This window comes from Nocardia sp. NPDC006630, assembly GCF_040611495.1.
Lineage (GTDB): Bacteria > Actinomycetota > Actinomycetes > Mycobacteriales > Mycobacteriaceae > Nocardia.
Genome location: NZ_JBEXOK010000014.1, coordinates 57,672 through 111,987, shown reverse-complemented (window position 1 = coordinate 111,987; position 54,316 = coordinate 57,672). Strand labels below are relative to the sequence as shown.

At 66.0% G+C, this 54,316-nt stretch carries 62 protein-coding genes (2 of these 62 only partly in view); 32 read left to right on the top strand and 30 right to left on the bottom strand.

All coding sequences use genetic code 11. The features are described from left to right. Window positions 1–664 carry the 3' portion of a siderophore-interacting protein gene (locus ABZX86_RS35070; protein WP_355129914.1) on the top strand. It extends 98 nt beyond the left edge of the window, so the window shows 664 of its 762 coding nt (coding positions 99–762); its start codon lies off the left edge, out of view; the stop codon is at window positions 662–664. A gap of 158 nt (window positions 665–822) precedes the next feature. Further along, window positions 823–1,200: a hypothetical protein gene (locus tag ABZX86_RS35065; RefSeq protein WP_355129912.1), complete on the top strand. Its 378-nt coding sequence runs from the start codon at window positions 823–825 to the stop codon at window positions 1,198–1,200. A 228-nt stretch (window positions 1,201–1,428) separates the two neighbouring features. Here ABZX86_RS35065 and ABZX86_RS35060 read toward each other — a convergent pair whose 3' ends face one another. Beyond that, window positions 1,429–1,944, bottom strand: a complete 516-nt coding sequence (locus ABZX86_RS35060; RefSeq protein WP_355129910.1) for a DUF1990 domain-containing protein — start codon at window positions 1,942–1,944, stop codon at window positions 1,429–1,431. Between the two features lie 59 nt (window positions 1,945–2,003). Beyond that, window positions 2,004–2,525: a M23 family metallopeptidase gene (locus ABZX86_RS35055; protein WP_355129908.1), complete on the bottom strand. Its 522-nt coding sequence runs from the start codon at window positions 2,523–2,525 to the stop codon at window positions 2,004–2,006. A gap of 138 nt (window positions 2,526–2,663) precedes the next feature. Here ABZX86_RS35055 and ABZX86_RS35050 point away from each other — a divergent pair, with 138 nt between their 5' ends. The 4 genes from ABZX86_RS35050 to tsf all read left to right on the top strand — a co-directional run bounded on the left by ABZX86_RS35050 (window position 2,664) and on the right by tsf (window position 5,455). After that, window positions 2,664–3,098 carry a DUF202 domain-containing protein gene (locus ABZX86_RS35050; RefSeq protein WP_355129906.1) on the top strand — a complete coding sequence of 145 codons (435 nt, stop codon included), beginning with the start codon at window positions 2,664–2,666 and terminating at the stop codon, window positions 3,096–3,098. Then, complete coding sequence (locus tag ABZX86_RS35045; RefSeq protein ID WP_355129904.1) at window positions 3,095–3,424, top strand: DUF202 domain-containing protein; 330 nt, start codon at window positions 3,095–3,097, stop codon at window positions 3,422–3,424. Before ABZX86_RS35050 ends, ABZX86_RS35045 begins: the two co-directional genes overlap by 4 nt. A gap of 223 nt (window positions 3,425–3,647) precedes the next feature. After that, the gene (gene rpsB / locus ABZX86_RS35040; RefSeq protein ID WP_327144814.1) at window positions 3,648–4,529 is read left to right on the top strand and encodes a 30S ribosomal protein S2; all 882 of its coding nucleotides are present in this window, start codon (window positions 3,648–3,650) and stop codon (window positions 4,527–4,529) included. A 101-nt stretch (window positions 4,530–4,630) separates the two neighbouring features. Continuing rightward, the gene (tsf, locus tag ABZX86_RS35035) at window positions 4,631–5,455 is read left to right on the top strand and encodes a translation elongation factor Ts (RefSeq protein WP_327144815.1); all 825 of its coding nucleotides are present in this window, start codon (window positions 4,631–4,633) and stop codon (window positions 5,453–5,455) included. An 85-nt stretch (window positions 5,456–5,540) separates the two neighbouring features. On the opposite strand, the gene ABZX86_RS35030 is transcribed toward tsf, so the two are convergent. The 4 genes from ABZX86_RS35030 to ABZX86_RS35015 form a co-directional block, all read right to left on the bottom strand. Next, complete coding sequence (locus tag ABZX86_RS35030) at window positions 5,541–5,831, bottom strand: hypothetical protein (RefSeq protein WP_355129902.1); 291 nt, start codon at window positions 5,829–5,831, stop codon at window positions 5,541–5,543. Between the two features lie 92 nt (window positions 5,832–5,923). After that, window positions 5,924–6,274 (bottom strand): hypothetical protein, encoded by a 351-nt coding sequence (locus ABZX86_RS35025; RefSeq protein WP_355129900.1) that lies wholly within the window; start codon window positions 6,272–6,274, stop codon window positions 5,924–5,926. Window positions 6,275–6,357: 83 nt separating this feature from the next. After that, entirely contained in the window at window positions 6,358–6,612 is a 255-nt protein-coding gene (locus tag ABZX86_RS35020) for a hypothetical protein (RefSeq protein ID WP_355129898.1), read from the bottom strand. 8 nt (window positions 6,613–6,620) lie between these two features. Then, complete coding sequence (locus ABZX86_RS35015; protein ID WP_355129896.1) at window positions 6,621–6,893, bottom strand: hypothetical protein; 273 nt, start codon at window positions 6,891–6,893, stop codon at window positions 6,621–6,623. 352 nt (window positions 6,894–7,245) lie between these two features. Between ABZX86_RS35015 and pyrH the strand changes: the two genes are divergently transcribed. The 4 genes from pyrH (at window position 7,246) to ABZX86_RS34995 (ending at window position 9,972) form a co-directional block, all read left to right on the top strand. Then, window positions 7,246–7,980 carry a UMP kinase gene (gene pyrH / locus ABZX86_RS35010; RefSeq protein ID WP_327144820.1) on the top strand — a complete coding sequence of 245 codons (735 nt, stop codon included), beginning with the start codon at window positions 7,246–7,248 and terminating at the stop codon, window positions 7,978–7,980. A gap of 37 nt (window positions 7,981–8,017) precedes the next feature. Further along, window positions 8,018–8,575 carry a ribosome recycling factor gene (frr, locus tag ABZX86_RS35005; protein WP_355129894.1) on the top strand — a complete coding sequence of 186 codons (558 nt, stop codon included), beginning with the start codon at window positions 8,018–8,020 and terminating at the stop codon, window positions 8,573–8,575. A 145-nt stretch (window positions 8,576–8,720) separates the two neighbouring features. After that, window positions 8,721–9,620, top strand: a complete 900-nt coding sequence (locus tag ABZX86_RS35000; RefSeq protein WP_355130017.1) for a phosphatidate cytidylyltransferase — start codon at window positions 8,721–8,723, stop codon at window positions 9,618–9,620. Window positions 9,621–9,843: 223 nt separating this feature from the next. Further along, window positions 9,844–9,972 (top strand): hypothetical protein, encoded by a 129-nt coding sequence (locus tag ABZX86_RS34995; protein ID WP_355129892.1) that lies wholly within the window; start codon window positions 9,844–9,846, stop codon window positions 9,970–9,972. Here ABZX86_RS34995 and ABZX86_RS34990 read toward each other — a convergent pair. Next, window positions 9,969–10,280, bottom strand: coding sequence for a lipopolysaccharide assembly protein LapA domain-containing protein (locus ABZX86_RS34990; protein WP_355129890.1), 312 nt, complete (start codon window positions 10,278–10,280; stop codon window positions 9,969–9,971). The genes ABZX86_RS34995 and ABZX86_RS34990 overlap by 4 nt on opposite strands. Window positions 10,281–10,455: 175 nt before the next feature. Here ABZX86_RS34990 and rlmN point away from each other — a divergent pair, with 175 nt between their 5' ends. Further along, window positions 10,456–11,568 carry a 23S rRNA (adenine(2503)-C(2))-methyltransferase RlmN gene (gene rlmN, locus ABZX86_RS34985; RefSeq protein WP_327144824.1) on the top strand — a complete coding sequence of 371 codons (1,113 nt, stop codon included), beginning with the start codon at window positions 10,456–10,458 and terminating at the stop codon, window positions 11,566–11,568. A gap of 22 nt (window positions 11,569–11,590) precedes the next feature. On the opposite strand, the gene ABZX86_RS34980 is transcribed toward rlmN, so the two are convergent. After that, window positions 11,591–12,601: a zinc-dependent alcohol dehydrogenase family protein gene (locus ABZX86_RS34980; protein WP_355129888.1), complete on the bottom strand. Its 1,011-nt coding sequence runs from the start codon at window positions 12,599–12,601 to the stop codon at window positions 11,591–11,593. Between the two features lie 95 nt (window positions 12,602–12,696). Here ABZX86_RS34980 and ABZX86_RS34975 point away from each other — a divergent pair, with 95 nt between their 5' ends. Then, window positions 12,697–13,620 carry an AraC family transcriptional regulator gene (locus ABZX86_RS34975; protein WP_355129886.1) on the top strand — a complete coding sequence of 308 codons (924 nt, stop codon included), beginning with the start codon at window positions 12,697–12,699 and terminating at the stop codon, window positions 13,618–13,620. Between the two features lie 202 nt (window positions 13,621–13,822). On the opposite strand, the gene ABZX86_RS34970 is transcribed toward ABZX86_RS34975, so the two are convergent. From ABZX86_RS34970 to ABZX86_RS34945, 6 genes are all read right to left on the bottom strand, one after another. After that, on the bottom strand, window positions 13,823–14,608 hold the full coding sequence (locus ABZX86_RS34970; RefSeq protein ID WP_355129884.1) for an alpha/beta hydrolase: 786 nt from the start codon (window positions 14,606–14,608) through the stop codon (window positions 13,823–13,825). Window positions 14,609–14,667: 59 nt separating this feature from the next. Then, a complete protein-coding gene (locus ABZX86_RS34965; RefSeq protein WP_355129882.1) occupies window positions 14,668–15,906 on the bottom strand; it encodes an RNA polymerase sigma factor in 1,239 nt (412 codons plus the stop codon). After that, a complete protein-coding gene (locus ABZX86_RS34960) occupies window positions 15,903–16,223 on the bottom strand; it encodes a YciI family protein (RefSeq protein WP_355129880.1) in 321 nt (106 codons plus the stop codon). The genes ABZX86_RS34965 and ABZX86_RS34960 overlap by 4 nt, the downstream gene beginning before the upstream one ends. Window positions 16,224–16,297: 74 nt before the next feature. Continuing rightward, on the bottom strand, window positions 16,298–17,545 hold the full coding sequence (locus ABZX86_RS34955) for a HipA domain-containing protein (protein WP_355129878.1): 1,248 nt from the start codon (window positions 17,543–17,545) through the stop codon (window positions 16,298–16,300). After that, window positions 17,542–17,847: a helix-turn-helix domain-containing protein gene (locus tag ABZX86_RS34950; protein WP_355129876.1), complete on the bottom strand. Its 306-nt coding sequence runs from the start codon at window positions 17,845–17,847 to the stop codon at window positions 17,542–17,544. The genes ABZX86_RS34955 and ABZX86_RS34950 overlap by 4 nt, the downstream gene beginning before the upstream one ends. Window positions 17,848–17,986: 139 nt before the next feature. Further along, window positions 17,987–18,574: a TetR/AcrR family transcriptional regulator gene (locus tag ABZX86_RS34945; RefSeq protein WP_355129875.1), complete on the bottom strand. Its 588-nt coding sequence runs from the start codon at window positions 18,572–18,574 to the stop codon at window positions 17,987–17,989. Between the two features lie 167 nt (window positions 18,575–18,741). On the opposite strand from ABZX86_RS34945, the gene ABZX86_RS34940 reads away from it, so the two are divergent. Beyond that, window positions 18,742–19,569, top strand: coding sequence for a class I SAM-dependent methyltransferase (locus ABZX86_RS34940; RefSeq protein WP_355129873.1), 828 nt, complete (start codon window positions 18,742–18,744; stop codon window positions 19,567–19,569). On the opposite strand, the gene ABZX86_RS34935 is transcribed toward ABZX86_RS34940, so the two are convergent. From ABZX86_RS34935 to ABZX86_RS34915, 5 genes are read right to left on the bottom strand one after another with little or no spacing between them, the layout of a single operon-like run. Continuing rightward, window positions 19,554–20,123 carry a YbhB/YbcL family Raf kinase inhibitor-like protein gene (locus ABZX86_RS34935; protein WP_355129871.1) on the bottom strand — a complete coding sequence of 190 codons (570 nt, stop codon included), beginning with the start codon at window positions 20,121–20,123 and terminating at the stop codon, window positions 19,554–19,556. The genes ABZX86_RS34940 and ABZX86_RS34935 overlap by 16 nt on opposite strands. 19 nt (window positions 20,124–20,142) lie before the next feature. Beyond that, window positions 20,143–20,688, bottom strand: a complete 546-nt coding sequence (locus ABZX86_RS34930; protein WP_355130015.1) for a 3-isopropylmalate dehydratase — start codon at window positions 20,686–20,688, stop codon at window positions 20,143–20,145. 8 nt (window positions 20,689–20,696) lie between these two features. Then, the gene (locus tag ABZX86_RS34925) at window positions 20,697–21,944 is read right to left on the bottom strand and encodes an aconitase/3-isopropylmalate dehydratase large subunit family protein (RefSeq protein ID WP_355129869.1); all 1,248 of its coding nucleotides are present in this window, start codon (window positions 21,942–21,944) and stop codon (window positions 20,697–20,699) included. A 3-nt stretch (window positions 21,945–21,947) separates the two neighbouring features. Then, a complete protein-coding gene (locus ABZX86_RS34920; RefSeq protein WP_355129867.1) occupies window positions 21,948–22,823 on the bottom strand; it encodes an isocitrate lyase/PEP mutase family protein in 876 nt (291 codons plus the stop codon). 3 nt (window positions 22,824–22,826) lie between these two features. Next, window positions 22,827–24,251, bottom strand: a complete 1,425-nt coding sequence (locus ABZX86_RS34915; RefSeq protein WP_355129865.1) for an MmgE/PrpD family protein — start codon at window positions 24,249–24,251, stop codon at window positions 22,827–22,829. A 163-nt stretch (window positions 24,252–24,414) separates the two neighbouring features. Here ABZX86_RS34915 and ABZX86_RS34910 point away from each other — a divergent pair, with 163 nt between their 5' ends. Further along, complete coding sequence (locus ABZX86_RS34910; RefSeq protein ID WP_355129863.1) at window positions 24,415–25,485, top strand: Lrp/AsnC family transcriptional regulator; 1,071 nt, start codon at window positions 24,415–24,417, stop codon at window positions 25,483–25,485. Here ABZX86_RS34910 and ABZX86_RS34905 read toward each other — a convergent pair. Continuing rightward, window positions 25,448–25,981 carry a helix-turn-helix domain-containing protein gene (locus ABZX86_RS34905; protein WP_355129861.1) on the bottom strand — a complete coding sequence of 178 codons (534 nt, stop codon included), beginning with the start codon at window positions 25,979–25,981 and terminating at the stop codon, window positions 25,448–25,450. The two genes, ABZX86_RS34910 and ABZX86_RS34905, sit on opposite strands and share 38 nt — an antisense overlap. A gap of 59 nt (window positions 25,982–26,040) precedes the next feature. Here ABZX86_RS34905 and ABZX86_RS34900 point away from each other — a divergent pair, with 59 nt between their 5' ends. Then, the gene (locus ABZX86_RS34900) at window positions 26,041–27,348 is read left to right on the top strand and encodes an alpha/beta fold hydrolase (protein WP_355129859.1); all 1,308 of its coding nucleotides are present in this window, start codon (window positions 26,041–26,043) and stop codon (window positions 27,346–27,348) included. A 7-nt stretch (window positions 27,349–27,355) separates the two neighbouring features. Here ABZX86_RS34900 and ABZX86_RS34895 read toward each other — a convergent pair whose 3' ends face one another. Beyond that, window positions 27,356–28,267 carry an SDR family NAD(P)-dependent oxidoreductase gene (locus ABZX86_RS34895; RefSeq protein ID WP_355129857.1) on the bottom strand — a complete coding sequence of 304 codons (912 nt, stop codon included), beginning with the start codon at window positions 28,265–28,267 and terminating at the stop codon, window positions 27,356–27,358. Between the two features lie 30 nt (window positions 28,268–28,297). After that, on the bottom strand, window positions 28,298–28,948 hold the full coding sequence (locus ABZX86_RS34890) for a TetR family transcriptional regulator (protein ID WP_355129855.1): 651 nt from the start codon (window positions 28,946–28,948) through the stop codon (window positions 28,298–28,300). A gap of 84 nt (window positions 28,949–29,032) precedes the next feature. Between ABZX86_RS34890 and ABZX86_RS34885 the strand changes: the two genes are divergently transcribed. Further along, window positions 29,033–30,493 (top strand): DHA2 family efflux MFS transporter permease subunit, encoded by a 1,461-nt coding sequence (locus tag ABZX86_RS34885; protein WP_355129853.1) that lies wholly within the window; start codon window positions 29,033–29,035, stop codon window positions 30,491–30,493. Here the strand turns inward: ABZX86_RS34885 and ABZX86_RS34880 are convergent. The 3 genes from ABZX86_RS34880 to ABZX86_RS34870 all read right to left on the bottom strand — a co-directional run bounded on the left by ABZX86_RS34880 (window position 30,441) and on the right by ABZX86_RS34870 (window position 34,728). Continuing rightward, the gene (locus tag ABZX86_RS34880; RefSeq protein ID WP_355129851.1) at window positions 30,441–31,442 is read right to left on the bottom strand and encodes a Gfo/Idh/MocA family oxidoreductase; all 1,002 of its coding nucleotides are present in this window, start codon (window positions 31,440–31,442) and stop codon (window positions 30,441–30,443) included. The genes ABZX86_RS34885 and ABZX86_RS34880 overlap by 53 nt on opposite strands. A 118-nt stretch (window positions 31,443–31,560) precedes the next feature. Then, the gene (locus tag ABZX86_RS34875) at window positions 31,561–33,213 is read right to left on the bottom strand and encodes a sulfatase-like hydrolase/transferase (protein ID WP_355129849.1); all 1,653 of its coding nucleotides are present in this window, start codon (window positions 33,211–33,213) and stop codon (window positions 31,561–31,563) included. Between the two features lie 93 nt (window positions 33,214–33,306). Next, window positions 33,307–34,728, bottom strand: a complete 1,422-nt coding sequence (locus ABZX86_RS34870; protein WP_355129847.1) for an MFS transporter — start codon at window positions 34,726–34,728, stop codon at window positions 33,307–33,309. A gap of 86 nt (window positions 34,729–34,814) precedes the next feature. Here ABZX86_RS34870 and ABZX86_RS34865 point away from each other — a divergent pair, with 86 nt between their 5' ends. Then, window positions 34,815–35,579, top strand: coding sequence for a winged helix-turn-helix domain-containing protein (locus tag ABZX86_RS34865; RefSeq protein ID WP_355129845.1), 765 nt, complete (start codon window positions 34,815–34,817; stop codon window positions 35,577–35,579). 48 nt (window positions 35,580–35,627) lie between these two features. Here the strand turns inward: ABZX86_RS34865 and ABZX86_RS34860 are convergent, their stop codons facing one another. Next, entirely contained in the window at window positions 35,628–36,668 is a 1,041-nt protein-coding gene (locus tag ABZX86_RS34860; RefSeq protein WP_355129843.1) for a MauE/DoxX family redox-associated membrane protein, read from the bottom strand. A 176-nt stretch (window positions 36,669–36,844) separates the two neighbouring features. Here ABZX86_RS34860 and ABZX86_RS34855 point away from each other — a divergent pair, with 176 nt between their 5' ends. Next, window positions 36,845–37,057, top strand: a complete 213-nt coding sequence (locus ABZX86_RS34855; protein ID WP_355129841.1) for a hypothetical protein — start codon at window positions 36,845–36,847, stop codon at window positions 37,055–37,057. A gap of 21 nt (window positions 37,058–37,078) precedes the next feature. Beyond that, entirely contained in the window at window positions 37,079–37,306 is a 228-nt protein-coding gene (locus ABZX86_RS34850; RefSeq protein WP_355129839.1) for a chitin binding peritrophin-A domain-containing protein, read from the top strand. 24 nt (window positions 37,307–37,330) lie between these two features. On the opposite strand, the gene ABZX86_RS34845 is transcribed toward ABZX86_RS34850, so the two are convergent. Continuing rightward, complete coding sequence (locus tag ABZX86_RS34845; RefSeq protein ID WP_355129837.1) at window positions 37,331–38,875, bottom strand: long-chain fatty acid--CoA ligase; 1,545 nt, start codon at window positions 38,873–38,875, stop codon at window positions 37,331–37,333. Between the two features lie 216 nt (window positions 38,876–39,091). Between ABZX86_RS34845 and ABZX86_RS34840 the strand changes: the two genes are divergently transcribed. The 8 genes from ABZX86_RS34840 to ABZX86_RS34805 all read left to right on the top strand — a co-directional run bounded on the left by ABZX86_RS34840 (window position 39,092) and on the right by ABZX86_RS34805 (window position 46,343). Then, window positions 39,092–40,276, top strand: coding sequence for a lipid-transfer protein (locus ABZX86_RS34840; RefSeq protein ID WP_355129835.1), 1,185 nt, complete (start codon window positions 39,092–39,094; stop codon window positions 40,274–40,276). A gap of 2 nt (window positions 40,277–40,278) precedes the next feature. Continuing rightward, entirely contained in the window at window positions 40,279–40,737 is a 459-nt protein-coding gene (locus ABZX86_RS34835; protein ID WP_355129833.1) for a MaoC family dehydratase N-terminal domain-containing protein, read from the top strand. Beyond that, window positions 40,734–41,144 carry a MaoC/PaaZ C-terminal domain-containing protein gene (locus tag ABZX86_RS34830; RefSeq protein ID WP_355129831.1) on the top strand — a complete coding sequence of 137 codons (411 nt, stop codon included), beginning with the start codon at window positions 40,734–40,736 and terminating at the stop codon, window positions 41,142–41,144. Before ABZX86_RS34835 ends, ABZX86_RS34830 begins: the two co-directional genes overlap by 4 nt. A 50-nt stretch (window positions 41,145–41,194) precedes the next feature. Then, window positions 41,195–42,025 carry an SDR family oxidoreductase gene (locus tag ABZX86_RS34825; RefSeq protein WP_355129829.1) on the top strand — a complete coding sequence of 277 codons (831 nt, stop codon included), beginning with the start codon at window positions 41,195–41,197 and terminating at the stop codon, window positions 42,023–42,025. Window positions 42,026–42,096: 71 nt separating this feature from the next. Further along, window positions 42,097–43,188: an acyl-CoA dehydrogenase family protein gene (locus tag ABZX86_RS34820; RefSeq protein WP_355130013.1), complete on the top strand. Its 1,092-nt coding sequence runs from the start codon at window positions 42,097–42,099 to the stop codon at window positions 43,186–43,188. A gap of 43 nt (window positions 43,189–43,231) precedes the next feature. Beyond that, on the top strand, window positions 43,232–44,419 hold the full coding sequence (locus ABZX86_RS34815; protein ID WP_355129827.1) for a TetR family transcriptional regulator: 1,188 nt from the start codon (window positions 43,232–43,234) through the stop codon (window positions 44,417–44,419). Window positions 44,420–44,656: 237 nt separating this feature from the next. Continuing rightward, window positions 44,657–45,364, top strand: a complete 708-nt coding sequence (locus ABZX86_RS34810; protein ID WP_355129825.1) for a hypothetical protein — start codon at window positions 44,657–44,659, stop codon at window positions 45,362–45,364. A gap of 265 nt (window positions 45,365–45,629) precedes the next feature. Then, window positions 45,630–46,343, top strand: a complete 714-nt coding sequence (locus ABZX86_RS34805) for a hypothetical protein (RefSeq protein WP_327144851.1) — start codon at window positions 45,630–45,632, stop codon at window positions 46,341–46,343. A gap of 85 nt (window positions 46,344–46,428) precedes the next feature. On the opposite strand, the gene ABZX86_RS34800 is transcribed toward ABZX86_RS34805, so the two are convergent. Next, the gene (locus ABZX86_RS34800; protein ID WP_355129823.1) at window positions 46,429–46,740 is read right to left on the bottom strand and encodes a hypothetical protein; all 312 of its coding nucleotides are present in this window, start codon (window positions 46,738–46,740) and stop codon (window positions 46,429–46,431) included. A 120-nt stretch (window positions 46,741–46,860) separates the two neighbouring features. Beyond that, window positions 46,861–47,127, bottom strand: coding sequence for a DUF2631 domain-containing protein (locus ABZX86_RS34795; protein WP_327144853.1), 267 nt, complete (start codon window positions 47,125–47,127; stop codon window positions 46,861–46,863). Window positions 47,128–47,238: 111 nt separating this feature from the next. On the opposite strand from ABZX86_RS34795, the gene dxr reads away from it, so the two are divergent. The 4 genes from dxr (at window position 47,239) to ABZX86_RS34775 (ending at window position 52,825) form a co-directional block, all read left to right on the top strand. Beyond that, entirely contained in the window at window positions 47,239–48,387 is a 1,149-nt protein-coding gene (gene dxr / locus ABZX86_RS34790) for a 1-deoxy-D-xylulose-5-phosphate reductoisomerase (protein ID WP_355129821.1), read from the top strand. A 22-nt stretch (window positions 48,388–48,409) separates the two neighbouring features. Beyond that, the gene (locus ABZX86_RS34785) at window positions 48,410–49,612 is read left to right on the top strand and encodes a M50 family metallopeptidase (RefSeq protein ID WP_355129819.1); all 1,203 of its coding nucleotides are present in this window, start codon (window positions 48,410–48,412) and stop codon (window positions 49,610–49,612) included. A gap of 178 nt (window positions 49,613–49,790) precedes the next feature. Beyond that, on the top strand, window positions 49,791–51,431 hold the full coding sequence (locus ABZX86_RS34780) for a TerD family protein (RefSeq protein WP_355129817.1): 1,641 nt from the start codon (window positions 49,791–49,793) through the stop codon (window positions 51,429–51,431). A gap of 140 nt (window positions 51,432–51,571) precedes the next feature. Continuing rightward, the gene (locus tag ABZX86_RS34775; protein WP_355129815.1) at window positions 51,572–52,825 is read left to right on the top strand and encodes an ATP-binding protein; all 1,254 of its coding nucleotides are present in this window, start codon (window positions 51,572–51,574) and stop codon (window positions 52,823–52,825) included. 23 nt (window positions 52,826–52,848) lie between these two features. Here the strand turns inward: ABZX86_RS34775 and ABZX86_RS34770 are convergent, their stop codons facing one another. Next, window positions 52,849–53,526, bottom strand: a complete 678-nt coding sequence (locus tag ABZX86_RS34770) for an endonuclease V (RefSeq protein WP_355129813.1) — start codon at window positions 53,524–53,526, stop codon at window positions 52,849–52,851. 206 nt (window positions 53,527–53,732) lie between these two features. Between ABZX86_RS34770 and ispG the strand changes: the two genes are divergently transcribed. Then, a protein-coding gene (gene ispG / locus ABZX86_RS34765; protein ID WP_327146462.1) for a flavodoxin-dependent (E)-4-hydroxy-3-methylbut-2-enyl-diphosphate synthase crosses the window boundary here: on the top strand, window positions 53,733–54,316 show its 5' portion. Its footprint extends 550 nt past the window's final position; only the first 584 of its 1,134 coding nucleotides appear in the window; the start codon lies at window positions 53,733–53,735; its stop codon lies beyond the right edge, outside the window.

Here is a 54,316-nt window from a genome sequence, read left to right as displayed (position 1 = left end):
CCAGCCCAATGGCTTCACCGACGCCTACGTCAAACTCGCCTTCCCCGGCGCGGACGGCGAGACCATGCGCACCTACACCGTGCGTTCGGTCGATACCGCCGCCGCGGAGATCGCCATCGATTTCGTGTACCACGGCGATGAGGGCGTCGCCGGTCCCTGGGCCGCGGCCGCGGAGCCCGGCGACACCATCGACCTGCTCGGTCCCGGTGGCGCGTACGCGCCCCGCGCCGACGCCGACTGGCATCTGCTCGCCGGTGACGACTCCGCCCTGCCCGCCATCGCAGCGGCCTCCGAGGCACTGCCCTCCGATGCGGTCGGCCGCATATTCGTCGAGGTCGACGGTCCCGCAGACGAACTCGCCTTCGTACACCCCGAGGGTGTGACCCTCACCTGGGTGCACCGCGAGGGCGCGGACCCCGGCGTGCGTCTGGCCGCGGCCGTGCGTGCTGAGTCCTGGCTCGACGGCCAGGCCCAGGTCTTCATCCACGGTGAAGCCCAGGCCGTCATGCACGACCTGCGCCCGTATGTGCGCAAGGAGCACGGCGTGACCGCCGAGTGGGCATCGATCTCCGGCTATTGGCGGCGCGGCCGCACCGAAGAGGGCTTCCGCCGCTGGAAGTCCGAGCTCGCCGAGAGCGAGAAGTCCGCTACCGCAGCGGTATAGCGCGCTCGCCGGGCGCATGAGGGTTCTCCTGGTCGATGCGGTGGTCGAAAGTCCGCCGCATCGACCAGTCGCTCGCCGCAACCGCCGGCGTTAAACGGACGCAACCGCGAGCGTTGAATGATCGACGCGTGCCGCACTCGGCCGTAGCGTCTTCGATCATGATGACCGAACAACCCGCAGGTCCCAAGCCCCTGCGCGAGCGTCTCCGCGCCGCCCTGACCACCGCCATGAAGGCTCGCGACAAAACCGCCACGGCAGCTCTGCGTTCCGCCCTCGGCGCCATCGACAATGCCGAAGCGGTCGACAGTTCGGATGTCCGCGCAGGCGCAATCGAAACCAGCGCAGTCGGAGTGGGCGCCGCCGAGCGTCCCCGTCGCGATCTCACCGAATCCGATATCGAAGCGATAGTCCGCACCGAAATCGACGAACGCCTCACCGCCGCAAAAGAATACGAATCCCTGACAGGCGGCGCAGACCGGGCGACAGCATTGCGAGCCGAAGCCGCCGCCCTGGCGACACACCTCGACAACGGCTGACTGGGCTCCTTCGCCATTGACCGCAACGGAATCGGACGGGTGACCCGAGTTGGTATCCGAGGTCGACGCAGTACCGCCGCCCCCAGCGATAACCGTACGGCTGATAACCGTACGGAGGTTGTCCCGGCGCCTGCGCTGGTGAGGCGCAGCACCAATCACCATGCGCCGCAGCCCGAACCGGCCGCGTGTGAGGGCTGATGATCGGTCGCAGGTTCCCTGGCGGACTTCTCAGCGCGGCTGGATGGTGGCGATGTAGCGCGCTGCGAACCAGTGCTGGATGAGCCGGACCACCGGTCCGCCGAGCCGGGTGTACCAGGCGCCAGGGCGGGAGAATGCGGCGACGATGCCGTAGACCGATTCGTCGGCCGGATCGTATTCGACGACGAACAGCTCCTCTCCGCTCTCGGGATGGCCGGGCAGCGTGCCGTAGGCGAAGCCGCGCCGGTTCGGCTCGTCCAGGACGTACACCACCCGGCAGGGGGCGCTGATGCCGAGCGGGCCGAGGCCGAGGCGGACGGTCAGTTCGGTGCCGGGCTCGGCGTTCGGGGTGGTGGCCTGCTCGAAGATGCCGGTGACCCGCTGCATGCGGTACGCCAGGATCTGGATCCCCGCCTCCTCGAACAGCGCACGGCCGGAACCGATTCGGCGGCGTATCCGGAAGTGGTGATACCCCGGCGGGAACTCACCCCTGGTGGCTCCGGCATCGGCGTAGGTGAACGGGACCGTTGCGGGGTTCTGCGGCATACCCTCATCCTGACCGCCCGCCCCGGCCTCGGATAGAGGCAGGCCCGGTGCGGCTCGTCTCAGCCGGCCCCGGGTAGCGACTGCGATGCCAGCGGCCGGAGCCGAATGGGCCCGTGCCGAACCAGTCCGAGCGGATCGAGATAGTCGTGCCCGCGCCGCAGACCCCAGTGCAGACACGCGCTGACGGGGCACCGGTCATGGCCGGATTGCAGCTCGCCGATCGGCATGCCACGAATTACCCTGCGCCCCAATGGAAGCGATGACTTCACCGGTTCGTAGGTGGTGCGCAGCCCGCCGGTGTGGTCGATCGACAGCACGGGTTTGCCCGCTACGATCCCCGCGAACGCGACCGTCCCGTCGCCCGCCGCCAGCACCTGCTGCCCGGGACTGCCGCCCAGATCCACGCCGCGATGCCCGGGCAACCAGTCCCGTTCGGGTTTGTCGAATGCCCGCACCACCACCGGTCGCGGCCGTAGCGGCCAGTCGAACCCGCTGATCGGCGCGGCAGCACCCGGTGCGGCCAGACACTGCGGTGTGAGCAGGACCAACCAGCCGAGGACGATCGACACGATCAGGCGCATACCTTCACTGTGCGCCCCGGCAAACTCGTCCGGGCTACCGTGAATGCGAATTGTGGATAGCCGCACGGAGTGTGAATACCGTGTGGTTGAGAAGGGCCGTACCAGCTGCCGCACACGCGCAGACGAAGGAGAAATCGAATGGGCTCCGCCGAGCCGTCCGGCAGCGCCGCCGATTCGGAGACGGCCGCGGTCGAACACCGGATCGCCGCGACCGAAGCGCAGATCGAAGGGCTCATCGAAGCAGAGGATCAGGAGCTCGACTACCGCTTCACCCTCGCCAACGAGCGCACCTTCCTGGCCTGGATTCGCACCGCCCTGGGCCTGCTCGCCGGCGGTGTCGCGGTCCATGAACTGGTGAAACCCTTCCGCCACCACGGTGTTCGCTCCGCGGTCGCGCTGAGTTGCATCGTGCTGGCAGGCGTAGTCGCGCTCGGCGCCTACGGCCGCTGGCGGCATGTGCAGGAGTCCATGCAGCGCGGTGACAAACTCCCGCGCACGCTCATGGTTCCGATTCTGGCCGGTGGCATCGCGGTCATCGCGGTACTCGCGGGCATCGGCCTGCTGCTGTCGTGACCAGCCCGGAGGCCGGTCTCGCGGCCGAGCGCACCGCGCTGGCGTGGCGCCGGACGGCGATCTCGGCGATGGCGAACGCGGTGCTGTTCCTCAGGGCCGCGTACAGCAGTGATTGGCCTCCGGTCTCGGTGGCCGCACTCATGGCGACCATCGCATTGCTGGTGGTCACGGCGGTGTGCGTACAGCGTGGCCGGGTGCTGCATTCACATCGCAAGGGGGCGTGGAGCCGGGGCTATCGCGGCATTACCGCGGTGGCGGTCGCCGTCGCCGTCGTGGCGGTCGTGGCACTGGTGCTATCGATCGAATACGCGGTCACGCAGCGGTGACTATGCCCAGGTCGGAAGCCTGCGGACAGGGCGATTTCGGTCTCGGATAACAACACCGTAAACTGATCGAGCGGTTTGCTTGACTGCAGACCGACTTCGCGCGCCCACATCGAGGGTCGTCGGCTGGTCCCCCTGGTTTTTGCGGAGGGTCCGGCGGCCGTGGGCGCCAGGGCAGAGGTCGCCGACCTTTGCGTCAACCAGCAATTGAAAGGGTTACGTAGCCATGCCTGTCGTAACAATGAGGCAGCTGCTCGACAGCGGCGCGCACTTCGGTCATCAGACCCGTCGTTGGAACCCGAAGATGAAGCGTTTCATCTTCACCGACCGCAACGGCATCTACATCATCGATCTGCAGCAGACGCTGACCTACATCGATAAGGCCTACGAGTTCGTCAAGGAGACTGTCGCCCACGGTGGCACCGTCCTCTTCGTCGGTACCAAGAAGCAGGCCCAGGAATCGATCGCGGCCGAGGCCACTCGCGTCGGCATGCCGTACGTCAACCAGCGTTGGCTCGGTGGCATGCTCACCAACTTCGGCACCGTGCACAAGCGCCTTCAGCGTATGAAGGAGCTCGAGGCCATGGAGCAGACCGGTGGCTTCGAGGGTCGCACCAAGAAGGAAATCCTCATGCTCACGCGTGAGAAGAACAAGCTCGAGCGCACCCTCGGCGGCATCCGGGACATGGCCAAGGTTCCCTCGGCCATCTGGGTCGTCGACACCAACAAGGAGCACATCGCCGTCGGCGAGGCTCGCAAGCTGAACATCCCGGTCATCGCGATCCTGGATACCAACTGCGATCCCGACCTGGTCGACTACCCGATCCCGGGTAACGACGATGCCATCCGCTCGGCCGCGCTGCTGACCCGCGTTGTCGCTTCCGCCGTTGCCGAAGGTGTGCAGGCCCGTGCCGCGCGCGCCGGTGGCGACTCCAAGCCGGAAGCCGGCGCTGCCGGCGAGCCGCTCGCCGAGTGGGAGCAGGAGCTGCTGTCTTCGGCTACTCCGGCTGCCGAGGCCACCGAGGCTGTTGCCGAGGCGCCCGTCGAGACCGCGGCCGAGGCCGCTGTGGCCGAGGTTCCCCCGGCTGCCACCCCGGCCGACTTCTGAGTCGCGACAACGAAGTTCGTTCACTCTGCCGCCCCTTCCTGTTAGGAAGCGGGCGGCAAGGTGTGACCACCACATTCCCACACTGAGGAGGCTCGCCCGACATGGCGAACTACACCGCCGCTGACGTGAAGAAGCTTCGCGACCTCACCGGCTCCGGCATGATGGACTGCAAGCGGGCGCTCGAGGAGACCGACGGCGACTTCGAGAAGTCAGTCGAAATCCTGCGTATCAAGGGTGCCAAGGACGTCGGCAAGCGCGCTGAGCGCTCGACGGCCGAGGGCCTGGTTGCCTCGCAGGACGGCGTCCTGATCGAGATCAACTCCGAGACCGACTTCGTCGCCAAGAACGCGGAGTTCCAGGAGCTGGCCAACAGCATCGTCGCGGCTGCCGCCAAGACGCGCCCGGCCGACCTGGATGCGCTCAAGGCTGTCGACCTGGGCGGCAAGACCGCCGACCAGGCCGTGCAGGAGCTGGCCGCCCGTATCGGCGAGAAGCTCGAGCTGCGTCGCGCCGTCGCTTTCGACGGCCCGGTCGCGACCTACCTGCACAAGCGCGCCACCGACCTGCCGCCCGCCGTCGGCGTGCTGGTCCAGTACACCGGTGACAGCGAAGCTGCCGCCGAGGCCGCCCGCGCCGCCGCCATGCAGGTCGCCGCGCTCAAGGCCAAGTACGTCACCCGCGACCAGGTCCCCGCCGACCTCGTCGAGAAGGAGCGTTCGATCGCCGAGGCGACCGCGCGCGAAGAGGGCAAGCCCGAGGCCGCCCTCGCCAAGATCACCGAAGGCCGCGTCAACGGCTTCTACAAGGACGTTGTCCTGCTGGAGCAGTCGTCGGTCACCGACAGCAAGAAGACCGTGAAGCAGCAGCTCGACGAGGCCGGTGCCACCATCACCGCCTTCGCTCGCTTCGAGGTCGGCCAGGCCTGATCGCCTGACACACCCCAAAGGGCCTCTTGCTCATCGATATTCGATGAGCAAGAGGCCCTTGTTGTGGTGATGGGTGGGCACGTTCTCAGGCCGGGCCGCCGGAGGCGGTCTCGCAACCATCGTTCCCGGTCAGCGCCACTACGAGGTTGCAATACAACGCGAAGATGTTGTTGCCGATGCTCGAGCCCGTCTCGGCGCTGGAGGTGATGGCCGGCGGGAAGGGGGAAGTGGTGCCGCCCTGGGGGGTGTTGGAGCCAGTGGCGGAACTGGTCGAGGGGAGATCCGCGGCGGCGGTGCCTGCCCCGGCGGCGAGCACGGAGGTGAGCGCCAGAGCAGTGAATCCGGCGCGGATGGCCCTGCGGGATGGAGATGTCATGCCTGGTGACATTATCTGAAACGCTTTCATTTCAACTTGTTTCAGTGTCTTTGGTGCCGTCTGCGTTCCGCGGGGCCGGCAACGGAGTCCCGTCACCCACCCGGCATATTGCCGCAGTTCGGGCTCGCGCAGCCCCCGCTGCCGACGGCATCGATGATGGGCAGGATGAGCGCCCGGACCAGCGCACCCAGCGGGGTGGGGGCGGCGGCGGCGCTCAGCGGGCTCAGATCGGGGAGACCGGCGGCCTGTTCTGCGGCGCTGAGTGTGAAGAGCGCTTCGGCCGAGCCGGTGGCCGAACCGCTGGCCGAGCTGGTGCTTGCCGGTGTTGTGTCAACGGGTGCGGCCTGGAGCGGAATTTCCGCGGTTGCCGGACCTGCCGCAGCTGTCAGCGCGGCGAGGGCGAGCCCGGCAACGGCCCCGCGAATCCGATGAGTGGAGTTCATGAGCCTGAACATTAGTGAAACGTATACGTTTAGCATTCCGTTTCGGAAAGACTCATGAACTTGATCGCGGGTGTCCGGCTGCTTCAGCCGATTCCTCCGCAGACGATCGCCCACGGCGGGCAGCTGGAGCTGCCGGAGCCGAGGTAGGTCGCGAGCCGGTCGAGAAAGTAACTGCCGCTGCCGCTACTGCTCCCGGATCCGGTGGAGCCACTGGAGGTTTCGGTGCCGATGTGCCGGGCGGGGGTTTCGGCGGTGGCCTGGCCGGTGCTGGTTGCGAGGGCTGCGGTGAGCGCTAGCGTTGCGAATCCGATTCGCAGGGAAGGCATTTGGGTGGTCATGAATCGTCCTAGTGGGTGCCGGCGTTTGCGGAACCCGTTACGCAGAAATTGCTTCCGCTCGCGGAGGTGATGCCGCACACGATCGGGGCGATGATTTCGAGGAGGGGGAGCACGAATGTGCCGGCACTCGAGCCCGACTGGCTCACGCCGGAACCGCTGCCGTCGATCGCGGTGGCTGCGGGAGTCTCGGCGGTGGCGGCGCCCGCCCCGGCGATGAGCGCCGAGATGAGTGTAAGGGTGGCGAATCCGGTGCGAATGGCCCGGTGGGACAGGGGTTTCATGGCCGGACCATAGTTGAAATGCCTTCCTTTCAACTGGGTATCTCTGCCCTGACTTCTGGGGTCACCGGGGGCCGTTCGTGTTGCTGCCGATTCACCGGACGGTGTCCTCGGTGCGGCGGTCGTAGGCTCCTGCGAGTGTCCAGCCGTGGCCTGGAGTTGTTTTCGTACTGTTGCCCCGCGTGCAGCACGCGCCGAATATCTCGAATTCGGGCACCGTATAGAGGGTCGCCGCATCGTCGTGACCGCCCGTGGTGCAGGATAGAACCCAGTTTGTTGCCGTCCCGTGTGATGCATGCGCCGGGGTGGCCTTTTCATGTGCGTGGCTGCGCGACTGCCGAGGACAAGGAGACCGATGACGGACCCCGATACGGCCCCCGACCGCAAGGGCTATCGCCGAGTGCTCCTCAAGCTGGGCGGCGAGATGTTCGGCGGTGGCCGGGTCGGTCTCGACCCGGATGTGGTGCAGGCGGTCGCCGAGCAGATCGCGGAGGTCGTCGAGGACGGTGTCCAGGTGGCCGTGGTCATCGGCGGCGGCAATTTCTTCCGTGGCGCCGAGCTCGAGGAGCGCGGTATGGAACGCGCCCGCTCCGATTACATGGGCATGCTCGGAACCGTGATGAACAGCCTTGCGCTGCAAGACTTTCTGCAGAAGCAGGGCATCGACACCCGGGTGCAGACCGCCATCACCATGGGCCAGGTCGCCGAACCGTATCTCCCGTTGCGCGCCAAGCGGCATCTGGAGAAGGGCCGGGTCGTGATTTTCGGCGCCGGCATGGGCATGCCGTACTTCTCCACCGACACCACGGCCGCGCAGCGCGCGCTGGAGATCGGTGCGGAGGTCGTGCTGATGGCCAAGGGCGTCGACGGTGTCTTCAATGCGGACCCGCGCGAGGACCCGGACGCCGTGATGTTCACCGAGATCACGCATAAAGAGGTCCTGGAACGTGGCCTGAAGGTGGCCGACGCCACCGCGTTCAGCCTGTGTATGGACAACCAGATGCCGATGCTGGTGTTCAATTTGTTGACGAAGGGCAATATTGCCCGTGCCGTCGCCGGTGAGAAGATCGGCACGCTGGTCCGTTCGTGACCAGTGGAAAGAACGATGACGCTGTGGAGGAAACGCCGTGATTGAAGAAGCGCTCTTCGACGCCGAGGAAAAGATGGAGAAGGCAGTCTCGGTGGCGAAGGACGATCTGGGTTCCATTCGGACCGGTCGCGCGAATCCGGGCATGTTCTCCCGGGTTGTCGTGGACTACTACGGGTCGCCCACGCCTATCACCCAGATCGCCGGAATCAGCACGCCCGAGCCGCGCATGCTGATCATCAAGCCGTACGAGCAGAGCCAGTTGCAGCCGATCGAGACCGCGATCCGCAATTCGGATCTGGGTGTGAACCCGACCAATAATGGCGACATCATCCGCGTGTCCGTCCCGCAGCTGACCGAGGAGCGGCGCCGCGAGATGGTCAAGCAGGCCAAGTCCAAGGGTGAGGACGCCAAGATCTCCATCCGCAATGTGCGGCGTAAGACCATGGAAGAGCTCGGCCGCATCCAGAAGGACGGTGAGGCCGGCGAGGACGAGGTCGGTCGCGCCGAGAAGGAACTGGACAAGACCACCGCGCGGTACGTCAGCTCCATCGACGAACTGGTGAAGCACAAGGAATCTGAGCTGCTCGAGGTCTGAGTCGCTCGAATCTGACACGGACGGCCGGCACTGCCGGCCGGGGGTAGGGACGAACGGACGACAAGTGAGCGACAGGACAATCGTGGCCGAAGAAACTGCCGCCTCCGGCGCGGTGACGCCGCCCGGCGAGGACACCGCGGGGGCGGTGCCGTCACCTCCCGAGTGGGTTCCGCCGGCTCCCGAGCCGGAGTCTCCGGCGGCAGAACAGTCGGCTCCGGCCGCGCCCGCCTCGAAGGCCGGGCGCAATCTGCCTGCCGCACTGGCGGTCGGCATGGGTCTGGGCCTGTCGCTCATCGCGATCCTGCTGTTCGCGCCCAAGGTGCTCATCGGCGTGATCGCCGCGGCCATCGCGGTCGCCACCTGGGAGGTGGCCAAGCGACTGCGTGAGGCCGATGTCCTGGTGCCGCGGATTCCGCTGCTGGCGGGTGGTCAGGCGATCGTCTGGCTGGCGTGGCCGTGGGGTCCGCAGGGCGTGCTCGGGGCCTTCGGCGCGACGGCGCTGGCGATCATGGTGTGGCGGCTGTTCGATCACGGTCTGCGGGCGACGCCCCGAAACTATCTGCGCGACACCGCGATCAGCGTTTTCGTACTGGCCTGGATCCCACTGCTGGCGTCCTTCGCGGTGCTGATGCTGCAGCAGGACGACGGCAATCTGCGGGTGCTGACCTTCATGATTCTGGTGGTCTGCTCGGATGTCGGCGGTTATGTCGCCGGTGTGCTTTTCGGTAAGCATCCGATGGTTCCGCACATCAGCCCGAAGAAGTCCTGGGAGGGTTTCGGCGGTTCGCTGGTCTTCTGCGTCATCGGCGGCCTGCTGACCGTGACCCTGCTGCTGCAGGCCAATTCGATGATCGGTGTGCTGCTCGGTGTCGGCCTGGTGCTGATCGCCACCACCGGCGACCTCATCGAATCCCAGGTCAAGCGCGAACTCGGCATCAAGGACATGGGCACCCTGCTCCCCGGCCACGGCGGCATCATGGATCGCCTGGACTCCATGCTCCCCTCCGCCTTCGTAGCCTGGCTGGTGCTGACCGCCCTGCTCTGACCTGCTGCGGTTCACGAAACATCAAGTGCGGCGCCGTAAATCCGCGCCACTTCGATGCTGATCACCACCCGCCCCTCGGCCCGCTGCTCGGCCCGTCTGAGCCGCGCGGCCTTCGCGAAGCGCTTCACTCGGAGTACGCCTTCGGCAAAGCCTTCACACGTGAATACGGCACCGCGCCCGGCCGCTACCGCAAGACGGGGGCCGATCTGCTGGTGGCCGGCGTGTGACCGCGCCGGGTGCGACGGTCGAGGGGGAGGTGCGCAATCGGGTGACCCGGCTGCCGATGACAGCCGTCGACGAGTTCGGCCGCGAATTCGACCGCATCACCTATCGACGGCCTGTCACCCGCTAGACGTGCTTCTTGGCGGCGCGGCGCAGCTGCAGGATGCGGTAGCCGCCGACCAGCGCTGTGACCAGCGCGCCGGAGATTACCGAGAGCAGGACGAGTACGCCGATGGGCAGGTTCCAGTTCCACCCGAACATGGAGACCTGGGCCTGGTCCAGGTTCTGCAGGATGAAGATCAGCAGGATGATTCCCAGGATGGCGGCGATGACGAGGCCGATCCACGCGTAACCGGCGCGGGTCTTGAGGACGCGCGGGTTCTGGCCTGTGCTGGGGGTCGGTTCCGACCCGGCGGTCGGTACGGCGTCGGTGGTCATTGCTTGATCATTGCCGATTGCTATGACCGGTGCACGCATATAGCCCTTTATCTGAGGTATGTCGTTTGTGCCCGGTATTAACTGGGTCACTGTCGGCGAGCTCACGGTGACTGTGACGAGCGCATCCCACCCCGCACGCCCGAAACAGCGGCTCGGATGGAACACTGGAAGGGTTATGACTGCCACCCCCTTGCCCCTCGTGTTCGACGCCCCTCGCCGTGGCCTGCCGCCGCGGCATCTCGCCGACCTCGATCCGCAGGAACGCCGGGCGGCCGTCGAGGAGCTCGGCCTCCCCAAATTCCGCGCCGATCAGATCGCCCGCCAGTACTACGGCCGCCTGGTGGCCGACCCGGCGCTGATGACCGATCTGCCGGAGGCCATGCGCGCGAAGGTGGGCGAGGCGCTCTTCCCGCCGCTGCTCACCGAGGTCCGCAATGTGGTCTGCGATGACGGCAGCACCCGCAAGACGCTGTGGCGCGCCGGCGACGGCACGCTGCTCGAGAGCGTGCTCATGCGGTACACCGACCGCAATACCCTCTGCATCTCCAGTCAGGCCGGCTGCGGTATGGCCTGCCCGTTCTGCGCGACCGGTCAGGCGGGCCTGACCCGCAATCTGTCGACCGCCGAAATCGTCGACCAGGTGCGCGCCGCCGCGGCCGCCCTGCGTGACGGTGAGGTCGCCGGTGGTCCCGGCCGCCTCTCGAACATCGTCTTCATGGGTATGGGCGAGCCGCTCGCCAATTACAAGCGTGTGGTGAATGCGGTGCGCCGCATCACTTCTCCCGCTCCCGACGGCCTGGGCATCTCCCAGCGCAGCGTGGTGGTCTCCACTGTCGGCCTGGCTCCGGCCATCCGCAAGCTCGCCGACGAGGACATGTCGGTGACCCTCGCGGTCTCCCTGCACACCCCCGACGACGAACTGCGCGACACCCTGGTCCCGGTCAACAACCGCTGGCCGATCGCCGAAGTCCTCGACGCCGCAAGGTATTACGCCGACAAGTCCGGCCGCCGCGTCTCCATCGAGTACGCCCTGATCCGCGATATCAACGATCAGCCCTGGCGCGCCGACCTGCTCGGCAAGAAGCTGCACAAGGCCCTGGGCTCCCGAGTCCACGTCAACCTCATCCCGCTGAACCCGACCCCGGGCAGCAAATGGGACGCCTCCCCGAAACCCGTTGAGCGCGAATTCGTTCGGCGCGTCAACGAACAGGGTGTCCCCTGCACGGTCCGCGATACCCGCGGCCAGGAAATCGCCGCCGCCTGCGGCCAGCTCGCCGCCGAAGGGTAGCGAAGGCCGCTCGAACCGCCGTTCAGTGCTGGACGGTGACGACGATTTTGCCTGCCTGCTGGTTGGATTCGAGGTATCGGTGGGCCTCGACGATTTCGGTGAGGTCGAAGGTCCGATCGATCACCGGCGTGAGTGCGCCGTTGCGCAGCCCGTTTGCGATGAAAGTTTCCGCGCGGCAGGCGCGTTCGGAGTCGGCGTAGACGTGGAAGACCGCGTAGCCGTAGATATTGATCGGCCACCACATCGGAAGCGGAGTGGTGCGGGTGTCGAGTGATCCGTAGACCAGGAAGATGCCGTCGGGTGCGACGGCGCGGGCCAGGTCGGGTAGCCCGGGTCCGGCAATGCCGTCGAAGATGATCCGTGCGCCCTTGCCGTCGGTGAGCGCGCGAATCCGTTCTGCGACATCGCCGTCAGCGCTGGCGATGACATGTTCGGCGCCGGCGCTGCGGAGTCGATCGGCCTTCTCGCCGGTGCGGGTCACGGCAATCGGTGTGGCGCCCAGGTGGCGCGCGATCTGCAGCGCGGCCATGCCGACGCTGCTGGATGCCGCCGTGACGACGACGGTGTCGCCCGCCCGGACCCGCCCGACCTCGACGAGCGCTCCGTAGGCGGTGAACGCCGAGGTCCAGACCGCAGCGCCGGTGATCGCATCGATATGAGCGGGGCGGTGCAGCAATCGATGCGCGCCCACCAGCACACGGTCGGCGTATACGCCGTGTGCCGACATCCCTTCGTCGGTCGGCTTGGCCACGATGCTGACCGTGTCCCCGATTTCGAACCCGATGACACCGGGCCCGGCAGCTTCGATGACCCCGGCGGCTTCATTGCCCAGCCGGGAATCGGGCAGCACGGCGTCGTAGTAGTAACTCCCGGCCCGCAGCAGCGCTTCGCCGCGATTGAGTCCGATGGCGTCGATGCGAACCCGAACCTGCCCCGCGCCGGGTTCGCCGATGTCGAGTTCCGTCAGGCGCAGTACATCCGGGCCGCCGACCTCGTCGAACAGTACGGTTCTGGCCTTCAACAGCGTTTCCATGAGATGACCGTAGATCTGTGCAATCGGATGATAAATGGTCTGCTATCTGAATTTCTTGTCTGATCGTCTGAGCGGCGCAGTGCTAATTTGTCTCTGTGGACGTTCTCAGTGATGTGCTCGCCGTAATGCGGGCGGGCCGGCCGTATACGGGTCGCAGCGTCTGCCGGGCACCGTGGGGTGTGCGTTTTCCCGCCGGCGATGCCGCCTGCTGTCACATTGTTCTGCAGGGTGGCTGCAGCCTCATTCCCGCCGACGGGACGCCGCCGGTGACCCTGGGGGTCGGAGACATCCTGTTCACCGGGCCTCGGCATGCTCATACGCTGGCAGATCGCCCAGGCAGTCCCGCCGTCGAATTCCAGCCGGACCGCGGTAGTGGCTACTCCGTGGTTGAGTTGGACATCCCCGGCCCGGGCGCTGTCACCGAAATGCTTTGTGTCTGCTACACATTCGACCTGGCCCGTCCCCATCCACTGCTGCGAACCCTGCCGCCGCTGATCCATCTGCCGGCCCGCATCGGCGACCATCGCGCGCTCCGGGCCACGGTCGACATGCTCGGCAGTGAACTGCATCGCCCGGGTTCCGGCACCGATGCGATTCTGCCCGCGCTCATCGATATGCTGCTGCTGTATGTGCTGCGCGCATGGCTCGACGAGGACGCCGATCGCACCACCGACGGCTGGGCCACCGCCCTCACCGATCCGGTGATCGCCACCGCGCTGCACCACATCCACCGGCAACCCGAAAATCAGTGGACCGTAGCGGAATTGGCCACTCTTGCCGGAGTCTCCCGCGCGACCTTCGCCAAGCGTTTCACCACCGTCGTCGGCCAACCACCCCTGACGTACCTCACCTGGTGGCGAATGATCACCGCGGCCCGCCTGCTGGACCGCACCGATGACCCGATCCACGCCATAGCTCAACGCTGCGGATACAGCTCCGAATACGCATTCTCCAAATCATTCAAACGTGAATACGGCCTTCCCCCAGGCCAATACCGCCGCCAACAGCAACCCGTGTGAGGGTCCGCAACCACCGACCTGACCTGCGGCCGCTGACCATGCGCCGCGGACGACGCGAAGTGCTTGTGTAACAGTGACGTCGAGCCTGGTTTGGCCGGCGAATTGGGCGTGCTATTGGGATTCGGTTGGTGCAGTGGCGAATTGCCATGGTTGCGCAGGCTTGTTCGTGGGGCCGTGACGGTACGCGTGAACAGACCGATGGTCAATGTCGTTGCAGGAATCGGTCTTTCAGCTCGAGCGACACGACTGCGGGAACGATGTCGTGGTTCTGCCCGGGGAGGACTTGCACGCGGAAGGCCGCATTCGCCGAGGCGATCGCCGCTGCGGAATCATGCAGCATCGGCGGACTCTGCTCGCCCACCAGCACAACCGTCGGCACCGATACCGCTGCCGCCGAATCGGCCGGTTGTATTGCCCCGCCGAGGATGGTCATCTCGTAGACCAGCGTGTGCGCCATCGCTTCCAATGCCGGCCGGAACGGTGCATTACGCATCTGGGAGACAATAGATTCCGGTATTCCGATGATGTCGGTCTGGAAGTACTCTACCGCCGTGCCACGCTCTCCCGCGGTGACCAGGCGATCCAGCTGCTCGGCGAAAGGCTGGTCCGTACGTACCGGCGGCGGCTCATAGAGCGCGAGACCGCCCGCCGGAGTTCCGGCGGCCACCGCTGCCAGCGCGAGCACCGCTCCGGAGGAGTAGCCGAAAATCACAGGTGCACTGGAGGTCTGCGCGACAATGGCGGCCAGATCGGCGATTTCGGCATCGACGGAATACTCCGGTGCATCGCCGCTGCCGCCTCGCCCCCGCCGGTCGTAGTTGAATACCGTGAAATACGTGGCCAATTCCTCGGCGAAGGCCTGATGGGTCGATCTGTCATTGAACGCGCCGAGTACGAGCACCAGTGGTGGCCCGTCCCCTCGCCGATCGAAGGCGATGACGGTGCCGTCCGTGGAGACGACCTTGCCGGTATACGGATCTGGACTCATGGCAGAACTCCTAGGTATCGGGTTGTCATACCGACGAACGGAATAGCCCGATAGGGACATCACCGCGAGAGTTCCTCGAGTCGCCGGGTGAGAAATCGGCGCTCGGCATCGGTCGTGACCAATTCCAGTGCTCGTCGATAGCTGATAGCAGCCGCTTCGGATCTCCCGAGTCGGCGCAGCAGATCGGCCCTGGTCGCAGGCAGTAGGTGGTTCTCCGTGAGCGCCTTCTCGCCCTCCAGATCGGCCAATAGCGCGAGACCGGCGTCCGGTCCGTCCGCCATGGCGATCGCGACAACCCGATTGAGCCGGACGATGGGTGAGGGCACCAGCCGGACGAGATGGTCGTACAGCCCGGCGATCTGCGGCCAGTCGGTCTCCGCGGCGGTCGGTGCCGTCGCATGGCAGGCCGCGATCGCCGCCTGCACCCGGTACGGTCCGACCGGCCCGCGCAGCATCGCGCTGTCGAGAATCGCTGTGCCCTCGGCAATCTCGCCCCGATCCCACCTCGATCGATCCTGAAATTCCAGCGAGACCAACTCCCCGGCCTCGTCCACCCGGGTGGTGCGCCGCGCATCGTGCAGCAGCATCAATGCCAGCAGCCCCTGCGCCTCCGGCTCATCGGGCATCAATTCGACCAGCTGTCGTTGCAGCCGAATCGCCTCGGCGCTCAGGCTCTCCCGGATCAGGTCGGCCCCGGTTGTCGCCGAATACCCCTCATTGAAGATCAGATACAGCACCCCGAGCACCGCGGTCGTGCGTTCCGGCAGCAGATGCGCGGGCGGCACCCGGTACGGAATGCCCGCATTCTTGATCTTCGCCCTGGCTCGTACGAGCCGCTTGGACAGCGTCTGCTCCGGCATCAGGAAGGCCCGTGCGATCTGCGCCGTACTCAACCCGGCCAATGTCCGCAGGGTGAGCGCGATCTGCGATTCGAACGCCAGCGCCGGATGACAGCAGGTGAAAATGAGCCGCAGCCGATCATCGCGAATCTCCTCCGCATCGAACAGCTCGCCGCCCGAAGGTGGTGTCAGCACAGCCAACTCCCGTAATTTGGCCCCGCCCACCGTATTCCGGCGCATTCTGTCGATGGCGTGATTGCGTGCCGTCGTGGTCAGCCAGGCCCCCGGCTTACGTGGCACTCCATCCCGCGGCCACACCTGCACGGCGGTGGCGAAGGCCTCCTGCGCAGACTCCTCGGCCAGCTCCCAATCTCCGGTCACCCGAATCAGCGTGGCGACAATATGCCCCCACTCACTACGGAACGCCTCCGCGACCGCATCATCGACCTCGCCGCTCACTGCACCATCAGCGGTCGAACCTCGATCGCCCCCAGCGCCGCCGCCGGATGCCGCGACGCGATATCAATGGCCTCATCCAAATCAGCACACTCGATCAACGCCGCCCCGCCGATCTGATCCTTGGTCTCCGCAAACGGCCCATCCGACAGCAGCACCTCCGCCCCCCGAACCCGCACAGTCGTCGCATCACTGGTCGGCCGCAACCCCGTAACCTCCTGCAACACCCCCCGAGCCCGCATCTCCCGAGCCCACTCCCCACACCCCTGTACGTCCGAAACCTCGGACTCGTCTGTGGCAATCATCAGCAGATACTTCATCGCTCTCCTCCAGCTTCGACAAGCTTTCACCGATACGACGAACGGCCCCGGGTATGAAGGACAGACTCTGCGGATCAATGCGCGGGCTGTCGCAGCTGTTCGCGTCGTTCCGAGATCATTCTTGCCAGGTGGCGACTGGTCTTGTCGTCGAATCCGATGTCGGCAACCCGGTCTATCCACGGTTCTGCGGCATCGACAATGCGTGTCAGGCTGCGGTTGATGGCCCGGTCGGGGATACCGAGGCGGGTGGCCGCCTCGGTCCACCAGCGGCGGACGAGTTTCGCATCACGCCCGTACAGTTGCAGCGCCATGGGGTCGTTCCAGCTCAGATACGGTTGGGTGGTGAGCAGGTCGTATGCCGGCGTCGGTTCCCAGATTCCGTCGGCGTTCTGCCGGATCGACAGGTTCTTGCCGTGTAGGTCGCCATTACCGATGAGGTAGCTGAAGGCTGCGATCTCGAGCATCTGCAGGATGGTGAGGCGGTATGAGCCGCGGCCCTCGGTGACGGCGTCGGCAAGGCCGGTGATGGCTTCCTGCAAAGTGATTCGGTACTTCGCGGCCGGATATCGACCGAGTACCTGGCAGGCATCTTCCTGGGCCAGACGACGGATCCGTCCGTGCTCGACGGCGCGATCGAATCTGTCGATGAAAAGTGCTGTGCGGCCGTTCATGTCGGTCGCAAGCTGATGCCGCGGAACTTTTATGCCACAAGCGCCGGCCATAGTCAGAAAGAAGTTCTCGTTCTCGACCAGGTACGGGTACTCGGGTGGGTTGAGTTTGAGGATGGCAGGCCCTCCGGCAGTGGAGACCGGGGTCGAGATCATTTGCGCGGACACCTTGACCTGAACTCCAGGCAGTGCGGTCCTGTCGAGATCGTCGACGTCGGTCGAGGTCGCGCGCGCGAACAAGGCGGTGAAATCGGTGCGCGCGGGATCCGTCTTTCCGAACAGCGGAAGTGGCGTATCCGCCACAGTTCCGGCGGGTACAACCTGGACGTCGCCGATGGTGTCGGTACCGACGGCCAGCAGAATGCTGAAGTGGTCATCCTCGCTGGTGCGCGCGGCTCTTGTGATTGCGGTCAGCCGGAGCCCTTCGGGCAGCAATCCGGCGAAGAAGGCGGGGACCGAACCCCCGGTGGCTCGAAAGGCCCTGCGTTGCTTGGGCAATGTGAAAGCAACCGCAGGTGTCGTGGGATCGGCGAGGTAGGGCTCGGCGTACGTGAAAGTGACATCGTCGCGCTCGCGGCGCAATTGTCCGGCAATGCGCCCGGCCTTGTATACGTCGGCCTCGTCGACGGTTCGGAGTGCGGCGGATGTAGTCACAGCGAACCAGCTACTGCCGCACGCAGTTCGACGGTGTTGTCGGTCAGCGCTCGCGCATCCGCATGAGGCATGCTCACCAGCGCCAGCCCGAGAGTGTCCAGCACGCGCAACGTCACCGCGAGAGTCGGGGAAGCTTGTCCCGCCTCCAGAGTGCGCACCGATGACAAGCCGACATCCGCGAGTTCGGCCACCTCGAGCTGGGTCAGCTTCAGTGAGTGGCGGCGTTCCGCGATGAAGGCTCCGAACTCGGCGAGTAGGCCTGCCTCGATACGCGGCCGCCTGCGTGGTCCTGACCCCGTCATCTACCCTCCTATCGTTGCTATTGCAACGTCAGTGCTGGCGAAGTTCGCAATCGGTCCAAGTAGGCGTAGTTCTTGGCATCTTAACGCTGCGATATCAACGATAGCTCATCAAGCTAGGAGCTGCCGGCAATTTTCCGTCCTAATCGTTCTTATAGCAACGATAGATCAGGGTTCCGCGGGTGGCCAGGCGTCGGAAGTCGTTGGTCAGGTGGGTGGGGTCGCGGGCGAAGTCGTGGTCGATCCACCAGGCCAGGAGGCCGACGGTGGCGGCGGCGTAGAACTCGGCGACGACTTCCGTGGGTGGGTTGTCGCCGGGGTCGGTGTCGGGTTGGGGGAGGTGGTCCGACAGGAGTTGGACTATGAAGTCGTGCAGGTGGCGGGTTACCACGGTGCCGCCCTGTTTGCCGCAGAGGGCGCGGTAGACGCGTTGGTTGCGGTGGGCGTGGTCGAACAGGAGGGCGGCGGGGCGGTCCACTTCTATGGGGAGGCCGGCGGAGTTCATCTGGTCGAAATCGGCTTCGAGTTGCTCGCGCATGCTGTCGAAGGTGGCGGTGAGCAGGGCTTCTTTATCGCGGTAGTGGACGTAGAAGGTGGAGCGGCCGATATCGGCGCGGTCGAGGATGTCCTGCACGGTCATCTGTTCGTAGCCCTTGTCCAGGACGAGCGCGATGAAGGCTTCGTGCAGGGTTTTTCGCGTGCGGCGAACCCTGCGGTCCTGCTCGGCCACGGCTGCCTCCTCGACTTTCCGGACAACCTCCCGGGTGCTGTCCGGTAATGAACGAATGCCCGGAACTGGTTGTTGACCAGCGGCTCCTCTCCGACAGCATAATCGAACATGTTGTTCAGAAACATATTCGGTGTTCGGCAGGCCGGTCGGGGCGAAGGAGCTTGGGCATGAAAGACACACTGATCGATACCCAGTACTCGACCGGCGTCTCGCGGCGCAATATCGAGCGGGCCCTGCTGGCCGCGGGCAAGGATCTCGACCACCTCCGGCCCGAGGATCTCGCGCTGCTCGAAGACTTCCATACGATGGGGCGTTATGCCACAGGGCAATTGGTGGATCTGGCGGGGATCACCGCGGCGGACGACGTGCTCGACGCGGGCAGCGGCATCGGCGGCACCGCCCGTTTCGTCGCCGGCCACTGCCACTGCCGGGTGACCGCCGTGGACCTGACCGAGGAGTACTGCGATACGGCGCGCTGGCTCAATCAGCTTGTCGGACTGGATGATCGGATCTCGGTGCAGCGCGCCGACGTCACCGAACTGCCGTTCGCCGATGCCACCTTCCAGGTTGCCTTCAGTCAGCACGTGCAGATGAACGTGCCCGACAAGCCGCGCCTCTACCGGGAAGCACGCCGGGTCCTGGCGGAGGGCGGCCGACTTGCCATGTGGGACATCACCTCCGGCGAGAACGGCGAGCTCGACTACCCACTGCCGTGGGCCGATCGCCCCGACCTCGGCCACCTGGTCAGCTCCGGCGAGTTGCGCGCCATCGTCGAATCCGCGGGATTCGAGATCGACCATTGGAACGATCTCACCGACCAGGCGGCCACGCTGATGCAGGCGATACTGGCACTGCCGCCCACGCCCCTCGGGTTGCATGCCTTCGTCACCGACTTCGCGCGGAAGGCGGCGAACCTGACCCGCGCCCTCACCGACGGACGCCTTCGAGTCATCCAGGGCGTGGCGCGAGCAGTCGCCCCTCAGTCGCGTTCGTAGGTGCCCGTCAGCCTTCCGCGCGCGATGACATGCCCATCGATGGCCGCGAGTGTCTCGGCGAGCGTCGCCGCGCCGCCGAGTCCACTCGGGGCATCGAGCGCGAAGAGCTGAAAGATGTACCGGTGCGGCCCATGACCGGGAATCGGACGCGGCCCGGCATATCCACGCCGTCTGAACGAGCCGACGCCGATATCGAACGCCGGGCTCGCCGAATGCTCCAGTGCGAGAGCGCCTTCGGGAATCCCTCCGGAACTGGGATCTATGCCGGAGAAGAGCCCGTGCACAATCGGCCGCGGCAGCGGTACATCGGGATCCTCGATGATGAGGACGAGCTCCACCGCCGCAGCGGGCACACCGGACCAGTGCAGCGCCGGTGAAATATCCGCACCGACCCCCTTGCCCGCATGCCGCTGCGGTATGGCCGCCCCCTCGGCAAAGGCGCTTGTCACCGTAATCTGCTCCGGTGCAACGGCAGTGGCGCTGTGATGCCAGGCGATCTTGCTGATACCCGCGCGCACAGGTCGCAGCAGCCGGGCAATCGCATGCTTGATCATCAGAACTCCATCGCTGTCGTCATGCGCTGGCCCCGCTGTCGACCGGGATGGCGCCCGAGCGGAATACGTCGAGTAGTTCGATCGGCAGGAATCCCTGCTCGGCCAGTCTCGCCAGAACACCGCCGCTGGCAAGGATTTCCAGAATGAGCGGCGGTAGTGCGGGCGCCTGGCCCGAAGCGCCCGTGGTGTCGTTTCCGAAAGCGCCGGTGGCGAAGTCGAAGCTGCCGCGGTCACCGTCGGAGAACATCGCGGTGACTCCGGGCACGGTCAGAGCGGGCAGGCCCGCATTGATGGCATTGCGGAAGAACAGCGAATTGAATTCCTCCGCGATGAGTGCCGCCACGCCCAGGCTGCGGAACAACGCGGCCACCGGTCGCGAGGATCCGACACCGAAGTTCTTGCCCGCGAGGACAATATCGCCCGGCGCGACGAGATCGGTCCAGCCCGGCCGGATTTGATGGAAGACATGTTTCGCGGCTTCGGGGATATCCAGCTTCATGGCGAACGCCGGATACATGGCATCGGTGTCGAGCGAGTCGCCGAAGACCCAGACTCGGCCGGAAATGCTGGTGCTCACGCGGTCACGCTCCGGGGATCGGTGATGTAGCCGGCCACCGCCGAGGCGGCCACGGTGGCGGGGGAGGCCATATAGATCTCGGCCTCGGTACTGCCCATCCGGCCGGTGAAATTGCGGGTGCTGGAGGTGAGGCAGACTTCGCCGGCGCCGATGACGCCCATGTGGTATCCGAAGCAGGCCCCGCAGGTCGAATTGGTCACCACGCCACCGGCATCGGCGATGTCCTGCAGATAGCCCAGGCGCATGGCGTCGCGATACACCTGCTGCGAAGCCGGTGTCACCAGCAGCCGCACCCCGGGCGCGACGGCCTTGCCCCGCAGGATCTGCGCGGTTATGCGCAGATCCTCGAGCTGGCCATTGGCGCAGGACCCGATGAAGGCCTGATCAATCGTGCGCCGCTCGATCTGCGATACGGGTAATCCATTGCGGCTCACCGTGCCCGGCCGCGCCACATAGGGTTCGAGACCGCTCAGATCGACCTCGCGAACCGCGAAGTACTCGGCATCTGCATCGGCATCGGCGGGCTCGAAATCGTGGACGCCGCGCTCGTGCAGGAACTCCCGCAGCACCGCGTCGACACCGAAAGTCGCGAAATCAGCGGAGATTTCGGCCGCCTGCGTGGCGATGGTGCGCCGGTCGCTGAGCGGAATGCTCGCCATGCCGGACCCGCCGAACTCCAGATTCATATTGGTGGCGTCACCGTACGCATCGGCGATGTAGAGGAACACGTCCTTACCGCTGATCTCTTCGGGCAGTTCACCATTGAGCTCATAGCGAATGGTGGGCGCGACCTGGAACCAGGTGGACCCGGTGCACATGATGGAGTACAGCTCGGCGGGTCCGAGTCCTCGCGCGGCGGTGTTGTACGCACCACCCGCGCAGGTGTGCGAGTCGGTACAGGCCAGCACTTCACCGGGCCGGGCCAGACCGTTCTCCGCGATCACCTGATGGCAGATGCCGTGCCGCCCGACGTCGAAGAACTTCTCGATACCGAAGTCCGCGACGAACTTTCGCGCCTTCGGGCCACCCTCGGCATCCTTGAGCGTCGGCGCCGGGACCGCGTGGTCCATGATGACCGCCACCTTGTCCGGATCGTGGATCCGGCTGGGCGGGATCCACAGCGTCGCGAACTGCAGGTCGATCATGACGCACATATCGACGTCGACGGTGACGATGTCACCCGGGCGCACCTGTGCGACACCGGCTTTGCGGGCCAGCAGATTCTCGATCATGGTCATGCCCATGGTTCAGGCTCCTTCGAAACGGTAGCGCTCGCCGAGCTCGGACCATTCGGCCAAGCCGACGAGATTGAAGAATTCGCCGGGACTGCCCGGCAGCAGGGGTGCGGGATCACGCCCGAGCAGCCCGGTGAGACCGGTCAGCATGGCGAATGCGGCCGCCCCCAGGGGATTCGACGGGTGGATGATGATCGAGTAGCCGAGCTCCTGCAGCCGCGCGGTCGATTCGATCGGTGTCAGGCCGCCGATCACGAGATTGATCAGGAGCGGCGCGGACACCTCCTTCGCGATCCGCTCGATCTCGTCGATGCCCTGCGGCGCTTCGACGAAGAGGACATCGGCGCCCGCCTCCGCGTAGGCATTGGCGCGTTCGATCGCGGCATCGATACCCAGCGGCCCGCGTGCGTCGGTGCGGGCAATCACCACGAGTTCGGGATCGGTGCGGGCGTCGAGCGCGGCCTGGAGTTTGACCACGAACTCACCGGTGCTGATGAGTTCCTTATCCGGCAGATGCCCGCACTTCTTCGGAAAAGCCTGATCCTCCAACTGAATTGCGGCAACCCCGGCGGCCTCGTACTCGCGGACCGTTCGGATGACATTCAAGGGTGCGCCGTATCCGGTGTCGGCATCGGCGATGAGCGGGATATCACCGAGCACACGGACCAGAACCCTGGCGCGTTCGACCATTTCGGTCTGCGTGACCAGCCCGATATCCGGCAGCCCGAATCCGGAGGCGGCGACACCGGCGCCGGTCAGATAGGCGGCGGTGAATCCGATCCGGCTCACCAGCGATGCCGATATGCCATCGAAAACGCCTGGTGCGATGACGATCTCGTCACCGGCGATGGCCGCGCGCAGGCGGGTCCGGGCCTCGTGTGGACTCATGACCTATTCCTCTCCGTCGAGAGCGCCCGCGACCGGCGCGGCCAGTAGTGCGGCCAGCACGCGAATATCGTCGAGTTCATCGATGTGCAGGACCGCGTCCTGAATGGCATCGAGCCGGTCGGCGTCGAGCAGCGGCCCGGCCAGCGACCGGTATTTCGCGATCAGTTCGTCATTGGTCACCGGGTCGGCGGGCCCGCCGTGCGGCTGCTCGATCCGCCTGTTCAGTGCGGTGCCGTCCCGCAGCGTGATTGTCAGCTCGGTGGCGAAACGTCCTGTGATCGGCCCGTTCTGGATCTTCTCGTCCAACTCGACCTGCACCTTGCCGAGCAGATCCCACACATCGTCGGCATCGAGGCGTGCCTCGGTGAACTGCGCGGTCAGCGCGGCCCCGTCGAGCAGCGCCACGGCCGCGGCATAACCCAGATTCATCTGCGCGCCGATCGGCGTCAGCGGTCGCTCGGGCTTCCACCAGCCGTGGTGGTAGACGGTATGGCCGACCCGAATCTCTATGTGCGCGATGGACTTCGGATCGAGGTCGTATTCGGCGCGCAATTCCAGCGCGGCCTGGATCGTCCCGTGCAGCCCACCCTGTGCGGCATAGGATTTCACCATGATCACTTCGGTGTGCCACCCCTCGCCGAGTCCCGCGATGACCTGCGCGGGGTCGGGATGGTGGCCCTCGCCGAACACCGACAGATAGCCGCCGTACGGGCGATCGAAGACCTGCTTGATGCCGGTGTAGCCGCCCGCGGCCAGCCCGGCGGCGTAATAGCCGTTGCGCGCGGCGAATCCGTGCTGCATGCGCTTGGACATCGCCTCGTACTGCGCGGCCATCAGCCCGGCCGACTGCGTACCCGCCATCCCGAGGGCGTCCTCGAGTTGCGCGGTGTCGAGGCCGCGCAGCTTGCCCGCGGTCATGGCGGCGGTGTGCGTGCCGAAGACCGGCCCGCTGTGCCAGCCCCGCGAGAGCATCTCGGATCCGTGCAGCGCCAACCCGACTCGCGGTCCGACCTCGAAGCCGGCAATGGCCGCCGTGAGGGCATCCGCACCGGAGGCTCCGCCGAACTGCTGCGCCGCGGCCAGCAGTACCGGCAGCACCAGCGAATTGCTGTGCAGCGGCGCCAGCGGATGAAAATCGTCCAGCTCGAAACCCTGAATGAAGGTGCTGTTCAACAGCACTGCCGCCGGACCGCTGGTGGTCGCGCCGGTGCCGATCACCGTCACCTCGCCCGTGCCCTCGAGTCCCAGCACCGAGTCCGTCGCCACCCGCGACCAGGGCAGCTGTGCGCCGACCAGCGCACAGGCCACCCCGTCGAGCAGCAGATGCCTGGCGCGGGTGCGCACCCGTTCCGGAATCGAGTCGAGCGTCAGCTGCTCGACCCAGGTGGCAAGCGGAACGGTGACATCGGAGGTTGTCGTATCGCTCATGCAGATAGTGAACAGCCGGTATTGCGGGTGCTCGCAGATCTGAAGGTAAATGCCCGTTCCAGGCGTCTGATTGGTGGAAAGCGTGTGCCAGAGCTGCTTCATGTAGGAAATATGCGATATCGTCCGTACTCGGTACCTACTGAATTCGACACTCCGGAACGGGGTGACCGTGCCCGAGAACCGCTCGCGCAAGTCCGGTGTGGACGAGCTCGACGTGACCCTGCTCGATGCGCTGCACGTGAATCCCCGGGTCAGCTTCGAGCGACTCGGCGCCGCCCTGAATATCTCCGCCGTGACCGCGGCCCGCCGCTGGCAGCGACTCTCGGACTCCGGCCGCGCCTGGGTTTCCGCCGTGCCCGGTGCGCGGCTGGCACTGTCCGCGGCGGTCTTCGAGGTCGAAGCCGAGCCCGGCCGGCTGCTCGAGGTGGGGCAGGCGCTGGCCGGCATCCCACAGGTCGGCAGTGTGTACTTCACCGCCGGTGAGTTCGATGTGCTCGCCCTGGTATTCGCCGCGGATATGAAGTCGCTGACCGCCCTGCTGCTGGAGCGCCTGGCACAGCTTCCGGGAATCGCCCGCACCCGAGCCCATATCGGGCTGCGCTGGCACAGCGGAGTCCAGTGGCGGCTGGGCGCGATCGACATCGGTCAGCAGCGCTCGGTGATCGACGAGTCCGAGTCCGGAACTCGGCGCACCGCCCGCGACAGCTCCCTCGACCCCGCCGATCGCGCCCTGTTCCTGGCGCTGCAGCGCGACGGCCGGGCCCGATACCGGGACCTCGCAAGGGATCTCGGCGCGACGGAGGCGCAGGTGCGGCGGCAGCTCGCCGCACTCACCCGCCGCGGCATGCTGAACTTCCGCACCGATTTCACGCGCAGCGAAGGCGGCTGGCCCGCCGAACTCGTGCTCTGGCTTACTGTTCCGCATCATGAGCTCGACACTGCCGGTGCGGATATCGCACTGTGGCCGGAGACGAGAATCTGTGTCTCCATTATCGGATCCGCCAACCTGCTGGTGATGGCCCAGGTTCACCAAATCGCCGACCTGTCGGAGATTTTGGACCGAATCCACCGCGCATTTCCCACGGTGGTGGTGGCCGATCAGCGACTCGTGCTGCGCCCCTGCAAATCCTGGGGCCGCATGCTCGACAGTGACGGGCACGGGCACGCGGTCATCCCGGTCGACCCGTGGGCGCCGATCACCGATCGTCCTCGATCGGAAACAGCACCGGACTGAGCAGGTACTGGGCGCGATCGGGGGTCGGCGTATTGGCCAGCTGCGGTGCGATTGCGGCGCGCATGCCGTCGATCATCGTCTCGAGTTCGCTCGGGCTGAGCCAGAGTGCGTGCTGGCGGTAGCCGACCAGATCCGTCAGCGGATTCGCCCGGTCCCGATCGAGATAGGCATTGAACTCGGCCAGCAGTGCCGCCATGGCCACGGCGAACGCCCGCCGATGATCATCGACCGATGCCGCCGCGAGCGTGTCCGCATCGATCGAGGCGTGTTCCTGGCGCAGCACGTAGCGGCGCTCCACCGCGCCGCGCACCCGCTGCTCATCGGCCACCTCCAGGATTCCCCCTTCGGCGAGCACGTCGACCTGCCGATAGACGGTGGCCTTCGACGCGTCCGGAATCCGGGCGCACAGCTGCGAGGTGGTCAGCGTTCGGCCGCCGCGCAGGGCGTGGACGATGCGCAACCGCACCGGATGCGCCAGGAGTTCGAGGGTGTCCATGGTCCAACGATCTCATACGTGCTACCTTTCTCATGAATGAGAAAGGTTAGGGGATTCCGATGAGCGTCGAACCGGGTGCGATCGCCACCGCCGTTGTCGAGATGGCCCGCGCGGGCCGATTCGCCGAGATCGAGAAGTTGTTCGCGCCGAGGCTTCGCGCGGTGGTCTCCGCGGAGTCGTTGCGGGTGGCGTGGGTGGCCGAGGCCGAACGGTTCGGGGCGATCCGCGGCGTCGGTGAGCCGTCCAGCGAGCCGACCGATGCGGCGCTGGTGCGCGTGAGTGTTCCGGTGACCGGGGAACGCGGCGGAATGACCGTGGTCATGTCGGTCGATGCGGCCGGACTGCTCAACGGTTTTCGGCTCGCGCCGCCACCCGGCTCGGCATGGGAAGCGCCCTCCTACGCCGAATCCGGACGGTTCACCGAATATGAGATCACCCTCGGGGAAGGCCGGCTCGCGGTGTCCGGCACGGTCAGCGTGCCGCGCGGGCGCGGGGCCAAGCCCGGTGTCGTATTGCTCAGTGGCGGTGGGCCTTTCGATCGCGACGAGACCAGCGGGCCGAACAAGCCGCTGAAGGATCTGGCCTGGGGGCTGGCGAGTCGCGGCATTGCGGTGGCGCGGTTCGACCTCGTCACCTATACGCATCCGGGCCTCGCCGCCGATCTGCCTGAGTTCACCATGACCGACGAATATGTGCCGTATGCGGTCGCCGCTATCCAACTGCTGCAACAGCATCCGGCTGTCGATCCCGCCCGGGTCTTCGTGCTCGGGCACAGTATGGGAGGCAAAGTCGCCCCACGGGTCGCCGCAGCCGAACCGTCGGTCGCCGGGCTGGTGCTGCTGGCCGCCGACGCCTCTCCCATGCAGCGTTCGGCCGTCCGGGTGGCGCGCTACCTCGCGGCGCTGAATCCCGGTGCGGCAACCGAATCGGCCGTCGCGATGATCACAGAACAGGCCGAGCGGGTGGACAGTCCCGGGCTGTCGGTCTCGACGCCCGCGGCGGACCTACCGTTCGGCCTGCCCGGCGCGTACTGGCTGGATCTGCGCGGCTACGACCCGGTTTCGACGGCGGCGGCGCTGAACAAACCGATGCTCATCCTCCAGGGGGCTCGCGACTACCAGGTGACGGTCGAGGATGACCTCGCCCTGTGGCAGGCCGGTCTCGGCGAGCGGCCGGAGGTCACCATCGGCATCCATGACGCCGGCAATCATCTGTTCTTCCCCGGCTCGGGTGCTTCGAGCCCCGCGGAATACGAACCGGCGCAACACATCGACCCCGCTGTGATCGCCCAGATCGCAGACTGGCTGGCTCCGGCACCGGTCCGGGGGAGGGTCGGGCGGCTTCTGTCGAGTCTCTCCCGCAGATGACCGCGAGTCAGTGCCGAACCTTCTCGATGAGTTCGACGCTGGTATTCCACAGATCCGCGGCGAGATCGAGATCGTAGGAGTCGTCCGAGGATCGGATCTCGCGCCGTCCCGAGAAGTACCGCCCGGTGGTCTCCGCCAGCGCGGGATCGAGCACCAGCCGGGCGAGTGCGGCGGCGGAGCGCTTCGGCGTATGAATATTGAGCCCCGGCACCAATGTCATTGCGGGCAAAAGGAATCGCCATGCCAGTCGTTGAATGCCGGGATAGTCGCGCCCCAGCCCCGTGCCCGGCATGAGTCCGGGATCGAAGGCATTGACGGTGATCGGCGGCATGTGATTCCCTATCCGCCGCGCCAGCTCATAGGTGGTCAGCACATTGCAGAGCTTCGAGGTGGTGTACCGCCGCCGCCCGGCCGCTGCCGCCGCAGCCCCATCATCCTCGGGATAGGCCAGTGCCATCGCGCTGCTGTAGTTCGGCGCGGGCGTACCTGTCGGCTTCTTCGGATCGTGAGTATCGCTGGCGACGAAGACAACTCGTCCGGGCGTCGCCAGCAGCGGTAGCAATTCCTGCACCAGCAGAAAGTGCGCCAGATGATTCACCCCGAAGGTCTGCTCGAACCCGTCCGCGGTGAATGTGATCCCCGAAACGACCTGCATCCCCGCATTGCAGACAATCGCATGCAGCGGCGGCAACCCCGACCGCGTAATCGAGTCCGCAAACCGCCGCACACTGTCCAGCGACCCCAGATCCAACGGCAACCCCACCGCCTTCTCCCCGAGCCGATGCGCCGCCGCCGCAACCGTTTTCGAATCCCGCCCGGTGATCACCACATGCCACCCCGCATCGAGAATCGCCGCGGCAGTCCGGTAACCGAGGCTCCCGGTACCGCCGGTAATCAGGACAGTCTGTTGGTCGGTCATCAGATCTCCTGGGGGGCTGGAGCATTCAGCCTAGTGCGCGGCGGGCGGCGGCGCGTGATCGGTGAGTTCGGGTCCGGCAGGGAGGGCGAGGCGGCCCACCATGCGCCGGAGTTGTTCGCCGTAGCGCTCGGCGAATTCGGGGTCCGACGGGGGCACGCCATAGAGGCGTTGGACGAGTTCAGGCATGAGGGCGGCCACCGCGACCGCGCCATTGAGTGCCAGGACGACTGCGGCCTCGTCGAGGTCGGATGCCAGTTCGCCGCGGTGTTTACGTTCGCGCATGCTGTGGATCTCGGGCGTGTCGCCTGCTTCGGCGGGCTTGTCGAGATCGGCGGTGAGGCCCTGCCAGATGAACATCCGAGTGAGTCGGGGGTCGGCGAGCGCCTCGCGCAGGTAGCGCACGGCGACCTCGGGCAGCGCGAGGCTCTCCTGCTGGAGCGCGGTTTCGCGCTGCTGCCAGGCGCGCGCGATCTCGTCGTAGAGCCCGTCCTTACCGCCGAAGTAGTAGCTGATCAGCTGTTTGTCGACGCCCGCACGGTTGGCGATGTCCTGTACGCGGGCGCCGGCCCGGCCTTTGGCGGCGAATTCCTCGCGGGCCGCGTCGATCAGTTTGGCCTTGGTCCGTTCGGCATCGCGCTGCCGGTCCGGCGGTGTGCGCTTGCGGTTGGGCGTCGCGGTCATGGAATCACCGTATTCGACCGGAGGAATCCACCTCTATCCACCAAACGGTGGACACTATCCACCAAACGGTGAATAGTGGAGCGCATGTCGTCCGCTTCCGATTACCGGATTCCTCCCGAAGTCCGCAGTGCCGCATTCGTGATCGTGCTCGGCGCGATCGCGACCCTGCTCGATTCGACCGTGGTCAATATCGCGATTCGCTCGTTGTCGATCGACCTGCACACCGATCTCGACACCATCCAGTGGGTGATCACCGGATACCTGCTGGCGCTGGCCGCGTGCATTCCGGTGACGGGCTGGGCCGCCAAGCGGTTCGGTGATCGCCGGCTCTACCTCAGCACGCTGATACTGTTCGCGGCCGGTTCACTGCTGTGCGCCATGGCTCGAACTCCCGGACAGCTCATCGCCTTTCGGGTCATCCAGGGGCTGGGTGGCGGAATGGTGCTTCCTGCCGGTCAGATCATTCTCGCCAAATTGGCCGGGCCGCAGAATATGGCCAAGGTGATGCCGGTTCTCGGAATCGCGATGGTGCTGACACCGGTGCTCGGGCCCACCCTCGGGGGACTGCTGCTCGAGGGGCCCGGCTGGCGCTGGCTGTTTCTGATCAATCTGCCGATCTGTGCTGCGGCAGTGTTCGCTGGGCGCCGGCTGCTGCCCGCACATCAGCCGGAGGAGGCGGGCGCGCTCGATATCGCTGGCCTGCTTCTGGTTTCGGGCGGGTCGGTCGGGGTGACCTACGCGCTGGCCGAAGTGGGAAGCTCCGGGCAGGCGTCCGGTTCCTCGATGACGGTGCTCGCGGCCGGGGTGGTGCTGCTGGTGGTATTCGTCTTGCGCGGCTTACGGATCGACCACCCGCTCTTGGATCTGAGGCTGTACCGCAATCGGGCCTTCTCGGCAGCTGCGCTGGCGACCTTCTGCCTCGGTGGTGCGCTGTACGGCGCGATGATCCTGATGCCGCTCTATTTCCAGACCGTCCGCGGGCAGAGCGCGATCATGACCGGAATCCTGCTGGCGCCGAGCGGGATCGGGGCGGCGATAGCAATGCCGTTGGCGGGACGGCTCTCGCAACGCTGGGGCGGCGGTATCACGGCCTCGATCGGCGGACTCGTCACGATGCTGGCGACGATCCCGTTCGTGGTGCTGAGCGCGGACACGTCCTACGGCTATCTGCTCGGTGCGATGGGAGTTCGCGGCCTCGGTATCGGGTTGTCGATGATGCCCGCGATGACCGCCGCCTACCAGGTGCTCGGACGCGACAAGATCAATGACGCCACACCGCAATTGAGCATGCTGCAGCGTGTGGGTGGGTCGGTCGGCACCGCCGTCGTGGCCGTCGCGCTGCAGCATCAGCTGTCCCGCAGTCATACCCCCGAGGCAATGGCGGCCGGATTCGGCGCCGCGTTCTGGTGGGTGCTCGGGATCTCGATCGTGACTACTCTGTCCGCGGTACTGCTGGCGCTGGCGGAACGCCCCGCCCTGCGCCTCGGCGCAATCAGCTCGGCAGGCGCAGGGGCAGGCCTGCGGCCTGGTAGATGGCGTCGATGACGGTCATATTGTCGACCGAGTCCTGGGGGGCGGTTTTCACCGGTTCGCCGTGCAGGACCGCGCCGGCGAAGGCGTCGAGCTGGAAGGCGTAGCTGGGGCGGTGGGTGAAGCGTTCGCGGCGTCTGCCGCGCTGGGTGCGGACTGTCAGCCAGTGGGGGAGTTGTGGCGCAATGGGATTGACGATGTGTAACTCGCCGTGTTCGCCTATTACCTTGACGCTCATTCGCAGCAGATCCGACGACCACAGTGAACAGCGGATCAGGCCGGTGTGCCCGGACGGGAAGCGGAGTTCGGCGGTCATGGCCCGATCGACCTTCGGATCGCGCAATTTCGCTGTCGCCGAGACCACTTCGGGATTCTCGCCACCGAATACGCGCGCCATATGCACGGCGTAGCAACCGGCATCCATCAGCGATCCACCGGCCAGCGCGTAGTTGTATCGAATATCGGAGAACTTCGGCAGCGGGAAGCACATGGATGCCTCCACCCGCACCAGCTTGCCCAATTCCCCCGAGGCGATGATCTGCTCGGCCATCAGATTCATCGGGTGATACCGGTAATGGAACGCCTCCATCACCACCCGCCCCGAATCCGCGGCCAGCCCCGCGATCTCCCGAGCCTCCTCGGCATTGGCCGTGAACGGCTTCTCACACAGCACATGCTTCCCGGCCGCCAGCGCCGCCCGAGTCCACCGCCCGTGCAACCCATTCGGCAGCGGAATATAAACCGCATCCACCCCCGGATCCGCGATCAGCGCCTCATAACTGTCGTACGAGGTCTCGATCCCATACTTATGAGCGAACGCCGCCGCGCGCCCACCATCCCGGGCCGCCACCGCGCTGACAGCCACATCGGGATGCGCCCTGGCCGGATTGGCAATCGCCATGGGCGCGATCCGCGCCGCGCCGAGTATGCCGATACGCACCGGTGATCCCGCACCCTCATTCATCGTCGCACCATAACACTGGCGTATCCGCCGGGACGGTGCCTGGCCGCAGCCTATGAATCCCCTTGAATCGCAGTAATTTCCGTGTGAGTCGCGGTGGCTGACCGGCAGCTTCCGCCGGTCAGCGCGGGGTCGCGAAATCGTCGAGGAAGTCGCCCAGGCGTTCGGCCTTGGTGGCGAGGTTGCGCTGGGAGTCGAGGTAGTCGCCTATGCCCTGGTCCTGGGCGTCCTTCAGGTAGGCGGGGAGGGGTTGCTGGATTTCGGTCTGGATGACGTGGTCGAGGAGTTGGGAGGTGGTGGTGCGCAGGGGGTTTGCGGTGGCGGCCTGGTTGTCGAGTTCGAGTTTGCCGTTGTCGGTGGAGTAGTCGTAGAGCTCGAATTCCTGCTCTTGGGTCGGGTCGATCTGGATTCGGCCGTCCACCCAGGTCGAATAGGAGGCGAATTTGGCGTCGGGGGTGCGGACCATGGCGACGTGGCCGGGGGCATTGCGGTCGAACAGGATTGCGGCCTCTTCGATGGTCGCCTCATCGGTGGTGTGCGCGATCCAGGGGCGGCCGGCCGCGCCGGAATCGCGGCACAGGGCGGCCAGGTCGAGGCGGTCGCGCAGGTGTTCGTAGCGGCCGTCGCCGCGCCAGCCGTTGCCGCCGGTGGCGATGGACAGCAGCAGCGGGGCGAGATCGACGCTGGAGGTCAGCTGATTGCGGAGAGTGGTTCCGGCGGTGGGGCTGTAGTAGCCGCGCGGATCGTGCACATAGAGCGGGACGCGGATCGCCTCGTCGTACGCGCCGCCGCCCTTACCGTGCAGACCGTGCGAACCGGCGTAATCGCCGTGGTCGGAGGTAAAGACGATGACGGTATTGGCCGCGACATCCGGTCGCGAATTCAACGTGTCGAGCACTCGCCCGATCTGGATATCGACCTGCTGCTGCAACCACAGATACAGATTGCGCATATCGATCCAGGCCTGCCGGGCATCGGGCGTACCGTACGGCGCGAGTCCGAATGCGGCGGTCGACACCTGCACCAGTGCCGTTTGCAGACGCGGTTTCCCGGCGAGCTGCTCGGGGGATTCGAAATTCGGCGGCAGCTCGGTCACCCACTGCGGGATATTCAGATTCGCCTGGTCACGGCGCGTCCAGCGCGGCCAGTACTGGATATCGTGCGGATTCACCAGCGATACCGTGGTGCACCACGGCGCGGTACCGGCATCGTGCTCGAACCAATCCGCGAACTGATCGACGATCTTCGGATCCATTTGCAGCCCTTGGCCCGGCGCACCGTTCGGGGAGGGGTAGGTGCCGCCGCCGAATCCGTAGGCGTCCAGCGCGCCCGGCGTGCGATCCGGATAGTGCCCGAGATGCCATTTGCCCCACCAGGTCGACTCGTAACCGTGATCGCGCAGCATCGAACCCCAGGTCGGGAATTTCGGCGACAGCGTCGATTCGGAGACCACCATGCATCCGGTCTGATGGGTGTACAGCCCGGTCACCAGCGCGCCACGCGAGGCGGTGCAATCGTTCGCGGCGGTGTAGTGCTGTTCGAAGGACACCCCGCCCTGCCGGATCCGGGCGAGATTGGGCAGCAGCCCGTCCAGCGCCTGCTGATCCGGGAACCACACCGGTGCGCGCATCTCATCGACGAGCACCACGAGAATATTCGGCTTGTCCCGGTTCACGTCGGCACGAGCGCGACCCGCCGACGCCGCGGTCGCCGCGGCCGCGGCGGTGGTCGCCGCACCTGCCAGGAATCCTCTTCTGCTGACAGAACCGAGCACTGTGCCTCCCAGGACGATCGGGCGGGCGGCCGAATGGAATCGCTGATGGCGGCCCGACGCAGAGCAGCCTAGGTTCGGCAGCGGGCGAAACAATCACTCCGCAGAGGGAACTCGGGTCCCTCGTACGGGGGACTTGCCGTCCGCCGAGCCTTGTCGCCGTCCGATTCCATTCAGCGTCACGGCGAATGCCACAGCCCAGAGCATCGCGGCGACAACCGCGAGCACGGGGATCGCGTGCAGGAAGCCGGGCGTGCCGGGTGATCCGGCAATTGCGCCGAAAAGCGCCACACCACAGGCGGTTCCGATCTGCCTCGCGGTATTCGACACGCCCGTCGCCAAACCGGACCGGTCCGACGGCGTGGCACGGACTACGGCGGCGACCACGGAGGTGGTCACCAGCCCCGCGCCGACGCCGAGCAGCGCGAATCCGGCCAGCAGCCAGCCGATTCCGGAGGACGGACGGACCTGTGTCAACAGCAGTGAGCCGAATACCGCAGCGCCGCAGCCGAGGGCAATGGCGGTGCGGGGCCCGCGCCGCGCGGTGAGTCGCCCGGACACCGGGGCCAGCGCGACCAGCGGAACGGCGAGCGGCAGCACCGCACACCCCGCCGCGAACGGCGAATAGCGCAGCACGTCCTGTAGATACAGCATGCTGACGAACAGCAGTCCGTTGAACACCAGATTCATGGTCAGCGCCACCACATTGGGACTCAGAAAGTCTCTGCGCCGCAGCAGATCCCACGGCAGAATCGGATGCGCACTGTGCCGTGCCGCCCGCAGCGCGATACCGAGCGCGGCCACCGTCACCAGCGCCGAAACCGCCAAGAGCACCGGGTCCGAATGATGCCCGGCCGAGATGACCGTGAACACCAGCCCGCTCAGGCCGACGACAAATCCCGTCAATCCGAGGATATCGACCCCGCCCGCCTGCCGATTGGCGGGCCGCGCGGGCACCACGACCGGAATCGCCACCAGCGCAAGGACTATCAGCGGCACATTGATCCAGAACACCGGTCGCCAGCCCAGACCGCTGACCAGCAGCCCGCCCAGCAGCGGACCCGCCGGCAGCGCCAGCGACGAGATGGCGGCCCAGGTTCCGAGCGCCTTCGCCTGCGCGGCCCGATCCGGAAACGCGTCGACCAGCGCCGCCATGGTGCTGGGCAGCAGCAGCGCGCCGCCGATGCCCTGCAGCACCCGGCCGCCGATCAGCACCCCGATAGTGGGCGCCAGCGCGCAGATCAGCGAGGCCACCCCGAACACCGCGAATCCGATCAGCAGAATGCGGCGGTGCCCGAAGCGGTCGCCCAGGGTGCCGCCCGCCAGCAGCAATCCGCCGATGGCGACCGCATAACCGTCCACCACCCACTGCAGCGTGGCGGAGTCCGCGTGCAATTGATGGCCGATGCTCGGCAGCGCGACATTCACAATGGTCACGTCCAGCAGGACCAGGAACATGCCGGCGCACAGCACCGTCAGTAGCCGTCCGGGCCGCACTGTCGGGTCCGTTTCTGTCATCGCGCGAGTCGATGTACTCATCTCTCCAGTGTTTCCCCGAAACACTTCGTCCCCCGTCGAAGTGTGGTCGCGGCAGACTGGAGAGTATGAACGCACAGACTGCTGAACTCGGCTTCGCCGATATCGCCGGTGTGGGCGAGCTACTGGCCGATGCGAGCCGCGCCCGCGTCCTGATGGCACTGCTCGACGGCCGCGCGCTACCCGCCTCGGTACTGGCCGCGGAGGCGGGCGTCTCGGCGTCCACGGCCAGCGCCCACCTGTCCAGGCTCGTCGCCGGCGGGCTGCTCACCGTGCAGCCGTCGGGGCGGCATCGCTACTACCGGCTGGCCGGACCGGAGGTCGCGACCGTCCTGGAGGCGGTGGCCGCGCTCGCGCCCATCCGCCCGGTGCGTTCGCTGCGCGAATCGACCCGAGCCGCCGCCATGCGCAACGCCCGCAGCTGCTACGACCACCTGGCCGGAAAGCTGGGCGTCGCCGTCACCGCCGCACTCCTCGAGCGAAATGCGCTGACCCGCAACGATGGTGGCGTCCACACCGAACGCGCACCCGACGACCCGCTCGCCGCGCCACTGCACGAGCACCCCTACGAACTGGGCCCGGCCGCCGAGCCGATATTCACCGAACTCGGCATCGACCTGAACCAATTACGTTCCCGCCGAAGGCCACTGCTGCGCTTCTGCGTCGACTGGAGCGAACAGCAGCATCACCTGGGCGGCGCACTGGGTGCGGCGGTGCTGACCCGCATGGAATCCGCAGACTGGCTGGAGCGCCACAATTCGCGCCGGGCGCTGCGAGTCACGCCCGCCGGGACCAGGGCACTCGACCGGATTCTCAGCGTCGGCGTCGAATGACGGCTGTCCCGGGACCGGCGCTACCGGGCCGGTGAGAGCCCGGGACGATCACTGCTGGGCCGGTGGAGGCTGAATTCCCGTGTGGTGCATCAGATTCTCGATGTCGAAGCCCGTGCTGCCGTCGTGCTGGGATTCGCTGAGCAGGGCTCGGATGGCGGCGCCACCGATGGCCAGCCCGGTGGCAATGCGGCCGTCGGATCCGATCCGCACTCCGGTCGGGGTGCCGCGGACCGCGTAGCGCTCGGCCACCTCCTTGTACTGCTGCACCAGATACCGGGCGATGCCGTACTCCTCGGACCACAGCGCATTGTCCTGCAGGGTCCCCGAGCCGATGACCGTAATGTCGGCCTGTCCGTGCAACTTCCGGCGCCACACGCCGAGCTCGCCGGCGACCTGCCGGCACGGGCTGCAGCCGTGATGCAGGAACAGCAGCACTTGCGGACGCCCGTCCGCCAGCAGTCCGCTCAGCGTCGCCGGAATACCCGGCGCCGCGGCGAGGTCGAACTCCGGCGCGATCGTCCCGACCGGCAGTTGGCTCGGAAGCGCGACAGCGGGCGCGGTGCTCGATTGCGCGCGTCGAATCCGGCGCAGCGCCAAGCCCTGCCATATCTGCACCGTCACCACGGCAACGCCGACGGTGATCAGGGCGGCCCGGTCGGCGGGCAGCGGCGACGGCAGGCTCGGATAACGGACGGCAGTGGCCATTACAGCGCAGCCGAGCGTCAGGAGCACGCCATTGCGCACCAGTGTGAGCGGTCCGATCGGAGCGACGTCGGCCGCGCCGAAGCAGGCGCACGAGGGGTGGTTACCTCGCAGCAGCTGTACCGCGACCGCCACCGTGAAGATGCTCAGCAGCAGAATTCCGGTCGCGGCCGCCGGTAGCCCGGTCACCGGTAGCAGGAGTCCGAGGGCCACAAACGCCTCCGCGACCGGCACCACCCAGGCCGCCGCCGGCACCCATCGCGCACCGATGCCGAAGGCGAGCAAGGCATCTCGCGCCGCCTGCCGTGCCGTCAGCTTCCCGAAGGCGGATGTCGCGAAGACCGCCGCGAACACCATCCGCACTGCCCACCCCAGTGACTCCGCCATCACATCGATCAGATTCGCACACACCGGCTGGGCCGTGCAGGGCAATCAGCGATTGTCCGGCTGCTTCCCGGCGAACGATTCCCGCGTGTCGCCCGAGCGATGCTGTCAAAATCGGCAGAAGGACGGCACGCAAAATGGTTCGAACTTCTGAGACGACGACAACGGAAGGTATCGCCATGAGTAGCTCGGCGCAGGAACCCGATGACGATCTGGAATGCATCTCCGATACCGCATCGGACGACCGGAGCTGCGATGTGAGCGACGGCATCGTGGACATCTGCTGGGACGATGACAACTACGCCACCTGCGTGAACGGGTCCTGGCTCGTCCGGGCCTGTGCGTCGGGAACCACCTGTCAGACCTTCAACGACGCCGCGGTCTGCGCCTGAGATCGGCGGAGGAGAAAAGCCATGAGCACACCCGGATTCGAGTTCGACTGCAGCGATAAGCCAGACGGCAACTACCCGCATCCCAGCAAGTGCACGCACTACGTGGCGTGTGTCGCGCACGAACATGCCTATGAGATGCCGTGCGCGATGGGCCATAACGGGGAGTTGCTGCACTACGTCCAGAACTCCGGTCCCGACCCTGCGACGTCTCGCTGTGACTACCCGGAGGTCGCCGGTTGCATGTACTGAGCCCGCCCCCGGCGCCCGCGGCAGTCAGTGCACCTGGCGGTCGTTCTCGCCCCAATACTGCTTGCGCAGTTCGCGTTTGAGGATCTTTCCGGCGCCGGAGACGGGGAGCGACTCGACCACCTCGACGCTGCGCGGAGCCTTGTAACCGGCGATCAGCGTCTTGGTGTGCTCGCGGATCTGCTCGGTGGTCACCGAAGTGCCGGGCACGCAGACGATCACGGCATGCACCCGCTCGCCCCACTCCGCATCGGGCACACCGATCACCGCGCACGTGGCCACATCCGGATGTGCGGCAACGGCATTCTCGACCTCGGCGGAATACACGTTCTCCCCGCCGCTGACGATCATGTCCTTGATTCGGTCGACCACGTAGAGGTAGCCGCACTCGTCCAGATAGCCGCCGTCGCCGGTGTGCATCCAGCCGCCGCGCAGTGCGTCGGCGGTCTCCGCGGGCTTGTTCCAATAGCCGAGCATCACATGATCACCGCGCACCACGATCTCGCCGACCGTGCCACTGGGCACCGGGACATCGTCCGGATCGACAATGCGGATCTCCGAATGCGGCGCGCCCCGCCCGGCCGAACGCAGCAGTCCCGCAGCATGATCGGCCGGACCGAGCAGGGTCGCGACGGGCGCGACCTCGGTCATGCCGTACGCCTGGGTGAAGCTCGCATTGGGGAACACCTTCATCGCCCGCTCCAGCACCGCCTGCGCGATCGGCGACGCGCCGTACATGATCGCGTCCAGGCTCGACAGGTCGAACTCGCCCACCCGGGGGTGATCGACCACCATCTGGATCATCACCGGAACCAGCAGGGTGTCGGTAACACGCTGTGTCGCAATGGCATTCAAGGTAGACACCGGATCGAAGGACGGAATGATCACATGCGTGCCGCCGAGCGTCACCTCCGCCATCCAGCCCGCGAGATCGGCGAGGTGGAACATGGGCGCCGTGTGCAGGTAGATGCCGCCGGGCTTGAACAGATATCCACTGGCGATCGAACCGAGCGCCGAGGCGAACATATTCGCGTGCGAGAGCATGACGCCCTTGGGGAATCCGGTGGTACCGCCGGTGTAGAAGATCCCCGCCAGCTCGTCACCACCGCGCCGCGCGTCCGCGATGGGCGCGGAGTTCGCGATGAGGTCCTCATAGGACAGCGTGCCTTCGGGGGTGGGTCCGTTGCCGCAGTGGATGATCGTCGTCAGTCCGGGAGAACCCTGCCGAATGGCGGGCAGCGCGGCCGCGAAGGCATCGTCGACGAACAGCACCGTGGTGCCGGAATCCTCGAAGCTGTAGACGATTTCGGGCACACTCCACCGGATATTGACCGGATTGAGCACCGCGTTCGCCCACGGCACCGCCAGCAGATATTCGCTGTAGCGATCTGAATTCAGCCCGAGCATCGCGATCCGGTCACCGTCGCCGACCCCCAGTGCACGCAGGGCCCCGGCCAGCCGGGCAACGCGATCGGCCGCTTCCCGGAACGTCCGCGTCCGCTCCCCGTCGATGGTCATGATGCCGTCGGGGTTCTGCTGAACGGCCCGGTGCAGGCCCTGCGTGAGGTACATGGATGCGATCTCCGGATCCGGTGGGTTGCAGCCGTGACTGCGTCGTACATTATGTGAACAGTAGGTAGTGTAACAACGATCACAGATGGCGGCGCAACCCCCAGTTTTCCGGTGGCTATTCCGCGATAAACAGCCGTATGTGATCGACGGCTTGTGCATGTGGTGCTGCGTGAGGTTCACTAAGTGAATCAGCACTAGTAAGTCCAGGAGGGCTTGATGAGTAGACGCGTAGTGGTGGCAGGTGTCGGGATGATTCCCTTCACCACACCCAGCCGGACCGAGCCTTACGACATCATGGGCGAGACGGCGGCCCGCAAGGCGCTGGCCGATGCCGGTGTCGACTACAGCAAGGTGCAGCAGGCGTACGTCGGATACGTGTACGGCGACTCCACCTCGGGGCAGGCGGCGCTGTACGGGCTCGGGCAGACCGGGATTCCGATCGTCAATGTCAACAACAACTGCTCGACCGGATCGTCGGCACTGTTCCTGGCCCGCCAGGCGATCGAGACCGGTGCCGCGGAATGTGTGGTCGCGCTCGGCTTCGAGCAGATGATGCGCGGTGCGCTCGGTTCGATGTGGAGCGACCGGCCGACCCCGTTCGGGCGCTTCGACACCCAGACCACGCAACTGCAGGGCTGGGACGAGCAGGCGCCCATGGCCGCACAGTACTTCGGCGGTGCGGGACAGGCGTACGCCGACAAGTACGGCATGGATCCCGCTGTGTTCGCACAGATTTCGGTGAAGGCGCGCAAGCACGCGGCCAATAACCCGTACGCGGTGTTCCGCGATCCGGTGACGGTCGAGGAGGTGCTGGGCTCGCCGCAGATCTTCGGTCCGCTGACCCGATTGCAGTGCTGCCCGCCGACCTGTGGCGCGGCCGCGGCGATCCTGTGCTCCGAGGAATTCGCGAAAGCCAACGGCCTCACCACTTCCGTGGTCATCAAGGCGCAGGCGATGACCACCGACTACGAGTCGACCTTCACCACCGACATGATGCGGGTGGTCGGTTACGACATGGCCAAGGCCGCCGCCGATCAGGTGTACGAGGCCGCGGGTGTGAGCCCGGCGGATATTCGCGTCGTCGAATTGCACGACTGCTTCACCGCCAATGAACTGCTCACCTACGAGGGTCTGGGTCTCACACCCGAAGGCACCGCGGAGAAGTTCATCGCCGACGGCGACAACACCTACGGCGGCCGGGTGGTGACCAACCCGTCCGGCGGCCTGCTGTCGAAGGGACACCCGCTGGGCGCCACCGGTCTGGCGCAGTGCGCGGAACTGGTGTGGCAGTTGCGCGGTCAAGCCGAGGCGCGCCAGGTCGAGGGCGTGAATCTGGCGCTGCAGCACAATATCGGGCTCGGCGGCGCGGCCGTCGTCACCCTGTACGAGAAGGTGAGCTGAGCATGGCCATCGATCCCGCCATTGTCGGAACCGAGCTTCCGGCAACAACTTTGACCGTCGACGCCGGACGGTTGCGCTTCTTCGCCAAGTCGATCGGTGAGACGAATCCGGTCTTCACCGATGCCGAGGCGGCGAAGGCGGCCGGCTACGCGGACCTGCCCGCGCCACCGACCTTCCTGTTCTCCATCGAACTCGAGAACCCGGACCCGTTCACGTTTCTCGCCGAAGCGGGCGTCGACCTGCGGTTCGTCCTCCACGGCGAGCAGACCTTCACCTATCACTCACCGGCCGTCGCCGGTGACGTGCTGACCGCCCGGCCGCGCATTACCGACGTGTACAGCAAGAAGGGCGGCGCGCTCGAATTCCTGGTCAAGGAAACCGCCGTCACCCGCGCGGACGGGTCGCCGGTCGCGGACCTGAAGTCCGTCATCGTCATTCGGAATCCGGGAGCAGGAAAATGACCGCATCACACACCGTCGAGGTAGGTACCGAGCTGCCGCCCTTGAAGATTCAGTCGATCTCGCGCACCACGCTGGCCCTGTTCGCGGGCGCGTCGGGTGACCACAATCCGATTCACATCGATCTCGATGTGGCGAAATCCGCCGGGCTCGACGACGTCTTCGCGCACGGCATGCTGTCCATGGGCTATCTCGGCCGGCTGCTCACCGATTGGGTTCCGCAGCAGTCGATTCGCTCCTACAGCGTGCGGTTCGCCGCCATTACGCCGGTGCACGGCATCCCGACCGCCACGGGCCGGGTCACGGCCGTCGAGGAGGTCGACGGCGAACGCCGCGCCACCCTGGAACTCGCCGTAACTCTGGACGACGGCACGGTCACCCTCGTCGGTGACGCCGTCGTCGCCCTCTGATCGTCATTCATCCACACCGCATTCATCCACACTGAAAGGTTATGTCTCCCATGGGAACTCTTGATGGCAAGGTCGCCATTGTCTCCGGCTCCGGCCGCGGCATCGGCCGTGAGATCGCACTGAAGCTCGCCTCCGAGGGCGCCAAGGTCGTGGTCAACGACCTCGATGCCGATCCGGCCAAGGAAACCGTCGCGGCCATCGAAGCCGCAGGCGGCCAGGCGGTTTCCTGCGTCGGCAGTGTCACCGACGTCGATTTCGGCGAGCGTTTCGTCCAGGCTGCCGTCGACAATTTCGGCGGCCTGGACATCATCATCAATAACGCCGGCTACACCTGGGATTCGGTCATCCAGAAGATGACCGACGAGCAGTGGGACGCCATTCTCGACGTCCACCTCAAGGCCCCGTTCCGGATTCTGCGCGCCGCACAGCCGGTCATCGCCGCCGCGGTGAAGAAGGCCAAGGCCGCCGGTGAGCCGGTCCCGTGCCGCAAGGTTGTGAACATCTCCTCCATGGCCGGCACCGGAGGCAATGCGGGACAGGCCAATTACTCCTCCGCCAAGGCGGGCATCACCGGCCTGACCAAGACCCTGGCCAAGGAGTGGGGCCGCTACAACGTCACCGTGAACACGGTCGCGTTCGGCCTGATCAAGACCCGGCTCACCGAGGCACCCGCGGGCGGCGACAGCACCATCGATATCGAGGGCAAGACCCTCAAGGTCGGTGTGAACCCGGATCTGCTCGCCGCCATGGAGCAGATGGTCCCGCTCGGCCGCGCGGGCACCCCGACCGAGGCCGCGGGCGCGGTCTACCTGTTCTGCATTCCCGAATCCAACTACGTCAGCGCGCAGACTCTGCTCTGCGGCGGCGGCTTCAATATCTAGGACGGAACTACGTGACCACCCCTGTGTACCGCTCGCCCTGGGTCGATGACGAAATCACCGCCCTGAAGGATATGGCGACCAAGTTCTTCGAAGCCGAATTGCTGCCGCACCACGAGCGATTCGCGGCCCAGAAGTACGTCGATCGCGAATTCTGGAACAAGGCAGGCGATCTCGGATTGCTCTGCGCCTCCATTCCGGAGGAGTACGGCGGAGGCGGCGGCACCCTGGCCCACGACTTCGCCATCTTCGACGCCCAATACGGGCTCGGGGACACCGGTTTCGGCAATATGGTGCACAGCGGGCTGGTCGCGCACTACCTCCTGGCCTACGGCAGCGAGGAGCAGAAGCGGCGCTGGCTGCCCGGTATGGCCAGTGGCGCGATCGTCGGCGCCATCGCCATGACCGAACCCGGCGCCGGCTCGGACCTGAAAGCCCTGCGCACCACCGCGGTTCGTGACGGCGAGCACTACCGGCTCAATGGCGCGAAAACCTTCATCTCCAACGGCAAGCACGCCGATCTGGTGATCGTGGTGGCCAAGACCGATCCGGCCGCCGGGGCGAAGGGCATCTCGCTGCTGGTGGTCGAGACCGCCCATGCCGAGGGATACCGAGTCGGCCGGCTGCTCGACAAGGTCGGCATGAAGGGCCAGGACACCGCCGAACTCTTCTTCGACGAAGTGCGCGTTCCGGTTTCGCACCGGCTCGGCGACGAAGGCGCGGGCTTCGGCTACCTCATGAAGCAGCTGGCGCACGAGCGCCTGATCGTCGGAGTCTGTGCGGCGGCGGCGACCCAGGCCGCCGTGCGGCTGACGGTGCACTACACCAAGGAGCGTCAGGCCTTCGGGGCTCCGCTGTTCGACATGCAGAACACTCGATTCGAACTCGCCGAATGCGCGACCCTCGCACAGGTTTCCCGCGTCTTCGTCGACAACTGCATCGAACGCCACCTGCGCGGTGAACTCGACGGGGCCACCGCGTCCATGGCGAAGGCGTACAGCACCGATATTCAGGGGCAGGTCGTCGACCGCTGCGTCCAGCTCTTCGGTGGCTACGGCTACATGCTCGAGTACCCGATCGCCCGCATGTACGCCGACGCCCGCGTCCAGCGCATCTACGCGGGCGCCAATGAAGTGATGAAGGAACTCATCGCCCGCTCGCTCTGAAAGCGGCAGGATGAGTGACGGCACGGACCGGTAGAGGAGCGGTATGGCGAGCGGCCCGGAGGCGACCACTGTCATCGGGCCGGCCCGTGGCACCCGCCCGGCCAATCGGCGTGAGCTGATCGTCCGGGCGGCCTCGGAGCTGTTCTATCGCAAGGGTTATGCCACCGTCGGTATGGGCGAGGTCGCCGCGGCGGTGGCCATCGGGCCGTCCGCGCTCTATCGCCACTTCCGCGGCAAACAGGATCTACTCGCCACGGTGCTCGGCACTGCCCTCACCACCATCGACGCCGCCCTGGCGGAGACCGCCGCGAACGATATCGGCGCGAGCCTCGCCGCCGAAACCCTCGCGCACCGGCATGTGGGAGTGCTGTGGCGGCGCGAGGGCAGGCATCTGTCCGCCGAGAACCGGGCCGCGTTCCGCACTCTCACCCAGCGGATTCTCGCCCGCCTCACCGAGCTGGTGCGCGAGCGCCGCCCGGAGCTGAACGCGGTGGAGGCGGATCTGCTCGCGCGCTGTGCGCTGGCGGTGGCCGACAGCATGTCGTTCCACAGTCTGTCGCTGCCCGAACCCGGATTCACCGCGCTGCTGGACGAACTCGTCTCGGCGGCGGTGGACACCGCGATCGCGCTGCCCGAGGTCGCAGCGAATCAGGCCGGGAGAAAGCGTCTTTCGATGACCAGATCACGGCGCGAAGCGATTCTCGCCGAGGCGGCGAAACTCTTCGCGCGCCAGGGTTTCACCGGCGTGAGCGTGGACGATATCGGGGAGGCCGTCGGCATCACCGGGCCCAGCGTCTACAACCATTTCCCCGGCAAGGCCGATATCCTGCTGGCCGTGGTGTTCCGCGGCAACGAGTGGCTGCGGATGGATATGAGCCGCGCCTTCGCCCGGGCGTCCGACGCCGGTGACGGCCTGGACCGGTTGCTGCGCAGCTATGGCGGCTTCGTCGCCGAGAATCCCGATCTGGTCCAGATCCTGGTCTCGGAGACCATGCATCTGCCCGCCGCCGATCGGCACCGGGCCCGCGCCGCGCAGCACTCGTATATCGCCGAATGGGTGGGTCTCGCCCGCCGCGTGCATCCGGACTGGGATCCGATCGGCGCCCGTGTCCGGGTGCAGGCCTCGCAGACGGTATTGAACGAACTCGCCCTGACCACCCGCATTCGGGAGATGCCGGGCGCGGATGCGGCGGTACTGGCAGTCGGCGCGGGTTTACTGGCGATTCGATAGCCGATCAGCACTGAAGTGAGGCAGATCATATGCTCGAAAACCGCCCTATAACCGACTGAAAGTTTGTTCGGCAGTGCGGTTTTCGAGTCGTTTGACGTAGATCACTCTCATTTTTGGGCTCTTATCGACTTCTCAGCTACTCATCAGTAATCGCCTTGTTGGACACTTGACTAGAAGGCTTCACAAGCCTCCCGCTGCTGATAGGAGCAGCGTCCGCGCGACGAAAGCAACGATGTCATGAAGTTCAGCAAAGCTGCCGCGACCTCGGCCATGGTCATCGCGGCTCTCGGTATCTCCGCCGGCGCTGTGCATGCCGCCCCGGCCCCCGCGCCCGCGATCCCGGGTATCTCCGACATCGTGAACGGCGTCGATCAGACGATCGATCAGCTGGTCCCGTCCATTCACTGGAATGCCGAGATCCAGGGCGATTCGGTGGTGCTGACCACCGATGCCGGCTCGCTGACCACGGTGGACGACCAGTTCCGGATGCTCGACAACAAGGGCGGTCTGGTGACCGCCTTCCCGCTCAGCTTCATCAAGGACGGCCTGCAGTACCCGATCAAGGCCGCCATCGACGGCCTGCGCGCCACGCTGACCCCGAATCTGGATCCGGCCGCCGCCCGCGCGGTCGACCTGCCGGTTCACGAGGTCGTGCAGCAGAAGGCCTTCGACGACGCCGTCGGTGCTGCCGGTGCGCAGTTCGGCGTCATCACCGCGATCGGCACCATGGTCGGCACTCTGGTCGGCGCGATCGGCGGTTGTGCCCTGGGTGCGTTCCTCGGTACTCCCGTACTACTGCCGGGCTGGATCGGCGGCTGCATCACCGGCGCGCTGATCGGAATCCCGCTCGGCGCCGCGGCGGGCCTGGTCCTGACCGGCGTTCCGGCCGCGATCGTCGTCGGCATCGGTTTCTTCCAGAGAATCAACGATCCCGCGAACCAGTAGCGGTTATACCTGGGCAAACTGAGGGCCCGTCACCATCGAATCGGTGGTGGCGGGCCCTTTTCGTGCGTCGATGAGTCGACTCATTCCTGTGAAAAAGACCTGCTGCACGTTAAACGTAACGAAAACCGGCTCACTGACTCCATACCGCTATGGGACGGCAACATCACGGAAACATCACGGAACGACTCTTATCTCGGGTGCTCGACGAGAACCCGCACTCCTCGAAACGAGGTAGTGCGTCCGCTGCAGAAAGCGACGAAAAGTTATGCGCTTCAAGAAGTTCGCCGCCACCTCGGCCCTGGTCATCGCGGCTCTCGGTGTCTCTGCCGGCACGAGCTACGCGGACGTTGCGCCGGCTCCGGCCGCCGCGACCGCGATTCACTATGACACCAAGATCGAGGGCTCGTCGGTCGTTCTGAAGACCGATATCGGCTCGCTGACCACAGACGACGGTCAGCTCCAGGTGCGCGATCCCCAGGGCGGTGTGGTTACCGCGGTTCCGCTGAACTTCGTCAAGAACGGCCAGCTCTTCCCGGTCGCGGCGCAGATCGACGGCAATACCGCCACCCTGACCCCGAACACCGATCCGGCCGCCGCGCTGCCGCTCGATCCGGCCGCCCCGCTCATCAAGCCGGTCGATGCCACCGCGAACCCCAACTTCAACCAGGCGCTGAGCAACCTGTCCAGCACGGTCTCCGTGGGTGTCGCGATCGGTAGCCTCATCGGCACCGTGATCGGCGCGGGCATCGGTTGCCTCGCGGGTGGTCTGATCCTCGGCGCGGGCGCCACGGTTGCCACCATCGGCACCCTGACCGTTCCGGGCGCCATCGGCGGCTGCCTCGTCACCGGTGCGGCCGCGGCCGCCATCGGCCTGGTCGCGGGCACCATCTTCATCGGTGGACCCGTCGTCGCCGTCGGCCTGTTCCAGTTCTTCACCGATCTGGCCACCCCGCCGGCCCCGGCTGCTCCGACCAGCTAGTACCTGAGTAGCACTCAGCCACAACAGACTTCGGGCCGGATCGCATATGCGATCCGGCCCGAAGTCTGCTGCGAAGCGGTGTTTGCTACGACCCGACCTGGCACACGCCGTTGAGGATGGTCGAGGCATTGCCGACGCTGGCGACATCACCATTGGTCAGCGCGTGTGCGTAGTTGGCGATGGCCTGCTGCTCCTGGCCGCTGGCGTCGATGGCGAGCAGCTGGTCGGCGATGGACTGCGTCAGAGCGGCGTCCGGGCCGAGGCTGCGATTGTTGTTGATCACGTCGCTGGCCTGGTTGCAGGCGGGGGACATGGCGCTGGCGGTGCCGGTGGGCAGCACCAGCAGGGCGCCGACAGCGGCAGCGGCCAGCAAAGTGGAGGGCAGGATCTTGCGCATTCGTTTCACTCCCAAAACTCGTGTGCGTGTGTGCCACCCCGAGTTTGCCTGATGGTCAGGAGAAAACAACCACGGCCCCGCGAAAAAGTCTGCGAGGCCGGGTAATTGCGTGCGCGGGAACTAGCGCGGCTTGCGCTGCAGCAGGGAGTCGCGGATCAGGATGCCGGCGATGGCGACGGCGAATCCGACCAGGTAGATGTCCTCGATCTTGCCCTTGTGGTTACCGATCAGCATGGCGAGCAGAATGACGACGACAACCCAGCCGGCGGTGCGGAAGGTGCGACGCGACTCGCCGCTCCAGCCCCATGCGGCGGACGGAACCTCGGCGGTGTCGACCTTGGTGACGACTCCGGCGCTGTGGGCGGATTCCAGTTCCGTGGCGGCCACTTTCGCTCCTTATAGGGCTCGAATCGAATGCTGGCCCTTATCGTGACATACGACCCAGTGTCGTAGCCAGCAGGGTGGCGGCACAGCGGGTCGTTTTCGGGGCAAGGGAGAATGGGGCGCGTGTCCGACGTCGTGAAAGTTCTGCTGCTGGGCAGCACCGGTTCGATTGGTACCCAGGCGCTGGAGGTGATCGCCGCCAACCCCGACCGCTTCGAAGTGGTCGGATTGGCCGCGCGCGGTGGCAATACCGAACTGCTCGCACAGCAGATCGCGGCCACCGGGACCCGCAATGTGGCGGTGGCCGACGAAGCGGCCGCCGCGAAACTGGGTGTGTCACTTGCCGGTCCGGATGCGGCCACCGAGCTGGTCCGCCGCACCGATGCGGACGTGGTGCTCAACGCGCTGGTCGGCTCGCTGGGTTTGGCGCCGACGCTGGAGACCCTGCATTCGGGGCGGCGACTCGCGCTGGCCAATAAGGAATCGCTGGTCGCGGGCGGCTCATTGGTCACCCGGGCCGCCAAGCCCGGACAGATCGTGCCGGTGGACTCCGAACATTCGGCCATGGCGCAGTGCCTGCGCGGCGGCCGCGCCGACGAGGTGGCCACGATTGTGCTCACCGCCTCGGGCGGCCCGTTCCGCGGCTGGACCGCCGAGATGCTGGAGTCGGTGAATCCGGCTGAGGCCAAGACACATCCGACCTGGTCCATGGGACCGATGAACACCCTGAATTCGGCCTCGCTGGTGAACAAGGGCCTCGAGCTGATCGAGACGCACCTGCTGTTCGGCGTGCCCTACGACAATATCGACGTGACCGTGCATCCCCAGTCGATCGTGCACTCCATGGTCACCTTCGTCGACGGCTCCACCCTCGCCCAGGCCAGCCCGCCGGATATGAAGCTGCCCATCGCACTCGCGCTGGGCTGGCCGGACCGGGTGCCGGGCGCGGCGGCGGCGTGCGACTTCGGGACCGCCTCGACGTGGACCTTCGAACCGGTGGACAACGAGGTCTTCCCCGCGGTCGAGCTGGCGCGCCAGGCCGGAAAGGCGGGCGGTTGCGTGACCGCTACCTACAACGCCGCCAATGAGATCGCGGTGCAGGCCTTCCTCGACGGGGTGATCCGATTCCCCGAGATCGTGCGCACCGTGGCGCGGGTCGTAGAGTCTGCCGACCGGTGGACCGCGGAACCCAGTACCTTGGACGAGGTGCTCGCGGCCGATACGTGGGCGCGAGAGACGGCGCGCACGATCGTGCGCGGCTGACTTCAGGAGGGTTCGGAACCGCATGGTCTACGCGATCGGCTTCGCACTGTTCGCCCTCGGTATCACCGTATCGGTCGCACTGCACGAATGCGGCCACATGTGGGCGGCGCAGGCGACCGGTATGAAGGTGCGCCGCTACTTCGTCGGCTTCGGCCCGAAGGTGTGGTCGTTCCGCCGGGGTGAAACCGAATACGGCCTGAAAGCGTTGCCGCTGGGCGGTTTCTGCGATATCGCCGGTATGACGGCGCTCGACGAGCTCGAGCCCGAAGAGCTGGACCGCGCCATGTACCGGCAGAAGACCTGGAAGCGCATGGTCGTCATGTTCGGCGGCATCGCGATGAACTTCCTGCTCGGCTTCCTGCTGATTCTGCTGCTGGCCGTGGTGTGGGGCCTGCCGCGCTTCGATCAGCCGCCGGCCACCCAGCTCGGCGCCATGAGCTGCGTCGCCAACCAGGCTGCCGACCAGTCGGTGCTGCCCTGCACCGGTGACGGTCCGGCCCAGCGGGCCGGATTGCAGCGCGGCGATATCGTGACCGCGGTCAACGGCACCTCGATCAAATCCTGGCAGGATTTCCGCGACCAGACCGAGAAGCAGACCGGCCCCTTCACCTACACCGTGAAGCGTGACGACAAGACCCTCACCATTCCGGTCACGCCCCAGATGGCGGTCACCTACCCGACCAAGGACGGCGCCCCGAAGTCGGTCGCCAAGGTCGGCGTCGGCCAGGACTTCTACAGCCCCGTCAAGCACAATGTCCTGTCCGCCATCCCCGCCTCGGTCGCCTTCACCGGCCAAATCGGTTACCGCACAGTGCAGTCGCTGGCCCAGATGCCCGCCAAGGTCGTCGACCTCTGGCACGCCGTCACCGGTGGCGTCCGCGATCCGGAAACCCCCGTCTCGGTCTACGGCGCCAGCAAGATCGGCGGCGAAACCGCCCAGCACGGCCTCTGGTCCCTCTTCGTCCTGACCCTGGCCAGCCTGAACTTCTTCCTGGGCGCCTTCAACCTCCTACCCCTGCTCCCACTCGACGGCGGCCACATGGCAGTGGTCATCTACGAAAAGATCCGCAACCTCTTCCGCGGCCGCAAGGGCCTCCCCGACGGCCCCCCGGTCGACTACCTGAAACTGCTACCCGCTACCTACGTGGTCGTAGTAATAGGCGGCGCCTACATGGTCCTCACCCTGGTCGCCGACATCGTCAACCCGGTCAAGCTCTTCCCCTGACGCACAACGCTTCTGACCGTCTGTGCCATTGATCCTGCGATAGCTGGTGATGTCCGCGGCCGTGGGTAGGGTGTGCTGCGGGGCAGTCGTTGCGCTCAGGCGGGGAGCACTGTCTCCAAAGTTCCTGATGCAGTGGATGTCTCGACATTTACTGTGTTGAGAGAACGGTGTTGGCGTCGTGGATTTGACGCGCGGGGCGAATGCGCCGGTGAGTTCGGCCGCAGTGTCGCTGGTATTGGAGTGGAATTCGGACCGGGAGGTCGACCCGCAGGCATTGCTCCTGGCCGAGAGCGGGAAGATTCGAGGCAACGACGATTTCGTATTCTTCAACGCCCCTCGCCATCCCTCGGGGGCGGTGGTACTGGAAGATGCCGGTCCCGGTCGCGCGACGTTGCGACTGACGCTGACGGCTATCGAACAAGTAGTCAGCAAGGTTGTTATCGCGGGATCGGTTGAGCAGGGCTCGTTCCAGGATGTGGATGGTCTAGTGCTGACGGTGCGCGATGTAGGCGGTGTTCTGCTCCGGTATCCGTTGGTCCGATCCGATCCCGTGACCGCCATGGTGCTCGGCGAGTTCTACCGCCGCAATGGTGAGTGGAAGTTTCGCGCCGTCGGCCAGGGCTGGAGCAGCGGGTTACGAGGTCTGGCAGAAGAGTTCGGCGTCGAAGTGGACGACGAGCCGCCTCCCTCCTCGGCTGCGGTGCCTGTACCAACCTTGCCCCCGGCAGTTCCGGCGTCGGATAAGCCCGCCGGATGGTATTCCCTCCCAGGTGATTCCACGCGCCTGCGTTGGTGGAGCGGTTCGGCATGGACGGAGGACTATCGCCGGACCTTCCCGACCGGCGATCCGGCTATCTGCGCCCGCTGCGGTCGTCCCAAACAGGCTCCGCGGTTCGGCGGCTCGCCCCCGTGTCGCTGGTGCGAAAGCGAGGTCAATGGCCTGCTGGAGTCGTGGCGTTCGCAGGCGTGGGAGGTGCTCATCTCGAGCGGTCCCAGCGGACCGCGCTGGGAGGAACTGTGGGTGATGCTGCGCTTCCGGATGATCAGCGAATCCACCGGCCGCGCTGCCCTGCGCCCCCTCGCCGTTGCTCACCTCGAGCGGGTAGTGGCTTTTGCGTTCGCGGATGGAGAGATCGAGCAGAGCGAACTCGACGACTTCGAGCGAACGGTCACAGCCCTGCAGGCGTCTACCGACCTGAGCATGGCCCGGCATCACATCGAGGGCCTGCGTCAGCGCATGCTGCGCGGCCGATCGCTGACCCAGGTCAAAGTCGGGGACCTCCCTTTGATCGACCGCCCGGGACTGCACCTGGACGCCGGCGAATTGCTGTATGTCGATGTGGCTGCCACCCAGATCAGGTACCTGGCGAGTGGGCCCAAGCAGGCCAGCGGCCGGCTGATCGCCAGCAGCAAGAAGCTCCGCTTCGTCGGAACCGGCGCGGGCACCGAGCTGGCCTGGGCGAAAATGGTTGCCATCCGGCACGAATACGACACCGTCGTCATCGAAGCCAGCAGCGCCCGCGGACAGGGTTCCTACCGGGTGCCGGACGCCGAATATGTTGCAGCAGTTCTCGAGGGTGCGCTCCGAGTGGCCAAGCGTCTGGTCCTGGCTCCAGGTCAGCGCGACTCACGCGCCATCCCGCAGGATGTGAAGTCCCGTGTCTGGCAGCGCGACGGCGGCAGTTGCCAGCAGTGCGGTGACAAACAGTATCTGGAGTTCGACCACGTCATCCCCTGGAGTCAAGGTGGTGCGACCAGCGTCGACAACCTCCAGATCCTGTGCCGTAAGTGCAACCTGCAAAAAGGCGCCCGAATCTGACCCGTTCGGATCTGACAGGTGCTGGATACGGATAAACCGCCGCATATCGACAGCTGAAACTTCGCAAATCGACACTCAAACCCCTCGCAGATCGATACCTTCTCCGCCGCAGATCGATAATTTCGGATACGATGACAGCCATGTCAGCTCGGAATCTGATTGTCAGGCGAGCGTCCAGCGCAGTACGTGAGGCGCTCGGGGACACACGAGTTGTACTCATCAACGGTGCCCGTCAGGTTGGCAAGAGCACCCTTGCCAGAACCGTCGCGGGTGAGCGGGTGGCAGAGTGGCGTGATCTGGACCGCCCGCTCGATAGGGAGTCGGCTGACACTGACCCGATCGGGTTCATCGAATCCGATGACGGTCTGATGGTCATCGATGAGATTCAGCGTGTTCCGGAGCTGTTGCTGGCGATCAAATCCGAAGTGGACGCCGATCCGAGACCAGGCCGGTTCTTGCTGACCGGATCGTCGCGCCTGCTAGGGCTACGCGACCTGCCGGACACACTTGTCGGGCGTATGGAAACGATTGAGCTGTGGCCCTTTTCCCAAGGTGAGATCGACAGCACGCCGGATGAGTTCGTCGATGCGGTTTTTCGGCTGGGCCCGAACATCCGGCACACCTCCGAGGTGACTCGGGCCGAATACTCGGAACGTGTCGTCCGGGGCGGGTTACCAGAGGCCGTGGCACGGACCGATCCACGCCGCAGAGGCCGATTCATCGACAACTATGTCCAGAATCTGATCGATCGTGATGTGCGGCAACTGGTCGAGATCGAGCGTGCGCCACAGTTGGCGACCCTGATTCGACTGCTCGCGGCACGCTCCGGCACGCTCGTGGCGGCCGGCAGTCTGGAGCGTGAACTGGAGCTGTCCCGAGTGACTGTTCAGCGATACATGCGCCTGCTCGAAGAGATCTTCCTGATCAAGCGAATCCCCGGTTGGTCGCGGAATCTCGGTACGCGTGCGACTGCGGCTCCGAAGCTGGTGTTCGTCGATTCCGGAGTGGCCGCTCGCATGCTCGCGGCTGATGCTCACTCGCTTCGCCGCCCGGATGGCCCATTCGGGCTGCTGTTGGAAGGGTTTGTTATTTCGGAGCTGGCGCGGCAACTGACCTGGTCGGAGACGCTCGCTGATCTCTATCACTACCGTGATCAGAACAAGTCCGAGGTGGATATTGTGCTCGAGGATCGGGGTGGGCGCGTTGTGGGAATCGAAGTCAAAGCTGCGTCCACCGTTCGGTCGGAGGACTTTCGGGGTCTGAAGAACCTGGAGCAACGTCTCGGGGAGGACCTTCTTGCGGGGATCGTTCTGTACACGGGCGGTCAAACTCTGCCATTCGGACCGAAACTTCGAGCAGTTCCGCTGAGTGCGCTGTGGCAGGTTTCCAGCTGAGTAATACCGGCTCGCTTGCCGGGTCAGGCCCTCAGCTCATTCAACAGTTGACGGCAGAGGCGGTCTGCGCGGCGGGTGGTTTCGGGCTGGCGGTATTCGGGGGTCAGTGAAAGTACTTGGGCGCAGGCCGTTTCCAGGTCGATCAGGTGGCCGATGGAGACGAAGACCGGTTTGACGTCGGTGCGGGTGCGCAGGGCGCGGCCCACCGGGTCGCCGTCGATGGTGATCTCGGTGGACGAACCGCGCTCCGGGCCGGGCATCTCGTAGTCGCCCCAGGCGTTCTTGGCCACGCCGATCGTCGGGAGTCCGGTCAGCAGACCGATGTGGCAGGCGAAGCCGAAGCGGCGGGGATGGGCCAGGCCCTGGCTGTCGGCGATGAGGAGATCCGGTGTGATGGTGAGGTTTTCAAGAGCTGTCAGGGTGGTGGGGAGTTCCCGGAAGGCCAGCAGGCCGGGGACGTAGGGAAAGTCGGTGGTGCCCCGGGCGGTCGCGATGTCGACGGTCTCCAGGGTTTCGGCGTCGAGCACCACGATGGCGGCGACCACGGTGCCGTCCTCGCTGTAGGCCGAGTCCAGCCCGGCTATCGTGCGGAAATGGGGTGGGCGCGGATTCGCGGTGCTGACCCGGGTGCGCAATCGATCTTGAAGTGCGATCGCCTCCTCCGGGTTGCGAGGCCAGGGATCGGTGTTCGCTACCTTCACAACGCGCAACGTATACCTTCACGCCATCTGCAACGAATAAGAAGGGCAGGCCCCGGCCGATTCCCGGCTGAGCGCCCGGCGCGGGTACCGTTGTCGCCGCCGTCACAGGGCGACCGGTCTCCGAGCCTCGGTAAGCTCGGAACCGGAACGGGTGAGGACAAGACGAAAGCAGGCAACCGATCGTGAGCAGTGCCATCACATTGGGGATGCCGTCCGCACCGGCGGCCGTCCTCGCACCACGGCGTAAGACCCGCCAGTTGATGGTGGGCAAGGTCGGCGTCGGTAGTGAGTTCCCCATCTCGGTGCAGTCCATGACCACCACCAAGACCCACGACATCAATGCGACGCTGCAGCAGATCGCGGAACTGACCGCGTCCGGCTGCGACATCGTGCGTGTGGCCTGTCCCACGCAGGAGGACGCGGAAGCGCTCCCCATCATCGCCAAGAAGTCGAAGATCCCGGTGATCGCCGACATCCACTTCCAGCCCAAGTACATCTTCGCGGCCATCGACGCCGGATGTGCTGCGGTGCGCGTGAATCCGGGCAATATCAAGGAATTCGACGGCCGCGTCAAAGAGGTCGCCAAGGCGGCCGGCGCCGCCGGCATCCCGATCCGCATCGGCGTGAACGCGGGCTCGCTCGACAAGCGCATGATGGAGAAGTACGGCAAGGCCACTCCGGAGGCGCTGGTGGAGTCGGCGCTGTGGGAGGCCGGGCTGTTCGAGGAGCACGGTTTCGGCAATATCAAGATCTCGGTCAAGCACAATGACCCGGTCGTCATGGTCGAGGC

Coding starts and splice junctions, on each gene's coding strand:
- ABZX86_RS35065 (WP_355129912.1), top strand. CDS start 823: ATGATGACCGAACAACCCGCAGGTCCCAAGCCCCTGCGCGAGCGTCTC.
- ABZX86_RS35060 (WP_355129910.1), bottom strand. CDS start 1,944: ATGCCGCAGAACCCCGCAACGGTCCCGTTCACCTACGCCGATGCCGGA.
- ABZX86_RS35055 (WP_355129908.1), bottom strand. CDS start 2,525: ATGCGCCTGATCGTGTCGATCGTCCTCGGCTGGTTGGTCCTGCTCACA.
- ABZX86_RS35050 (WP_355129906.1), top strand. CDS start 2,664: ATGGGCTCCGCCGAGCCGTCCGGCAGCGCCGCCGATTCGGAGACGGCC.
- rpsB (WP_327144814.1), top strand. CDS start 3,648: ATGCCTGTCGTAACAATGAGGCAGCTGCTCGACAGCGGCGCGCACTTC.
- tsf (WP_327144815.1), top strand. CDS start 4,631: ATGGCGAACTACACCGCCGCTGACGTGAAGAAGCTTCGCGACCTCACC.
- ABZX86_RS35030 (WP_355129902.1), bottom strand. CDS start 5,831: ATGACATCTCCATCCCGCAGGGCCATCCGCGCCGGATTCACTGCTCTG.
- ABZX86_RS35025 (WP_355129900.1), bottom strand. CDS start 6,274: ATGAACTCCACTCATCGGATTCGCGGGGCCGTTGCCGGGCTCGCCCTC.
- ABZX86_RS35020 (WP_355129898.1), bottom strand. CDS start 6,612: ATGACCACCCAAATGCCTTCCCTGCGAATCGGATTCGCAACGCTAGCG.
- ABZX86_RS35015 (WP_355129896.1), bottom strand. CDS start 6,893: ATGAAACCCCTGTCCCACCGGGCCATTCGCACCGGATTCGCCACCCTT.
- pyrH (WP_327144820.1), top strand. CDS start 7,246: ATGACGGACCCCGATACGGCCCCCGACCGCAAGGGCTATCGCCGAGTG.
- ABZX86_RS34990 (WP_355129890.1), bottom strand. CDS start 10,280: ATGACCACCGACGCCGTACCGACCGCCGGGTCGGAACCGACCCCCAGC.
- rlmN (WP_327144824.1), top strand. CDS start 10,456: ATGACTGCCACCCCCTTGCCCCTCGTGTTCGACGCCCCTCGCCGTGGC.
- ABZX86_RS34980 (WP_355129888.1), bottom strand. CDS start 12,601: ATGGAAACGCTGTTGAAGGCCAGAACCGTACTGTTCGACGAGGTCGGC.
- ABZX86_RS34970 (WP_355129884.1), bottom strand. CDS start 14,608: ATGAGTCCAGATCCGTATACCGGCAAGGTCGTCTCCACGGACGGCACC.
- ABZX86_RS34960 (WP_355129880.1), bottom strand. CDS start 16,223: ATGAAGTATCTGCTGATGATTGCCACAGACGAGTCCGAGGTTTCGGAC.
- ABZX86_RS34950 (WP_355129876.1), bottom strand. CDS start 17,847: ATGACGGGGTCAGGACCACGCAGGCGGCCGCGTATCGAGGCAGGCCTA.
- ABZX86_RS34940 (WP_355129873.1), top strand. CDS start 18,742: ATGAAAGACACACTGATCGATACCCAGTACTCGACCGGCGTCTCGCGG.
- ABZX86_RS34935 (WP_355129871.1), bottom strand. CDS start 20,123: ATGATCAAGCATGCGATTGCCCGGCTGCTGCGACCTGTGCGCGCGGGT.
- ABZX86_RS34925 (WP_355129869.1), bottom strand. CDS start 21,944: ATGGGCATGACCATGATCGAGAATCTGCTGGCCCGCAAAGCCGGTGTC.
- ABZX86_RS34920 (WP_355129867.1), bottom strand. CDS start 22,823: ATGAGTCCACACGAGGCCCGGACCCGCCTGCGCGCGGCCATCGCCGGT.
- ABZX86_RS34915 (WP_355129865.1), bottom strand. CDS start 24,251: ATGAGCGATACGACAACCTCCGATGTCACCGTTCCGCTTGCCACCTGG.
- ABZX86_RS34905 (WP_355129861.1), bottom strand. CDS start 25,981: ATGGACACCCTCGAACTCCTGGCGCATCCGGTGCGGTTGCGCATCGTC.
- ABZX86_RS34900 (WP_355129859.1), top strand. CDS start 26,041: ATGAGCGTCGAACCGGGTGCGATCGCCACCGCCGTTGTCGAGATGGCC.
- ABZX86_RS34895 (WP_355129857.1), bottom strand. CDS start 28,267: ATGACCGACCAACAGACTGTCCTGATTACCGGCGGTACCGGGAGCCTC.
- ABZX86_RS34890 (WP_355129855.1), bottom strand. CDS start 28,948: ATGACCGCGACGCCCAACCGCAAGCGCACACCGCCGGACCGGCAGCGC.
- ABZX86_RS34885 (WP_355129853.1), top strand. CDS start 29,033: ATGTCGTCCGCTTCCGATTACCGGATTCCTCCCGAAGTCCGCAGTGCC.
- ABZX86_RS34880 (WP_355129851.1), bottom strand. CDS start 31,442: ATGAATGAGGGTGCGGGATCACCGGTGCGTATCGGCATACTCGGCGCG.
- ABZX86_RS34870 (WP_355129847.1), bottom strand. CDS start 34,728: ATGACAGAAACGGACCCGACAGTGCGGCCCGGACGGCTACTGACGGTG.
- ABZX86_RS34865 (WP_355129845.1), top strand. CDS start 34,815: ATGAACGCACAGACTGCTGAACTCGGCTTCGCCGATATCGCCGGTGTG.
- ABZX86_RS34860 (WP_355129843.1), bottom strand. CDS start 36,668: ATGGCGGAGTCACTGGGGTGGGCAGTGCGGATGGTGTTCGCGGCGGTC.
- ABZX86_RS34855 (WP_355129841.1), top strand. CDS start 36,845: ATGAGTAGCTCGGCGCAGGAACCCGATGACGATCTGGAATGCATCTCC.
- ABZX86_RS34850 (WP_355129839.1), top strand. CDS start 37,079: ATGAGCACACCCGGATTCGAGTTCGACTGCAGCGATAAGCCAGACGGC.
- ABZX86_RS34845 (WP_355129837.1), bottom strand. CDS start 38,875: ATGTACCTCACGCAGGGCCTGCACCGGGCCGTTCAGCAGAACCCCGAC.
- ABZX86_RS34840 (WP_355129835.1), top strand. CDS start 39,092: ATGAGTAGACGCGTAGTGGTGGCAGGTGTCGGGATGATTCCCTTCACC.
- ABZX86_RS34835 (WP_355129833.1), top strand. CDS start 40,279: ATGGCCATCGATCCCGCCATTGTCGGAACCGAGCTTCCGGCAACAACT.
- ABZX86_RS34830 (WP_355129831.1), top strand. CDS start 40,734: ATGACCGCATCACACACCGTCGAGGTAGGTACCGAGCTGCCGCCCTTG.
- ABZX86_RS34825 (WP_355129829.1), top strand. CDS start 41,195: ATGGGAACTCTTGATGGCAAGGTCGCCATTGTCTCCGGCTCCGGCCGC.
- ABZX86_RS34820 (WP_355130013.1), top strand. CDS start 42,097: ATGGCGACCAAGTTCTTCGAAGCCGAATTGCTGCCGCACCACGAGCGA.
- ABZX86_RS34815 (WP_355129827.1), top strand. CDS start 43,232: ATGGCGAGCGGCCCGGAGGCGACCACTGTCATCGGGCCGGCCCGTGGC.
- ABZX86_RS34810 (WP_355129825.1), top strand. CDS start 44,657: ATGAAGTTCAGCAAAGCTGCCGCGACCTCGGCCATGGTCATCGCGGCT.
- ABZX86_RS34805 (WP_327144851.1), top strand. CDS start 45,630: ATGCGCTTCAAGAAGTTCGCCGCCACCTCGGCCCTGGTCATCGCGGCT.
- ABZX86_RS34800 (WP_355129823.1), bottom strand. CDS start 46,740: ATGCGCAAGATCCTGCCCTCCACTTTGCTGGCCGCTGCCGCTGTCGGC.
- dxr (WP_355129821.1), top strand. CDS start 47,239: ATGGGGCGCGTGTCCGACGTCGTGAAAGTTCTGCTGCTGGGCAGCACC.
- ABZX86_RS34785 (WP_355129819.1), top strand. CDS start 48,410: ATGGTCTACGCGATCGGCTTCGCACTGTTCGCCCTCGGTATCACCGTA.
- ABZX86_RS34775 (WP_355129815.1), top strand. CDS start 51,572: ATGTCAGCTCGGAATCTGATTGTCAGGCGAGCGTCCAGCGCAGTACGT.